This window comes from Hymenobacter setariae (assembly GCF_007713685.1).
Taxonomy (GTDB): domain Bacteria; phylum Bacteroidota; class Bacteroidia; order Cytophagales; family Hymenobacteraceae; genus Hymenobacter; species Hymenobacter setariae.
In genome coordinates, this window is record NZ_VMRJ01000004.1 from 173,014 (window position 1) to 229,724 (window position 56,711).

Annotated in this window: 51 protein-coding genes (2 of these 51 only partly in view); 29 read left to right on the plus strand and 22 right to left on the minus strand. The window is 59.0% G+C overall.

Annotated elements, in window-relative coordinates; translation table 11 throughout:
- The 3 genes from FNT36_RS15605 to dnaG all read right to left on the minus strand — a co-directional run.
- Window positions 1-1,134, minus strand: the 5' portion of a protein-coding gene (locus FNT36_RS15605; protein WP_144849597.1) for a glycosyltransferase family 4 protein. The gene continues 33 nt to the left of window position 1, outside the view; only the first 1,134 of its 1,167 coding nucleotides appear in the window; it begins with the start codon at window positions 1,132-1,134; the stop codon falls past the left edge of the window.
- 103 nt (window positions 1,135-1,237) lie between these two features.
- Window positions 1,238-2,257: a potassium channel family protein gene (locus FNT36_RS15610; RefSeq protein ID WP_144849599.1), complete on the minus strand. Its 1,020-nt coding sequence runs from the start codon at window positions 2,255-2,257 to the stop codon at window positions 1,238-1,240.
- 128 nt (window positions 2,258-2,385) lie between these two features.
- Window positions 2,386-4,461, minus strand: a complete 2,076-nt coding sequence (gene dnaG / locus FNT36_RS15615) for a DNA primase (protein ID WP_144849601.1) — start codon at window positions 4,459-4,461, stop codon at window positions 2,386-2,388.
- A 313-nt stretch (window positions 4,462-4,774) separates the two neighbouring features.
- On the opposite strand from dnaG, the gene FNT36_RS15620 reads away from it, so the two are divergent.
- Window positions 4,775-5,773 carry a hypothetical protein gene (locus FNT36_RS15620; RefSeq protein WP_144849603.1) on the plus strand — a complete coding sequence of 333 codons (999 nt, stop codon included), beginning with the start codon at window positions 4,775-4,777 and terminating at the stop codon, window positions 5,771-5,773.
- Between the two features lie 181 nt (window positions 5,774-5,954).
- Here FNT36_RS15620 and FNT36_RS15625 read toward each other — a convergent pair whose 3' ends face one another.
- On the minus strand, window positions 5,955-6,626 hold the full coding sequence (locus tag FNT36_RS15625; protein ID WP_144849605.1) for a hypothetical protein: 672 nt from the start codon (window positions 6,624-6,626) through the stop codon (window positions 5,955-5,957).
- A 290-nt stretch (window positions 6,627-6,916) separates the two neighbouring features.
- Between FNT36_RS15625 and FNT36_RS15630 the strand changes: the two genes are divergently transcribed.
- Both FNT36_RS15630 and FNT36_RS25935 read left to right on the plus strand, forming a co-directional pair.
- The gene (locus FNT36_RS15630; protein WP_144849607.1) at window positions 6,917-7,168 is read left to right on the plus strand and encodes a hypothetical protein; all 252 of its coding nucleotides are present in this window, start codon (window positions 6,917-6,919) and stop codon (window positions 7,166-7,168) included.
- A gap of 174 nt (window positions 7,169-7,342) precedes the next feature.
- Window positions 7,343-10,327: a leucine--tRNA ligase gene (locus FNT36_RS25935; RefSeq protein WP_144849609.1), complete on the plus strand. Its 2,985-nt coding sequence runs from the start codon at window positions 7,343-7,345 to the stop codon at window positions 10,325-10,327.
- 205 nt (window positions 10,328-10,532) lie between these two features.
- Here FNT36_RS25935 and rlmF read toward each other — a convergent pair whose 3' ends face one another.
- From rlmF to FNT36_RS15655, 5 genes are all read right to left on the minus strand, one after another.
- Window positions 10,533-11,516 (minus strand): 23S rRNA (adenine(1618)-N(6))-methyltransferase RlmF, encoded by a 984-nt coding sequence (gene rlmF / locus FNT36_RS15640; RefSeq protein WP_144849611.1) that lies wholly within the window; start codon window positions 11,514-11,516, stop codon window positions 10,533-10,535.
- 164 nt (window positions 11,517-11,680) lie between these two features.
- Window positions 11,681-13,528 (minus strand): discoidin domain-containing protein, encoded by a 1,848-nt coding sequence (locus FNT36_RS15645; protein ID WP_144849613.1) that lies wholly within the window; start codon window positions 13,526-13,528, stop codon window positions 11,681-11,683.
- Between the two features lie 323 nt (window positions 13,529-13,851).
- Window positions 13,852-14,217: an MmcQ/YjbR family DNA-binding protein gene (locus FNT36_RS15650; RefSeq protein ID WP_144849615.1), complete on the minus strand. Its 366-nt coding sequence runs from the start codon at window positions 14,215-14,217 to the stop codon at window positions 13,852-13,854.
- Between the two features lie 12 nt (window positions 14,218-14,229).
- The gene (locus FNT36_RS25570) at window positions 14,230-14,406 is read right to left on the minus strand and encodes a DUF6728 family protein (protein ID WP_233635962.1); all 177 of its coding nucleotides are present in this window, start codon (window positions 14,404-14,406) and stop codon (window positions 14,230-14,232) included.
- A 101-nt stretch (window positions 14,407-14,507) separates the two neighbouring features.
- Window positions 14,508-15,236, minus strand: coding sequence for a phytanoyl-CoA dioxygenase family protein (locus tag FNT36_RS15655; RefSeq protein ID WP_233635963.1), 729 nt, complete (start codon window positions 15,234-15,236; stop codon window positions 14,508-14,510).
- 80 nt (window positions 15,237-15,316) lie between these two features.
- Here FNT36_RS15655 and FNT36_RS15660 point away from each other — a divergent pair, with 80 nt between their 5' ends.
- Window positions 15,317-15,784, plus strand: a complete 468-nt coding sequence (locus FNT36_RS15660) for a nuclear transport factor 2 family protein (RefSeq protein WP_144849619.1) — start codon at window positions 15,317-15,319, stop codon at window positions 15,782-15,784.
- An 11-nt stretch (window positions 15,785-15,795) separates the two neighbouring features.
- On the opposite strand, the gene FNT36_RS15665 is transcribed toward FNT36_RS15660, so the two are convergent.
- From FNT36_RS15665 to ispG, 3 genes are read right to left on the minus strand one after another with little or no spacing between them, the layout of a single operon-like run.
- Window positions 15,796-16,074: a hypothetical protein gene (locus FNT36_RS15665; protein ID WP_144849621.1), complete on the minus strand. Its 279-nt coding sequence runs from the start codon at window positions 16,072-16,074 to the stop codon at window positions 15,796-15,798.
- Between the two features lie 9 nt (window positions 16,075-16,083).
- Complete coding sequence (locus FNT36_RS15670) at window positions 16,084-16,593, minus strand: hypothetical protein (RefSeq protein WP_144849623.1); 510 nt, start codon at window positions 16,591-16,593, stop codon at window positions 16,084-16,086.
- A 3-nt stretch (window positions 16,594-16,596) separates the two neighbouring features.
- Complete coding sequence (gene ispG / locus FNT36_RS15675; protein ID WP_144849625.1) at window positions 16,597-18,606, minus strand: (E)-4-hydroxy-3-methylbut-2-enyl-diphosphate synthase; 2,010 nt, start codon at window positions 18,604-18,606, stop codon at window positions 16,597-16,599.
- A 126-nt stretch (window positions 18,607-18,732) separates the two neighbouring features.
- Here ispG and FNT36_RS15680 point away from each other — a divergent pair, with 126 nt between their 5' ends.
- A complete protein-coding gene (locus tag FNT36_RS15680) occupies window positions 18,733-19,218 on the plus strand; it encodes a TlpA disulfide reductase family protein (protein WP_144849627.1) in 486 nt (161 codons plus the stop codon).
- 85 nt (window positions 19,219-19,303) lie between these two features.
- On the opposite strand, the gene FNT36_RS15685 is transcribed toward FNT36_RS15680, so the two are convergent.
- The 3 genes from FNT36_RS15685 to FNT36_RS15695 form a co-directional block, all read right to left on the minus strand.
- Entirely contained in the window at window positions 19,304-20,278 is a 975-nt protein-coding gene (locus FNT36_RS15685) for an NAD(P)H-quinone oxidoreductase (RefSeq protein ID WP_144849629.1), read from the minus strand.
- Between the two features lie 82 nt (window positions 20,279-20,360).
- A complete protein-coding gene (locus tag FNT36_RS15690) occupies window positions 20,361-21,257 on the minus strand; it encodes a PAS domain-containing protein (protein WP_144849631.1) in 897 nt (298 codons plus the stop codon).
- 36 nt (window positions 21,258-21,293) lie between these two features.
- Window positions 21,294-21,653, minus strand: coding sequence for a hypothetical protein (locus tag FNT36_RS15695; protein ID WP_144849633.1), 360 nt, complete (start codon window positions 21,651-21,653; stop codon window positions 21,294-21,296).
- A 310-nt stretch (window positions 21,654-21,963) separates the two neighbouring features.
- Here FNT36_RS15695 and FNT36_RS15700 point away from each other — a divergent pair, with 310 nt between their 5' ends.
- Window positions 21,964-22,497 (plus strand): hypothetical protein, encoded by a 534-nt coding sequence (locus FNT36_RS15700; protein WP_144849635.1) that lies wholly within the window; start codon window positions 21,964-21,966, stop codon window positions 22,495-22,497.
- On the opposite strand, the gene FNT36_RS15705 is transcribed toward FNT36_RS15700, so the two are convergent.
- From FNT36_RS15705 to FNT36_RS15715, 3 genes are all read right to left on the minus strand, one after another.
- Window positions 22,494-23,429: a D-2-hydroxyacid dehydrogenase gene (locus FNT36_RS15705; RefSeq protein WP_144849637.1), complete on the minus strand. Its 936-nt coding sequence runs from the start codon at window positions 23,427-23,429 to the stop codon at window positions 22,494-22,496. The two genes, FNT36_RS15700 and FNT36_RS15705, sit on opposite strands and share 4 nt — an antisense overlap.
- Window positions 23,430-23,543: 114 nt before the next feature.
- On the minus strand, window positions 23,544-23,957 hold the full coding sequence (locus tag FNT36_RS15710; RefSeq protein ID WP_144849638.1) for a hypothetical protein: 414 nt from the start codon (window positions 23,955-23,957) through the stop codon (window positions 23,544-23,546).
- A gap of 184 nt (window positions 23,958-24,141) precedes the next feature.
- The gene (locus FNT36_RS15715) at window positions 24,142-24,849 is read right to left on the minus strand and encodes a hypothetical protein (protein ID WP_144849640.1); all 708 of its coding nucleotides are present in this window, start codon (window positions 24,847-24,849) and stop codon (window positions 24,142-24,144) included.
- Between the two features lie 222 nt (window positions 24,850-25,071).
- Between FNT36_RS15715 and FNT36_RS15720 the strand changes: the two genes are divergently transcribed.
- The 3 genes from FNT36_RS15720 to FNT36_RS15730 all read left to right on the plus strand — a co-directional run bounded on the left by FNT36_RS15720 (window position 25,072) and on the right by FNT36_RS15730 (window position 27,223).
- Window positions 25,072-25,491: a 6-pyruvoyl trahydropterin synthase family protein gene (locus FNT36_RS15720; protein WP_144849643.1), complete on the plus strand. Its 420-nt coding sequence runs from the start codon at window positions 25,072-25,074 to the stop codon at window positions 25,489-25,491.
- The gene (folE, locus tag FNT36_RS15725) at window positions 25,472-26,158 is read left to right on the plus strand and encodes a GTP cyclohydrolase I FolE (RefSeq protein ID WP_233635964.1); all 687 of its coding nucleotides are present in this window, start codon (window positions 25,472-25,474) and stop codon (window positions 26,156-26,158) included. Before FNT36_RS15720 ends, folE begins: the two co-directional genes overlap by 20 nt.
- Before the next feature lie 156 nt (window positions 26,159-26,314).
- Window positions 26,315-27,223, plus strand: coding sequence for a TIGR01777 family oxidoreductase (locus tag FNT36_RS15730; RefSeq protein ID WP_144849645.1), 909 nt, complete (start codon window positions 26,315-26,317; stop codon window positions 27,221-27,223).
- A gap of 130 nt (window positions 27,224-27,353) precedes the next feature.
- Here FNT36_RS15730 and FNT36_RS15735 read toward each other — a convergent pair whose 3' ends face one another.
- The gene (locus FNT36_RS15735; protein WP_144849647.1) at window positions 27,354-27,857 is read right to left on the minus strand and encodes a D-glycero-alpha-D-manno-heptose-1,7-bisphosphate 7-phosphatase; all 504 of its coding nucleotides are present in this window, start codon (window positions 27,855-27,857) and stop codon (window positions 27,354-27,356) included.
- Between the two features lie 22 nt (window positions 27,858-27,879).
- Here FNT36_RS15735 and hemG point away from each other — a divergent pair, with 22 nt between their 5' ends.
- The 7 genes from hemG (at window position 27,880) to FNT36_RS15770 (ending at window position 34,816) form a co-directional block, all read left to right on the plus strand.
- Complete coding sequence (gene hemG, locus FNT36_RS15740; protein ID WP_233635965.1) at window positions 27,880-29,220, plus strand: protoporphyrinogen oxidase; 1,341 nt, start codon at window positions 27,880-27,882, stop codon at window positions 29,218-29,220.
- Window positions 29,221-29,400: 180 nt separating this feature from the next.
- Window positions 29,401-30,144 (plus strand): polyprenol monophosphomannose synthase, encoded by a 744-nt coding sequence (locus tag FNT36_RS15745; RefSeq protein WP_144850765.1) that lies wholly within the window; start codon window positions 29,401-29,403, stop codon window positions 30,142-30,144.
- An 80-nt stretch (window positions 30,145-30,224) separates the two neighbouring features.
- Window positions 30,225-31,151, plus strand: a complete 927-nt coding sequence (locus tag FNT36_RS15750) for a TerC family protein (RefSeq protein ID WP_144849651.1) — start codon at window positions 30,225-30,227, stop codon at window positions 31,149-31,151.
- An 80-nt stretch (window positions 31,152-31,231) separates the two neighbouring features.
- The gene (gene egtD / locus FNT36_RS15755) at window positions 31,232-32,185 is read left to right on the plus strand and encodes an L-histidine N(alpha)-methyltransferase (protein ID WP_233635966.1); all 954 of its coding nucleotides are present in this window, start codon (window positions 31,232-31,234) and stop codon (window positions 32,183-32,185) included.
- A 164-nt stretch (window positions 32,186-32,349) separates the two neighbouring features.
- A complete protein-coding gene (locus FNT36_RS15760) occupies window positions 32,350-33,756 on the plus strand; it encodes an MATE family efflux transporter (RefSeq protein WP_144849656.1) in 1,407 nt (468 codons plus the stop codon).
- Between the two features lie 107 nt (window positions 33,757-33,863).
- A complete protein-coding gene (locus FNT36_RS15765; protein WP_144849658.1) occupies window positions 33,864-34,424 on the plus strand; it encodes a DUF922 domain-containing protein in 561 nt (186 codons plus the stop codon).
- A 59-nt stretch (window positions 34,425-34,483) separates the two neighbouring features.
- Window positions 34,484-34,816, plus strand: a complete 333-nt coding sequence (locus FNT36_RS15770; protein WP_144849660.1) for a tRNA-binding protein — start codon at window positions 34,484-34,486, stop codon at window positions 34,814-34,816.
- Window positions 34,817-34,863: 47 nt separating this feature from the next.
- On the opposite strand, the gene FNT36_RS15775 is transcribed toward FNT36_RS15770, so the two are convergent.
- A complete protein-coding gene (locus tag FNT36_RS15775; protein WP_144849662.1) occupies window positions 34,864-35,271 on the minus strand; it encodes a DUF4296 domain-containing protein in 408 nt (135 codons plus the stop codon).
- Between the two features lie 39 nt (window positions 35,272-35,310).
- Here FNT36_RS15775 and FNT36_RS15780 point away from each other — a divergent pair, with 39 nt between their 5' ends.
- The 5 genes from FNT36_RS15780 to FNT36_RS15800 all read left to right on the plus strand — a co-directional run bounded on the left by FNT36_RS15780 (window position 35,311) and on the right by FNT36_RS15800 (window position 42,952).
- A complete protein-coding gene (locus FNT36_RS15780; protein WP_144849664.1) occupies window positions 35,311-36,222 on the plus strand; it encodes a DUF58 domain-containing protein in 912 nt (303 codons plus the stop codon).
- 109 nt (window positions 36,223-36,331) lie between these two features.
- A complete protein-coding gene (locus tag FNT36_RS15785) occupies window positions 36,332-37,198 on the plus strand; it encodes a hypothetical protein (RefSeq protein ID WP_144849666.1) in 867 nt (288 codons plus the stop codon).
- Window positions 37,199-37,265: 67 nt separating this feature from the next.
- Window positions 37,266-37,955, plus strand: a complete 690-nt coding sequence (locus FNT36_RS15790; protein WP_144849668.1) for an SIR2 family NAD-dependent protein deacylase — start codon at window positions 37,266-37,268, stop codon at window positions 37,953-37,955.
- Between the two features lie 55 nt (window positions 37,956-38,010).
- Window positions 38,011-41,745: a hypothetical protein gene (locus tag FNT36_RS15795; RefSeq protein ID WP_144849670.1), complete on the plus strand. Its 3,735-nt coding sequence runs from the start codon at window positions 38,011-38,013 to the stop codon at window positions 41,743-41,745.
- Between the two features lie 229 nt (window positions 41,746-41,974).
- Window positions 41,975-42,952 (plus strand): Ppx/GppA phosphatase family protein, encoded by a 978-nt coding sequence (locus FNT36_RS15800; RefSeq protein WP_144849672.1) that lies wholly within the window; start codon window positions 41,975-41,977, stop codon window positions 42,950-42,952.
- A 71-nt stretch (window positions 42,953-43,023) separates the two neighbouring features.
- Here the strand turns inward: FNT36_RS15800 and ppk1 are convergent, their stop codons facing one another.
- Together ppk1 and ffh are read right to left on the minus strand one after the other, a co-directional pair.
- Complete coding sequence (ppk1, locus tag FNT36_RS15805; RefSeq protein ID WP_233635967.1) at window positions 43,024-45,375, minus strand: polyphosphate kinase 1; 2,352 nt, start codon at window positions 45,373-45,375, stop codon at window positions 43,024-43,026.
- Window positions 45,376-45,663: 288 nt separating this feature from the next.
- A complete protein-coding gene (gene ffh / locus FNT36_RS15810; RefSeq protein ID WP_144849674.1) occupies window positions 45,664-47,034 on the minus strand; it encodes a signal recognition particle protein in 1,371 nt (456 codons plus the stop codon).
- Between the two features lie 159 nt (window positions 47,035-47,193).
- On the opposite strand from ffh, the gene FNT36_RS15815 reads away from it, so the two are divergent.
- From FNT36_RS15815 to FNT36_RS15850, 8 genes are all read left to right on the plus strand, one after another.
- Window positions 47,194-48,516, plus strand: a complete 1,323-nt coding sequence (locus FNT36_RS15815) for a glycosyltransferase family 4 protein (protein ID WP_233635968.1) — start codon at window positions 47,194-47,196, stop codon at window positions 48,514-48,516.
- A gap of 114 nt (window positions 48,517-48,630) precedes the next feature.
- A complete protein-coding gene (pseB, locus tag FNT36_RS15820; protein ID WP_144849677.1) occupies window positions 48,631-49,650 on the plus strand; it encodes a UDP-N-acetylglucosamine 4,6-dehydratase (inverting) in 1,020 nt (339 codons plus the stop codon).
- Window positions 49,651-49,818: 168 nt separating this feature from the next.
- On the plus strand, window positions 49,819-50,757 hold the full coding sequence (gene mdh / locus FNT36_RS15825; RefSeq protein WP_144849679.1) for a malate dehydrogenase: 939 nt from the start codon (window positions 49,819-49,821) through the stop codon (window positions 50,755-50,757).
- 101 nt (window positions 50,758-50,858) lie between these two features.
- Window positions 50,859-51,491, plus strand: a complete 633-nt coding sequence (locus tag FNT36_RS15830) for a macro domain-containing protein (RefSeq protein ID WP_144849681.1) — start codon at window positions 50,859-50,861, stop codon at window positions 51,489-51,491.
- Between the two features lie 51 nt (window positions 51,492-51,542).
- The gene (locus FNT36_RS15835; protein ID WP_144849683.1) at window positions 51,543-52,589 is read left to right on the plus strand and encodes a glycosyltransferase family 9 protein; all 1,047 of its coding nucleotides are present in this window, start codon (window positions 51,543-51,545) and stop codon (window positions 52,587-52,589) included.
- A gap of 74 nt (window positions 52,590-52,663) precedes the next feature.
- Window positions 52,664-55,273: a M1 family aminopeptidase gene (locus FNT36_RS15840; protein ID WP_144849685.1), complete on the plus strand. Its 2,610-nt coding sequence runs from the start codon at window positions 52,664-52,666 to the stop codon at window positions 55,271-55,273.
- A 170-nt stretch (window positions 55,274-55,443) separates the two neighbouring features.
- Window positions 55,444-56,682, plus strand: coding sequence for a M16 family metallopeptidase (locus FNT36_RS15845; protein ID WP_144849687.1), 1,239 nt, complete (start codon window positions 55,444-55,446; stop codon window positions 56,680-56,682).
- A 2-nt stretch (window positions 56,683-56,684) separates the two neighbouring features.
- On the plus strand, window positions 56,685-56,711 hold the start of the coding sequence (locus FNT36_RS15850) for a YDG/SRA domain-containing protein (protein ID WP_144849689.1). The gene runs 435 nt beyond the window's last position; only the first 27 of its 462 coding nucleotides appear in the window; its start codon is at window positions 56,685-56,687; the stop codon falls past the right edge of the window.

Sequence of the window (56,711 nt, forward strand, 5' to 3'; positions counted from 1 at the left end):
CTGCACCGCTTCCCACACTACTGCTGCGCTACGCGCCCACGAATAGCGCGCTACATTGGCCAGCCCTGCGGCTTGCAGGCGGGCACGCAGGGCCGCATCTTGGTGCAGTTGGGTCAGCCCCGCCGCAATGGCTGTCGGCTGGTAGGGGTCGCAGAGCAAGGCCCCGGCCACACCGCCCGCCACCTCGGGCAATGACGATAAATTAGACGTGAGCACCGGGCAGCCGCTGGCCTGTGCCTCGACCACGGGCAAGCCGAAGCCCTCAAAAAAGGGCACGTACACCGTAACCAGGGCGGCGGCGTAAAGGCCAGCCAGGTCGCTCTCGCTCACGCGACCCGTAAAGCGCACGGCTGCCTGCACGGCGGGAGGCAGCGCCTTATACGCCTCAAAAATGGGCCCTGCCTGCCAGGCCTGCCGCCCCACAATGAGAAGCTGCACGGCCGCGGCGGCTTCGCCACCCTCAGCCTTAAACAAGCCGAAGGCTTGGAGCAAATGACTCAGGTTTTTGCGCGGCTGCAGCGCGCCCACAAATAAGAAGTAAGGCTGCCCCTGGCTGAATTGCGCTCGCACGGCCACCTGCGCGGCCGCTGGCTGCGGCTGAAAATGCGCGGCCGGCGCATTGTACGCCACTTTGATGGGCTCGGTGGCCAGGCCAAACTGAGCCCCTATGTCCTGCCGCGTGGCCTCTGACACGGCTACTAGCTGCTCGACAGCGCGGGCAAAACGCGGCGTAAAGTAGCGGTAGTACTGCCTGATAAGGCGATGCATGTCCTGTGGGCGGTGCCGGTACACCAGGTCGTGCACCACCATCACGCGGGGCACAGTGGTGCCGAGCACTGTAAAGCCCTCGGGCGAGAGCAGCGCGGCGGGCTGGTGCTGGCGCAGCCACCACGCCACCGCACCCTCGTACCAGGCCAGCATCAGGAACGGGTGGCGGGCCGGGGGGTACAGCACGTGCGGCACCACGTTGGGCCCGAAGAGATAGCGCGCATCGTAGGCGCGGTCGAAGAGGAAGTGAAAGGTGCAGTCGGGATGCTGCTGCACCAGTTCGCGCAAAATTTCGGCCGTGTAGCGCCCTAGGCCCTCAAGGTGGCCCCCAGGAAGTAGAAAGCGGGTAGTAACGGCTAGGTGCATTGCGTGGCAACGGGTTGTCCTTGCGAGCGCCGCGAAGCAACCGCATCAAGGCGAGTTGCGCTAGGGCGATTGTTTAGCGGCGCTCGCAAGGGCAACCAACGCTTTATTTAAACTGCTGGTGTAGCGCTTGTATCTGCGCTTCGTTGCCGAGCACGAGTAGTACGTCGCCGGCGGCGGTGCGGTAGTCAGCGGCGGGGCTCACTTCGAGGTCGCCGCTTTCGCCCCGGCGCAGGGCAATTATAGTGGCCCCAGTGCGCGAGCGCACATCAAGCTCCCGAATGCTGTGGCCGCGTAGCGTGGGCTTTAGCTCGTTGTAGGGCAGCTCTTCGAGGCGCAGCTTGTTAGGGTCGAGACCCGAAATCATGTCCAGAAACTTGATAACCTCGGGCCGGATAATGAGGTTGGCCATGTGCGAACCGCCGATTTCGTCGGGCATCACTACCGAGTTGGCCCCGGCCGAAATAAGCTTGCTCACGCTGCTGCGGGCACTGGCCCGGGCAATGATGGTGAGATTAGGGTTGAGCTCGCGGGCAGTGAGAGCCACAAACACGTTGTCAGCGTCTTTGGGCAATGCTGTGATGAGGGCCCGCGCCCGCTCAATGCCCGCTTGGCGCAAGGTGGCTTCGGACGTAGCATCGCCGAAAACAGCTGGAATCTGGGTGCGGCTGGCTTCGTTGGCCGCATTTAGCAGGGTTTGGTCTTGCTCGACTACTACGGCGCGGGTGCCACTGTGGCGCAGTTCGTCGTAGGCCTTGTAGCCGTTGCGCCCAAAGCCGCAGACAATGACGTGGTCGTGGAAGCTCCTGATTTCTTGGTCGGCGCGAATCATGCGAAAAAGGTGGCGCAGTTCGCCATCAAAAATGTAAGTGGTGAGCACCGACACGAGGTAGGCCACCACCAAGAGATTGAACAGGATGTAAAACGACGTAAACAGCCGCCCTAGGTCGGAAAGCGGATGCACTTCGCCAAAGCCCACCGTCGAGGCGGTGATGACGGTCATGTAAAAAGCATCGACCAGCGGATAATGCTCGATGCCCATGAAGCCCGCCACGCCCACCGCGAAGCTGAACACCAGCAGCCCTAGGGCCAGGTAGAGGCGGGAAAGGTTAAGTTGTTTGAGCATCTAGGTAGTGTACGCCACTTGTTATGCAGCGCGCAGCGAAGCATCTCGTATACTGACGTTTGCGAACGTTGAAGATTATTGCGTCGCGCGAGATGCCTCGCTGCGCGCTGTATGACAGGCGTTTTCTTTTATGAATTTCTGGCTACCACCGTACCTAGCATCTGTGCCAGCTGGCCGTCGAGCTTAGTTAGCTCATTATAACGCAGCAATACATTTAGCTGTTCGTTGCTGTCGAGCTGGTTGTCTTGGAGCTGGGTTAGGCACTGCTGGCGCTCGCGCTGCACGTGGCACTTATTGAGGCGCAGGATGGCGTTGTCGCAGGCTAGCTGAATGAGGTTCAGCTCGGTGGGCACGTAGATGTCCTTGATGCGCCAGTTGGGGCTGAGGTCGTAGCGCTCGGTAGCAAAGTCGGCCAGCAGGCTTCGGATGGCCGCGTCTTCGTGGTGGGCCAGCAGGCGCAGGTCGGGCAGTTGGCCTTGCAAAAAGGCCTCGCGGCACTCGGCCCAGAGGCGGGCGTAGAGCGGGTTTTGCAGAGGCGTGCCGTCGAGCTGGCTCAGCAGGTAGTGCGCTACCGATACCTCGGGCTGCACCTCGTGCGGGCCGTATAGCACCAATAGGCGCAGCACGGCCTGCTCGCACTGGGTTAGCACGTCGAGCGGGGCGGCCAATTCGGCAAGGCCCGCCGTGGGGCCGGCTAGCTGCGATGCCTCCTCTTCCGAGCCGTGGGTGACCCCGTACATGGCCATCTCAATCTCTTCCTCGGGCGTGAGGGGGCGCGGGTTGGCGGCAGCTAGGGCCGACGGAGAATCGGCTGGGCGCGAGGCGGGCGCAGGTGTTGGGGTAGTCGGCGGCGTGTTACTCCTACCAGCGGCTGGAGTTTTGAGGAGCTTGTTGTATTCGGTGATAATCACCTGCTCATCAAAGCCGAACGTTACTGCCGTCTGTTGCAAAAACACCTGGCGCTTGAGGCCATCGGGCACCTTGGCAATGCTTTGGAGCACCTCCCGTATGGCCTCGGCCTTCTTAATAGGGTCGGCGCTGGCCTCGCGGGCCACCAGCGTGGTTTTGAAAGCAATAAAGTCCTGGCTCTGGTTTTCGACGTAGTCGGCGAAGCGCTGGTCGCCCACCTTGCGGATGTAGCTGTCGGGGTCATCGCCATCGGGGAAGAGCACCACGCGTACGTTCAGGCCACCTTCGAGCAGCAGGTCGATGCCGCGCAAGCTGGCCTTGATGCCGGCCGCGTCGCCATCGTAGAGCACTGTTACGTTGTCAGTGTAGCGCTTGATGAGGCGAATCTGGCCTTCGGTAAGCGAGGTACCTGATGAAGCCACCACGTTTTTGATGCCGCCCTGGTGCAAACTCAGCACATCGAGGTAGCCCTCCACGAGGTAGCACAGCTCTTCGTGCCGAATAGCCTGCCGGGCCTGAAACAGGCCGTAGAGCACATCCGACTTGTGGTAGATGTCCGACTCAGGCGAGTTCAGATACTTCGCCATCTTGTCGTCGCGCTTCAGGGTGCGCGCCCCAAAGCCCACCACACGCCCGCTCACGTTGTGAATCGGGAACATGACGCGGCCCCGGAATCGGTCGTAGCGCCGGCCGGTGTCTTGGCCCTGGTCGTCTTGGCGCTGCACCACCAGGCCGGTTTTTTCGAGGTACTTGAGCTGGTGGCCGGCTTTTTCAGCGGCCTTCAGCAGGTCGTCCCACTGGTCGAGCGAGTAGCCCAGCTCGAAGGTTTGAATGGTCCCTAGGTTCAGGCCGCGCTCCTTAAGGTAGGCGTAACCCACGCCCATGCCTTCGTCGGTGTTTTGGAGCAGGCGGTGGTAATGGTCTTTGGCCCAATTGCTGACGATGTACTGCGAGTCGCGCTCGTTTTGGCGCAGTTGCTCTTCCGGGGTACGCTCCTCTTCTTCGGGAATGGAGATGCCGTACTTTTTGGCCAGGGCACGCAGGGCTTCGGGGTAGCTGCTGCCCTCCACGTCCATCACGAAGTTGACCACGTTGCCCGATTTGCCGCAGCCAAAGCACTTGTAGAAGCCCTTGGCTGGCGCTACCGAAAACGACGGCGATTTTTCGTTGTGAAAGGGGCAGCAGGCCCAGTAATTCTGCCCGTTGCGCTTGAGGGGCACGTAGTCGCCCACCACCTCCAGAATGTCGGCGGTGTGGTATATCTGGTCAATAATGTCTTTCGGAATGCGGGCCACGGCAGGGAATTAAAGCCATCAAATTTACGCCCGCCAGCGCGGCGCGGCCGTAGCGCGGGTTTTTGGGCTGGCGCAGCAGCGGGCAATATTCAGCCGCCTAGGGTAAGCCCAGCCACGCCGGGCGCCCTTTACTCCACCGTATCGGCTCCTAGCTAGTACTCAATCAGCCACCTATGGACAGGATTTTTCTAACTTTTTTTATTAACCTGTTGAGCTTATCGCCGTATTCGGACTACTCCATAAGACTATTTAGTCTTCATTTTTTACAAACGGCGGCCGCTGGCCAGCTGCTCAACTTCATTTTTTAAAGGTTATGACACCGTATTCCGACTCTTTCCCGCCCGCTGCTACGCCTCCAGTAGCCGTGGCCCTCAAGCGCATTTCGTGGGGCGCCATCTTGGCCGGCACTGTGCTGGCCCTGGTTATTCAGCTAGCCCTTAGTCTATTGGGCCTAGGTGTCGGCCTGGGCACCATCGACCCGCTCACCGAGCAAGACCCTATGGCCGGCATTGGCATCGGGGCGGTCGTGTGGTGGGTGGTTAGCATGCTCGTTTCGCTTTACCTAGGGGCCTCGGTAGCTGCTCGCCTAGCAGGTATGCCTCGCCCCACCGATGGCCTGCTGCACGGCCTGCTCACGTGGTCGGTAGTGACGCTGTTCACGTTTTACTTGCTCACAACGGCCGTGGGCCGCATCATTGGCGGCGTGACGGGCGTGGCCGGCCGGGCACTATCGGGCGTAGGCAGTGGCATTGCTGCCGTGGCGCCAAAGGCGGGCGAAGCCCTTAAGGATGAGCTAAAAGAGCGGGGCATTGACCTAGGCGATGTGAAGCGCGAGGCTCGCCTGCTGCTGCGCCAAACTGGCAAAGCCGAGCTCAGCCCCGAAAACCTAGAGCGCCAAGCCAAAACCGCTGGCAGCGAAGCTAAAGACGAAGCTGGCCGCAGTGCCGCCAACCCCCAGGCCGCCGACGACAACTTCGACGAGCTCATCGACCGCCTCGGCGACCAAGCGCGCGGCATCGGCAACGCCGCCGACCGCGACGCAGCTGTGAACGTAGTGATGAAGCGCACCGGCAAGAGCCGCGCCGAGTCGGAGCAGATTGTCGATAACTGGATTGCGACCGCCAAAAAAGCACAAGCCCAACTGGCTGAAGTGAAAGAAAAAGCGGCCGCTACCGCCCGCGAAGCCGCCGACAAAGCCGCCGCCGGCCTCTCCAAAACTGCCCTGCTGATGGCCTTGGGCCTGGGCCTAGGGGCTGCCGCCGCTGCCTTTGGGGGCCGCCGCGCAGCACCGCGCTCGGCAGTTGTTGCCTAAGCATCTTAAAGCCAACACACAAAGAAGCCCAGCCGCGCAATGCGGCTGGGCTTCTTTTTTTGATTAAGCATTAGCTCATTGTGAGTGCTTTGCCCTAACACACACTGGGAGCAGATACCAAAAGAAGGTCTTACGCCGTAGCGCAAGACCTTTTTAATTACTAGCAGGGCTCGGGCGCTACCTAGGGGCGACGCAGCGAATCGGGGCGGGTGGCAGCGTCTAGGGCTTGGTAGGGAGTGAATTCTTTCTCGACCTTAGAGTAGCCCGGCGCCGAGATGCGCTTGCCGCTGCTCGTGATGAAGGTGGGCTTTATCTTGATAGTGAAACGCAGGGGCTCTTTGTCGCGGTCGGTGAGGCCAAGCACGAAGTCGGCTAGGCTTTCGCCCGTTTTTTCGCCTAGGGCCTCGCGCAGGTTGCTTTGCACCATTACGGGGGCTGTGGCTACACCGCCATTGGCAGGCACCTCGATGCGCTGCGTGGTGCGGCCCTTCGCTATTTCTTTACCGTCGATGAGGGCGATATAATCAAACTCGTTGAGCGCGGCCGTTTCGGAGTTGGGGTTGCGGAACTCTAGGTTGGCGCGCATGCGCAGCGGCACATTGCCAGCCGTGAGGGCTGTGAGCAGCAATGCTCGCTCGGCAGTACCTAGGTCGGGGGCCTGGCGCATGTTCAGCACGTTTACACCGGCCACGGTGGCTTGGTCTATGGAGGCCAGGCGCACGTCAACGTTTTTAAACGCCTTGGCTTGCTGCACTTGCTCCTGAATGCCGCACTGGCTGAGGCTAGCCACGGCTACTAGGCCGGCCACGGCCCGCACCGCTGCTTGGCGGGTAGGTAGGAAAGAAGAAAACATGGGAGAGAAAGGAAAAGAAAGGTGGTGAATAGATGGGTTTTACTTGCGATTAATCAAATAGTTGCGCGCAACATTTATTATTTCCTCAATCGCTATCGCCAGCCTGTACACTTCAGCTTAATCAACTGCGCATTAGCAGCTTATTTAGCAGGTATGGAGCCGGCACTACGGCACGAAATGGTACTGCCTTCACTGGCTGCTCGCTCCTATTGCAAAACGCTGATGTACCCTATTGACGAGGTATTCGTAAACGGATGAACTTCATCATTTGCTCATCTATCTCTCCGGCTATGTCCTCTCCTGCTGTTCTCTGCGCGGGCTTGTGCGTACTGCTACTCGCGGCCTGCGGCAAAAAGCCCGACGGCACGCCCTACGGTGTAAATCCAGGCAAGCTTCCCGATGGCCGCCCGCGCACGGCAGCTGACAGCGCGGCCGAAAAGCACCGCTTCCGAGGCAATAAGATTCCGAAGGCGGGCGAGTTCAATGCCATCACCAACGGCGCCCGCTCGGGCCAGCCCATCCTGATGCCGCAGCAACAATGAGGGCGTAGTTGCGGCGTCGCTACAGACCTACTTAGTGTGGCCTGTCTAGCACGCAGCCTGCCTGCGTGCCACGGGTAGCAAGCTCGCTGCGTATGGATTTTTACGGCATTCGCGGACGTTATCAGACCGCGCTACAGGTTTTCTTACCTTTGCGCGATTCAACCCGCCAAGAAAATGCCCGCGTACCGTCCGCAAGAGATAGAAAAGAAGTGGCAAGCCCACTGGCAGCAGCACCACACGTTCCGCGCCGATAATAATTCTGACAAGCCCAAGTACTACGTGCTCGACATGTTCCCGTACCCCTCGGGGGCGGGGCTGCACGTGGGGCACCCCCTAGGGTATATTGCCTCCGACATTGTATCGCGCTACCAGCGCCTGCAAGGCCGCAACGTGCTGCACCCCATGGGCTTCGACTCGTTTGGCCTGCCTGCCGAGCAGTACGCCATCCAGACCGGCCAGCACCCGGCCGTGACGACTGAGAAGAACATTGAGACCTACATCCGGCAGCTGCAGCAGTTGGGCTTTAGCTACGACTGGGAGCGCGAGGTACGCACCTCCGACCCCAGCTACTACAAGTGGACACAGTGGATTTTTCTCAAGCTGTTCAATAGCTGGTATAACCTCGACACCAACCAGGCCGAGCCCATCAGCGCGCTCGTTGCCAAGTTTGCCGAGAGCGGCAGCGCGGGCATCCGCGCCGCTGGCGAGGACGAGGAGCGCCACGACTTCTCGGCCGGCCAGTGGCAGATGATGAGCGAAAAGCAAAAGCTCGCCGCCATCCTCCCCTACCGCCTGGCGTATCAGCAAGATACTTTTGTGAACTGGTGCGCCGCCCTAGGTACCGTGCTCTCCAACGATGAGGTGAAAGATGGCCTTTCGGAGCGCGGCGGCTACCCCGTTGAGCGCCGCCTCATGCCGCAGTGGAACCTGCGCATCACGGCCTATGCCGACCGCCTGCTCAAAGGCCTCGACACCCTCGACTGGCCCGACGCCGTGAAGGAGATGCAGCGCAACTGGATTGGCAAGAGCATCGGGGCCGAGGTCACCTTCCCGGTGCAGGGCCACGACAGCCTAGGGGTCAAAGTGTACACCACCCGCGTCGATACCATCTACGGCGCTACGTTCCTGGTGCTGGCCCCTGAGCACGAGCTGGTTGACACCATCACCACACCCGAGCAGCGCACGGCCGTAGATGAGTACATTGCCGCCACCAAGCGCCGCTCGGAGCGCGACCGCATGGCCGACGTGAAAACCGTGTCGGGCGTATTTACCGGCGCGTACGCTGCCAACCCCGTTGATGGCACGCCCGTGCCCATCTGGCTGGCCGACTACGTGCTGGCCGGCTACGGCACCGGCGCCGTAATGGCCGTGCCCAGCGGCGACCAGCGCGACTACCTCTTCGCCAAACATTTCGACTTGCCCATCCCGGCTATTTCGGACGCCCAGCAGGACCTAGACAAGCAAGCCGACCCTACCAAGGAAGGCCGCTACATCAACTCAGGTATCGTCAACGGCCTGGGCTACAAGGAAGCCACTGCCACGCTCATCACCTTCCTCGAAGAGAAGGGCCTCGGCAAGGGCAAGGTGAATTTCCGCCTGCGCGACGCCATTTTTGGCCGCCAGCGCTACTGGGGCGAGCCCATTCCGATTTACTACAAAGACGGCACCGCCTACGGCGTGGCCGAAGCCGACCTGCCGCTTGTGCTCCCCGAAATCGACGAGTACAAGCCCACTGAAACCGGCGAGCCGCCCCTAGGCCGCGCCAAAGATTGGAAGTACAAGGGCCAGTACGAGTTTGAGCTGAGCACCATGCCCGGCTGGGCCGGCTCTAGCTGGTACTATCTCCGCTACATGGACCCGCACAACGCCGACCGCTTCGTGGGCGAAGACGTGGAGAAATACTGGGGCCAAGTGGACCTCTATATGGGCGGCGCCGAGCACGCCACCGGCCACCTGCTCTACTCGCGCTTCTGGTACTTGTTTTTAAAGGACCTAGGGCTGGTTACGGCCAATGAGCCCTTCCAAAAGCTGATTAACCAGGGGATGATTTTAGGGCGGTCGAATTTTGTGTATCGACTGAATACCACTTGGTCAACTAGTAAGACTGATGGCAGTCCTATTACTTATAGTTCGCCTTCTGGGATAAAACACCCAACTATTTTCGTAACCAAAAGTCTATACGAAGCTCTTTCGGAAGCATTAGATGAAGGTTCTGAAGCTGCTAATTCAAGAGTAGAAAAGGGCATCCGACAGATTGAAGCTGCTTTAGATTCTAAACATCCAGGTTACGAATCCAAGGTTGCATCTTACAGCTTGGGATTAGCTGATAGCTTTACTCCACTGCATGTCGATGTTAGCTACACCGATAATGACGTACTAGACATTGCCGCTTTCAAAAATTGGCGCGAAGAGTATGCTGACGCAGAATTCATTCTCGAAGAGAATGGCTCTTACGTGTGCGGCACGGAAGTAGAGAAAATGTCGAAGTCAAAATACAACGTCGTGAACCCCGACGTGTTGATTGACAAATACGGCGCGGATGCCTTGCGCCTCTACGAAATGTTCCTAGGTCCGCTGGAGCAGTACAAGCCTTGGAATACTAACGGCATCAGCGGTGTAGCGACGTTCCTCAAGAAGTTCTGGCGCCTCTTCCACCCCGAAGATGGCGCGCTGGCCGTGACCGACGAGGCCGCCAGCCCCGCCGAGCTGAAGACGCTACACCGCGTTATTCAGAAGGTGGCGCAGGACATCGAGAAATTTAGCTTCAACACCAGCGTTAGCACTTTCATGATTGCCGTGAACGAGCTGACGGCCTTAGGTACCCACAAGCGCGCTATCCTGGAACCGCTCGTGATTTTGCTTTCGCCCTTTGCCCCGCACTTGGCCGAGGAGCTGTGGCAGGAGCTAGGCCACGAAGACAGCATCAGCTTCGCCGCCTACCCCGAGTTCCGCGAAGAGTACCTGGTGGAAGCCAATGTGACCTACCCCGTAGCCATCAACGGCAAGGTGCGCGAGCAGCGCCAGTTTGCTGCCACCGCTACCGCCGCTGAGATTGAGGCCGCCATTTTGGAATCGGACTTCCTTACCCGCTTCGCCGAAGGCAAAACGCCCAAGAAAGTGGTGGTAGTGCCCGGCCGCATGGTCAACGTAGTGGTGTAAGGTCAGCGGCCTACTCCTGCGTCGCCCTCCTGTGCCTGTCATGCTGACGAAGGAAGCATCTTATCACGCCAGCACTAGCCTCCCAAGCGTGGTAAGATGCTTCCTTCGTCAGCATGACAGACGATTTTTGTAACAAGCAAAAAGAGCCCGCTGCATGTGCAGCGGGCTCTTTTTGCTTGTTACAAAAATCGTTTTCACTCGATGACTACTGCGCCTTCGCCCAGCGCTTTTCGCGCCACGCGGCCTGCTGCTCGGGCGTGAGAAATGTCCAGGCCACGAGCCGGCTTTTCTTTTGGCCCTGGGCCATGTCGATGGTTTTTACCTCTACGGCCTCGGCCCATTGCAGCTCTTTATAGATGCCAGGTAGTGTGTGGCTTTGCGATACGAGCGTGGTAAACCAGAAGCTGGTAGTAGGCTGCGCCTGGCTCTCCTTGACTAGCTGGCGTACAAAGGCCTCCTCGCCGCCGGGGTACCACAGCTCGCTAGCCTGCCCGCCAAAATTGCGGACGGGTGGCGCGGGGCGGCCGGCCTTTCGGCCGCCTAGGTTGGTGGTTTTGCGCTGCGAGCCAGCTGTGGCTTCGGCCAGCGAGGCGTAGAAGGGCGGGTTGCAGATGGTAGCGTCGAAGACCTCACCGCGCTTAGGGATACCCGCGAGCATATGGTTGGCGTCGGGCTGGTTGCGGCAGTCGATGCTGCCCGCCAGCGCATCGTTGGCGCTCACGATATTGCGGGCGGCGCGCAGGGCCACGGGGTCAGTTTCGGAGCCCACAAAGCGCCAGCCATACTCCTGATGGCCTATGATGGGATATATGCAGTTGGCCCCCACGCCTATATCAAGCACCGAAATGCCTTTGCCCCTAGGTAACACGCCGCCGTTGCTATCCGCTAATAGGTCAGCCACATAATGCAGATAATCGGCCCGGCCGGGAATGGGTGGGCACAGGTAGCCAGCCGGAATATCCCAGTGCGCAATGCCGTAAAACTGCTTTAGCAACGCTTGATTAAGCGCTTTCACCGCTTCGGGATTTGCAAAGTCAATGCTGGCATTGCCAAACTGATTGACGTGCACGAAGGCAGCGAGCGGCGGGCTGGTTTTGGTCAGCTGGTCAAAATTGTAGCGCTCGCGGTGGCGGTTGCGGGGGTGCAGCGGGGTTTTGCTGGCGAGCAAGTCTTTGGGCTGGGGTGGCATGAGCAGGGGAAGAAGGAGCTAGTGTAACGCGAGAGCCCGGCCCATGTTTAAAATACAACCTGACCGGTGGCCCGCGCTATGACCAACTCAATTGCACAAAGGTCCCCCACCCCAGTTGCGCTAGCAACAAAAGTAGGGGACCCTAACGATACTGCGCGCTGTGGTTAATTGCTTTTCTGCACGCGAGCACGGCGCAGCACTTTGCCAGCGCTCTCCACTGTCAGCACATAGCTACCTGCCGGATAGGCCTGAAGGTCAAGCGTCAGCGTGGAAGCAGACTCGCCACTCAGCAACTCGGCGTGTACTACCTGGCCGGTGCTATTGGTGAGGTACCAGCGCCCAGCGCTCTCAATAGGAGTTTCCCAGGTTACGGTGGCGCGGTCGGCAGTCGGGTTGGGGTAGATGCTGAGGGCAGCGGTGCTAGCGGCGGCTACCTGCACGGCGACCACGGGGCTGTAGGCAAATGTGCCATCTAGGTCGAGCTGCTTGAGGCGGTAGTAGCTCGTGGTGCGCAGCGGCGCAGCATCGAAGTAGCTATAGGTGTGAGCACTTTGCGTAGTACCCATGCCTGCTACCGTGGCAAGCGTGGTAAAGGATGCGCCATCGGCCGAGCGCTGCACCTCGAAGCCCGCGTTGTGCTGCTCGCTGGCCGTAGCCCAGTTGGCAACCACGCCCGCGCCCTGCACCGCTACACTAAAGCTGGTGAGCGTAACGGGCAGCGGCTGGAGCGTGCCATTTACCTGAAACTCGTAGAGCGAGTAGCCATTGTCCGACACCGTAGTACCGCGCTTGGTACCATTCATCCGTACGTAGCGGCCAGTTACGGGCGTCGTAAAGCTGTATTCGTTGAAGTGAAAAGAGTTGCCAACGGTCGTGGCCACGGTGGTCCAGGTTTGGGCATCTTCCGAAACCTCGATGGTGAAATCTCCCCCGTAGGCCTTTTCCCATACCAAGTATACCCGCGAGATAGTAGCCTCACCGCGCAGGTCGACATAGATGGAAGCATCTTCGCGGCCGGCCGTGCTGGCCCAGCGCGTCAGCCGGTCATTGTCGAAGGCGTAGCCGGCCAACAGCGTGCCTTGGGTGGTCGAGGCCACGGCCGGCTTTGTGTTAGCAATGTTCGTCGCGTTGTTGGAAGCGGCAAATACCTCAAACTCATACAGCGAATAGCCATACACGGTGCCGCGGGCAATACCGTTCATCCGTACATAGCGGCCGCTTTGGCCTAGGTTAGGGTATTCATTAGAGGTCGAGGTGTTGCCGGTGACCGTCACGGCCGTTTGCCAGTTCGTGCCATCGTTCGACACATCCAGCGTAAAATCCTTACCTAGGGCTGCCTCCCACGTTAGGCGAATGCGGTCAATCGTTTGCACCGAGCCTAGGTCTACCATAATGTATTGCGCATCGGTATAGGCGCTTTCCCAGCGGGTTTTGCCATCGGCGTCGAACGCATTGGCCGCCGCCTTCATCGGGTTGGCCGAAGCAGTTGCCAGTTTGCCAAACGCCAGGTTGGGGTTGGGATCATAGGGGTACACTGCAAATTCGAACAGTGAATAGCCGTAGCCAGTGCCGCGGGCAGTGCCCCGCATGCGTACATAGCGGCCGCTTTTACCGAGGTCGGTGTAGTCGTTGGTAGTCGAGGCGTTGCCCGTTACGCTTTTGGCCGTGGCCCAAGTACCGCTTACCACGTTGGTCCAGCTAGCATCGCTCGGCGCGGCCGTAACCGCAGAAATGTCGAGTGTAAAATCTTTACCCAGCGCTGTCTCCCAAGACAGCCGAATACGGTCGATGGACTGCACCGAACCTAGGTCAACTATGATATACTGCGGGTCGCTAGAGCTGCTTTCCCAGCGGGTGCCACTGTTGCCATCAAAGGCATTGCTTGCTGCCTGCACCGCCGACGAAGCAATGGCGGCTTTGCCTAGCGCTAGGTTTTGGGCAAACAGCGGACTGTTAGCAAGTAGTAGGAAAGCTAGCAGCCATGTTATGCGCTGCACTACGTAAGATTTCATAGTAAAAAGGAACACTAGCTGTTGGGCATCTCCCGAAGGATATACAAAACTAGATTTCCTTAATATGTCTAAAATCCGATTACGCCAAGCTCATCCGTTTCCTAGCTAAACGCGTCATTTTGCTTTGTAGCCAATACGAATTTCTATCGCTACCTAAACGCGCCACCCCTAAAAGTACTATTTATTATTCAGGTAATTCTAAGCGCTTAAAACAGCAGTTGGTGAACTACTTTAATCGCCTAGGTAGCCTCAGCACGGTACTAGCAGCCTAGGCGTGGTAAAGCCAAATGGCTATCAGCAGCACCCGGCAAGTCTTACGCTGCTTACAACTCCTCGCTAGCCTCGGCTAGCTCGGCGCGCACGGCCTTGGGTAGCGAGGCCACCACGAGCTGATACGAGTGGGTAATCCACTGGCGCAGTTGGGCCACGGTGGCCCCGGCGCCGATGACCACCGTGTTCCAATGCTTTTTATTCTGGTGAAAACCCGGTAGCACGTAGTCGTAGCGCTCGCGCAACTCTACGGCCAGTTCGGGGTCACACTTTAGGTTAATACTCGCGAACGTCTGCAAGCTGGTGAGGGCAAATATTTTACCACCCACCTTAAATGCGAGCGTGTCGGGGCCAAAAGGAAGTTCCTCAGTGGCACCCGGCAAACTCAAACAGAAATCGCGATACTCTTCAATGTTCATGCGAAGCCGGGCTTAGCGGATAAACCAGCGGTAGAGCAGCACGCCCAGGCCCACCAAGAACATTGCCATGCTCAGCTTATTGATGAAGTGCATGGTGCGCAGGTTGAAGTTGGATTTGCGATTCGGGTCGGCCTTGCGAAAGAAATAACCGAAGGCGGGGCCGAAGTTAAAAAGGTCTTTACCGTTCATATTGATAGAGGCTAGTGCCGCCAAATTAACACCTAGGGCGGCAGAATGATTGCGTAAAAACCTGAATTTTCAGCAGTATCTCGATACTTTAATAGACTGAGCTATATGTCTCGCCGCTCGCGCCAAGCTAACCCAGCGGGCAGCTCGGCAGCCGAAAATTCGAGGTGCACTACCCGACGCGGCCGGTCGCTGGTGCTGCGATTGGAGGCGTGCAGCACCAGCGGTTTCATGAGCATAGCCCCGCCGGCGGGCACGGCACATACAGTGGCTGTGGCGGTGTGGGCTGCAATGGTTTCGGCGGGCACCACGCCGCCTAGGTGCGAGCCAGGCACTACTTTAAGAGCGCCGTTGGTGGCGTCGCAGTCGTCTAGGTGCAGGCGGATGGTAACGGTATTTTCGAGCACTTCTACTGGGGGTTGTACCGCTACCCAGCCGGCTTTGGCAGTCCAGGGGCCAAAGCCAGGCAGGTCGTCAGCGCGGCGGTCTACGTTTACCATTAAGTCCTGGTGCCAGGCCACTAGCCAGTTAGACCCAGCAGGCTTATCAAAATAGATGGCCTTGGTGAGGTGGCAGCCAGCCGGAAAAAGCGTACCTAGGAGACTACGCAGGGCGGGCGTGTCGAGCAGCGGCCACAGCGCGGGCACCTCACCCAGCAAGTTGCGAATAGCAAATACGTCCTGGCTACGCCGAAAATTGGGGCCAGCGGCGGGGGCGGCCTCGAGGCAGGCCAGCAGCGCGGCTACCTCAGCAGTGGTGTAAAGCGTAGGTAGCGTAGCGTGGCCGTCGGCAGCCAGTTGATGGGCCAGGGCAGAGGTGGCAGGTGCGGTCATGGGCAGCAAAGCTACGCCTCTGCTGAATCGGGATTGAGTCGCATCTTGCGGCATCCTAGGCAGCTTTTTGCTTTCAACTTATGCACCCACGCACTACTCTACTGCTGCTAGCGCTGGCTAGCAGCACCAGCCCCGCCCTAGCCCAAAAAGCCGCCTCCGAAACTGAGGCCGTGAAGCAAACTGTCACTATGTTTTTCGACGGTATGCGCCGGGGCGATAGCACACTAGTGCGCCGCGCCCTAGCGCCGGGCGCGGTTTTCCACGGCATTGGCGGCCGGCCCGGCCAGCCCCCTACCCTACAAATTGAAAGCATTACTAGCTTCCTCAAAGCAGTAGGTACGCCCCACCCCGAAGTCTGGGACGAACGCGTGCAGTTCGAGCGTGTACTCATCGACGCCAACCTAGCCAGCGTGTGGGCGCCATATGAGTTCTACCTAGGTAGCAAATTCAGCCACTGCGGCTACGATTCCTTCCAACTGGTGAAGCTGGCCGACGGCTGGAAAATCGCGCACATCATTGATACACGCAGGAAGGAGAAGTGTAAGTAGTAAGTGTTTTATTAATCACCGAAAGCGACAAGGCCACACCCGCCTGCAAATGCCTGCTTTACAATAGATGCTAAGTTGGGGATAGCTGCCTCAAGAACTGGCGTCAACATAGCCCGTTTCTGCTGTATCTGCTGGCTACTCCATCGGAACTTACCGTAGTAGTCGAGATGACTTTCGATAAGATTTACTTCTTGCGCCCGCTCAAATTCTTCGTACTCAATCCCACCAGCATAGCCTAGGCTACGCGTATATATAGGCTTTTCATCAGAGATAAAGCTGAAGTCCAGCATATAAATTTCTTATGTTAGGTCGCTATAGCCAGCAAATTCTGACCCCATATAAGCGGCTGCTTCATAAGCATCTATGGGATAACCTTCTATAAAGGTGGAGTTCCAGTAGAACTGCCCAAGCGAACAATTCATTTTGATTAAATATTTTCGAGGGTCTTCCTCTGGCTTTTCCCAGAAGTAATCGTGGAATAGAATACCTGCCTGGTAATCGAGCAAATCTAACGTTACCATATCGCCGTTGAGACTACTGCCTACAAGGAGCAAATTCGTGTGTAGTGCCCGCTTGAAGTCTTCGTCCCAATCACAGTTTTTCTTCAGGCAATTGGTTTGCATGAACGTGAATTCTCCGGCCTTCATTTTCATATCGAAGGAGAATTGAGCGAAAAACGTTTGCGCCTCTGGGCTTGCGCCAAGGTCTCGCAGTACAGCCGCATTTTCCTCCCGTAAGGGCTCGACGTAACGGTGTGGATTAGCCTCTTTTGCCTGCAAGGCTAGTTGCATTTTTTCGGCGTCTAGCATACGCTACACCCCCATTGGCTCGCCTACTACTTCCTTTTCTATCCATTTACCATCCTCGCGCATGAGTTCGATTAGCTCGTCTACGGCGCGTTCTTCGGGCACGGCTTTCTTGATGACTTCCTGGCCGCGGTAAAGGGCGATTTTGCCTTTACCCACGCCTACGTAGCCGTAATCGGCGTCGGCCATTTCGCCGGGGCCGTTCACGATGCAGCCCATGATGCCGATTTTGATACCCTTGAGGTGGTCGGTGCGCTTGCGAATCATGGCGGTGGTTTCCTGCAAGTCGAAGAGCGTGCGGCCACAGCTAGGGCAGCTGATGTATTCGGTCTTGCTCATGCGGGTACGAGCCGCCTGCAAAATACCGAAGCTCAACTGGTTGAGACTATCAATTGTATCGAGCCACTGCGCCTGGGTGTAGTCGGCGGGCAGGCGGCTGGTGCCGAGCACAATGCCATCGCCGAGGCCGTCGATGAGCAGGCCCCCTAGGTCGGTGGCTGCGTCGAGCTGGGTTTGCTCGGCAGCTTGGGCGGGGTAGTCGTGGTCGAGCAGTACTGGGCAGGTAATGCCGTGGTTGATAAGCTCGAAGAAGGCACGGCGCATCTCGGGCATGGCGTGCGCATTGAGGCTGTGCAGCACCAGCACCACAGTGGGGTCTTGGCGCAGGCGCTCCAGCAGCGGAGCGTCGAGCGCGTCGAGGGTCAGCAGCAGGAAGTTGAGCTGCGGGTGGTTGACGAGCGACGTATTGGGATGCGCATCAGCCATGTAGCGGTCGGCCGTCATGAGCGGGTATTGCTCGGGGCGGCGGCCCCCATCAACCCAGGCCGGATAGTTCACAATTTCGCGCAAGCCGTTAGGCAGCATGAAGGGCACGGGCCGCTCGCCGGTGTAGATGTAGTCAGCCCCTAGGTCCGACATCTGGAATTTATCCAGAAAAGGCGAGTACAGGTGCCCAGCGGCGCGCAGGTCAGCGTATTCGAGCTGCGGCAGGCGCGACAAATCGGCCACCACGCGGGGCACATTGAGACCGCCAAAGTTGGCCACCTCGTGCGTGTGGCGGCGGTAATACTGGAACGGGTTGATGGGCTCCTCCCCTACCAGCGGCTTGATGGGCTGGGCCAGCGCGGCACGGCTGGTGTAGCGGTTGATGAGCATGCGGGCCACCGGGGCCTCGTGCTCAGGCGCTTCGGTGAGGCTCACGCGCACAGTGTCACCTAGGCCGTCTTCGAGCAGCGTGCCGATGCCCACGGCGCTCTTGATGCGGCCATCTTCGGCTTCGCCGGCCTCAGTCACGCCTAGGTGCAACGGGTAGGGCTGTAGACCCTCTTCGTCAAGCTTTTGCACTAGCAGGCGGTAGGCTTGCACCATCACTTGGGTGTTGCTGGCTTTCATACTCAGCACCACATCGTAGTAGTTCTCTTCTTCGCAGAGGCGCAAAAACTCCAGCGCCGACTCTACCATGCCGAGCGGCGTATCGCCGTAGCGGCTCAGAATACGGTCGGACAGCGAGCCGTGGTTGGTACCGATGCGCATGGCGGTGCCATACTGCTTGCAGATTTTCACCAGCGGCCGGAACCGCTCACGGATGCGCTCGACCTCGGCCGCGTAGCTGGCGTCGGTGTAGTTGATTTCCTCAAATTTCTTTTTATCGGCGTAGTTGCCGGGGTTCACGCGCACTTTCTCCACAATGCGGGCGGCTAGCTCGGCGGCGTTGGGCGTGAAGTGGATGTCGGCAATAAGTGGCACGTTGCAGCCACGCGCCCGTAGCTGCTTCTTGATTTCCAGTAAGTTCTGGGCCTCTTTTACGCTGGGTGCGGTAATGCGCACCAGCTCGCAGCCGGCCTCTACCATACGCAAGGTCTGCTCCACCGACCCTAGGGTATCCATGGTATCCACGGTGGTCATGCTCTGCACCCGGATGGGATAGTCGCCGCCAAGGGGCACGCCCCCAATATTAACTACCCGCGCCACACGGCGTTTATACTCGGTAAGGCTGGGGCAATACTGCTTATTCATAACCTAAAAACTGCGTCCGAAAGGCGAAAGTTGCGACTTGCCGCAAAGGTACGGCTGGGCTCGTGGGCGCAACTTCCAGGCCAGCCTGCTTGTCTGTCTGGCAAGATTATTATTTCGTTGGTTTTTATGCCTAGGTCTTCTTTCTTGCTTCTCAGTGCCGGGCTGCTACTGGCCGTGCCCAGCTTCGCCCAACGCGTAGCCGTGCTCAAGTTTCCGGCTTTGCAGCAGCGCCTCGCCCGCCCCAGCGACACAACTTACGTCGTCAATTTCTGGGCTACCTGGTGCGGTCCCTGCGTGCAAGAGATGGCCGGCCTTGAGAAAGTGCGCGCCGCGCAAGCGGGTAAAAAAGTGAAATTCATCCTCGTGAGCCTTGACTATGTCGCGCAGCTCGAAAAAAAGGTGAAGCCCTTCGTGCAGAAGCACGGCCTTAAATCGGAGGTGTTGCTGCTCGATGAAACCGACCCCAATACCTGGCTGCACAAGGTAGACCGGCAGTGGTCAGGCTCTATCCCGTTCACCTTGATTTTTAATAACAAAACTCAAAAACGGGCCACGTTTGAGCACGCGGTCACAGCCCTCGAGCTTACGGCAGAGCTACGTAAGTTTCTATAGCCGCAACGTTGCCCTCCTGAGCTTCCTGAAGCATACTCATAAAACAGCGCCCTAGGTGATGTGATAGCGAGACTTTTATAGCTTACTACTCCGCTATCTGCAGCACGATTTTGCCGATGTGGGCGCTGCTTTCCATGCGTTGGTGCGCGGCGGCCGCTTCGGCCAGCGAGAAGGTGCGGTCAATGATAGGGCGAAATTTCCCGGCGGCGATAAGCGGCCACACGTGTTGCTCGATGGCAGTGGCCAGCGCGGCTTTGAAGTCGGCCGACCTAGGGCGCAGAGTGCTACCCGTGATGGTGAGGCGGCGGCTCATTACCTGCAGGGCGTTGAACTCAGCTTGCGCACCCTGCATGGCGTTGATGAATACCAGGCGGCCGTCGTCGTGCAATAGGCGCAGGTTTTTGGGCGTGTAGTCGCCCCCTATCATATCCAAAATTACATCGACGCCAACCTCTTTGAGCACCTGCTCAAAGTCATCGGTTTTGTAGTTGATGGCCCATTCGGCGCCTAGGTCGCGGCAGGCCTGGCACTTGGCCTCGTCACCAGCCGTGATGGCCACGCGGCTACCTAGAGCCCGCGCTAGCTGGATGGCTGTGGTGCCGATGCCACTGCTGCCGCCGTGCACCAGCAGCGTTTCGCCGGGCTGTAGCTGGCCACGCTGAAAGACGTTGTGCCACACTGTAAACACGGTTTCGGGCAGCGCGGCGGCTTCTACCATACCTAGGCCAGCGGGCACGGGCAGGCAGTGGCGGGCGTCTACTACCGCGTAGTCGGCGTAGCCGCCTGCTGCCAACAGGGCACACACAGCGTCGCCGGGCTGCCAGCGGGGCGTATTGGGGCCGCACGCTTCGACGATGCCGGCTATTTCGAGGCCGGGCACCATGCCCGTTACGTCGCCGCTACCGGCGTATTTACCTTGGCGCATCAGCACATCGGGGCGGTTGACACCAGCGGCGTGCACGCGCACCAGCACCTGGCCGGCGGCGGGTGTAGGGCGAGAAGTTTCTTGTAGGCGCAGCACCTCGGGGCCTCCGGGCGCTTGGATAGTAATAGCGTTCATGTGGGCTTAAACGCTAAAAAACGGTGGCTGGCTGCTTACGCAGTCAACCACCGCTCACTTAGTTACTTACCTAAATTCAAACTTAAGCCGTGCGTGTCTCCAGCTGCTTGCGTAGGTTTTGCACTTCGTGCTCCAGCTCCAGGTTGCGGAAGGTGACTTTGGCTTCTAGGTCGGCGTAGGAGTTTTGTAGCTGCTCTTGCAACTGGCGCATTTCCGTCACATCGGTGTTGGTACCCAGCCAGCGCACAGTATGGCCTTGTTCGTCGCGGATGGGCACGGCGCGGGTCAAAAACCAACGGTATTCGCCATCTTGCCCACGCAGCGGAAACGTTAGTTCCCACGGCTCGCCTTTAGCCCAAGCTTGGCTTACAAACTCTACCACGGATTTAGCAAAGCTGGGGTGATGTACCTTTTCCCAGCCCCAGCCTTCCATTGCGGCTAGGTCGGTACCCGTGTAGTCGTACCAGCGCTTGTTGTACCAATAGATGTGGCCATCGGGCCGGGCCATCCACGATAGCTGCGCCACATTGTCGGCTAGGGTTGTAAACTCCGACTCACGCTCGATTAGCGCCTCAGCAGCCAGCTTCTGGTCGTGAATATCGGTGCAGGTACCAAACCACGTTACGATGGTCCCCGCTTCGTTGCGCCGCGGCAGAGCCTGGCCCAGAAACCAGCGGTAGTCGCCTTCTCTTGACTTAAAGCGGTACTCAATCTCATAGTTGTCGCCGGTGGCCAGCGAGTGCCCCCACACCTGGCGAGCACGGGCGCGGTCGTCAGGGTGCAGCAGGTTGTTCCACATATCGGGGCCCACACTGTCGGCCAGCGTATAGCCGGTGTAGTCAATCCAGCGCTGGTTGAAGTAAATGTGGTTGCCCGTAGGGTCAGTTATCCACACCAACTGCGGAATAAAATCGGCCAAAAAATGGAATTCGCTTTCTATCGAAGTCGGCAGGGTAGGCACAGGAAGGGGGGTAGCCACGGCAAAAACAATAACGTTTTATTTCTTGACAATGGATTACGGACGGTCGAGCTGCATTTCCAGGCCCGAGCTAAAGTATAGATTTAGCTGGGCGCGGGCACCGTCGGTGGTGCGGCGCAGGCGCGTAACCAAGGCGCGCATTTCCTCGGTAGGTAGGTTCATGCGCAAGTAAGGGCGATTGAGCAGCTCGTCGCGCTGCACCGCCCAGCTACCGGTTTCGTTTTGGTCAGGTGCCTGCAACTCAAGCAGCTGGCCACCTAGCACTAGGTTAGTAGCCTGAGCCAGCGCACTGGCTGGGTCGGCCCGGTTGAGCACCCGGTGGGCCACCCGCCACGCTCCAGAGAGGTAGTCATCGGGCACCTGCTGTAGATTGACATCGAGTAGCAAATCAGACATAAGCGTAAGACCGGTAGACACCACCGGGAGCATAAAGCGCGTAACGAAAATAAACTGAACAGGTTGGCCCGGGGCCTCCTGGCAGTGCCTTTCTTAACCCAAGGCGAGGTGGTATAGTTCGGCTTTAACAGCGGGCCTTGCAATCTCAACAGACAATCTGCGCCTGGTGAAGGTTTTGCAAATGGCTGGCCCCTCGCTTGGGCTTGAATAGTAGTGCATCTTGCGCGTCGAACCGCTCCTACCCGCCGTATACGCAGCTACCCGTGTCCGTAGCGGCGCACCTAGGCACTGGGCTCGTTTATTTTTCAGCATGAAACGCTTTTCTTTTCCGGTTGGGCTACCTAGCCAAGTAGCCGGTGCCGCCCGCCAGGCGGGTCGCCATGCCAGCCAAACCGGCCGGCTATTTCGCCAGCTCGTGCAGCGCGCCCTCGATGCCGTGCAGGAGGTGCTACACACCGAGGTGCAAAACGGCCACGCCCGGCTGGTTATCGACTTCTTGGCCGACAAGGCACTGCCCGCCGCCCGGGCGTTACTGCTCGAGCGTATGACGGCCCGGCTATTACTGCGCCTAGGTCTGCGCGGCGCCTTCCTCACCAATGTGGCGGGGTGGGTGCTGCCCTTCGTGCTCGAAAAAATGTTTCACGTAGCGCGCACCAGCGGCCTGCTCGCTAAGCTTGAAGCCAACCCCACCGTAGCCGATACCCTAGCCCGCGTAGATGAACTGCGCCACGCCGCGGCCCGTCTCATCTTCCCCGATGGCGATACGGGCGCCGTGGTGCTTACCGACGAGGAGGCCCAAGAACTGCTTGCCAAGCCCACCGCCCCTGAGCAAACCCAAGCCTAATAGCCCGCGCTTAGGTCCACCACGTTTTCTAGCGGCTGGCCGGCGCGCAAGTGCGCTAGGTTGCGAATGAGCTGGTCGATTTTGCCTTTGGCCTCGCGCGGCTGGCCGCCGCCCGTGTGCTGGGTTAGCAGCACATGAGGCAAAGTCCAGAGCGGGTGGCCGGGCGGGATGGGCTCGGTGGCCGTCACGTCGAGCACTGCCCCACCTAGGCGGCCAGCCTGCAACGCTTCGATGAGCGCTGGCTCGTCAGTAGTGTTGCCGCGGCCTACGCTGGCATAAATGCTGTCGGGGCGCATGGCTGCCACCAGCTCGGCCGAGAAAAACTTATCGGCGCTGCCAGGCAGGCAGTTTATTACTACATCGGTTTCGGGCAGAGCAGCGGCCAGCTCCTCTTTTGAGTGCAGTTGCGCCTGCGGGTCGGTGCGAGCCAGCAGCTGCACCGCGCAGCCAAAACCACTAAGCTGCTCGCGCACAGCTTGCCCAATAGTGCCCGCACCCAGTATCACTACACGCTTACCGCGCAGCAAGCCTTGGCGGCCACGCACCTCAGCACCTACCCACTGTTGCTTTTCTTGCAATAGCACTAGCTCGGGCAAGCGGCGATAAAGCGCCAGCAAGCCGGCTACCATGGTTTCAGCACAGGCCCAGGCAAAGAAATCGCCCATATTCGCCACTGGCACGGCCAGATGCACGCCTTTGTAGCGGTCAAAGCCCGCCGAATCTATTTGCCAGAAGCGTAGCTTGGGAAGGGGGCCGGCCGTGAGCCACGCGGGTGGCGGGTTACCTAGGAGCACCTCGGCCTCTTGGAAGGCAGCTGGTGGCTGTCCGGCACCGGTCTCTTCTTTGAAAGACACTTTGGCCTCAGCCGGCAGCTGCTGCCGCAAGTAGGTACGGGCCGCTTCATCGAGGGCCGTAAAAACAAAAATCTTCATAGCTAGGTCTTACGAGCAGAGTCGTTGCACTCCCTCAAAAACGTGTTTAAAATGAAAGCAGGCACCCATGAATCTCTCACAGATGCCTGCTTTATAGCATTTCAACCCAGACTACTACGCTTGGCGGTCGATGCCGCGGCTGTCGTTTTTGAGGTCTTCTTCGGGCGTAGTGTCGTTGCCTTGCAGCTGGCCGGCTGCGGCCACTAGAGCAGCGCTCAGTTTCTCTACGTGCGGGCGGGTGTTGCCTTCGGCGAACGACGCTACGCGGGCAGTTTCGGTACCTAGGTGGTGTAGTAGGTGTCCTACTTGGCCACCGTTATAGGTGCCACCGTGCAGCAGGGCTTTCAGCGCTTGCAGGTCGGTTACTAGGCTATGAAACTCTGGGTTGTGGGCAGCTTTGAGGTCTTCAATCCAGCGCTGTAGCTGGTTGTCGATGCCTGCTTTGCCGGCTTCGTCTTGCAGGTCGCCGGTTAGTATTTTAATGGCGCCTTCCAGGTGTACCTGGTGCTGCACTGCGGTCTTTTCCATGGGGTCAGGGGAATGGGGAGGGAGGTTACTGCCTTGCCCAAACGGAAAGCAACGCTCTGAGGTTGGCCGCTGCGGGCCCCACAAATGAAAACTGCCGCCCTGGTGTAAGGCGGCAGCTTCTTGATAATCAACCTTAAAATAGAATTAGCTATCGGTAGTAGAGCGAAAGGTAAAAATTACTAGGCTATTCAATCTTCGTCATGCGCTCTTTCACGGCCTCTAGGGCCACGCGCATGTTCACAATGTCGGCGCGGGCGGCTTCCTGCTCCTTCAAGTTGGTGTCAATCATGTTGTTGAACTGCTGCAACTCAGCGGCGTTGGCGGCCAGCATTTGCTGAATCTCGATTTTGCGCGCTTTGTTTTTCTCGATGTCCTTCTTGATGGTGTTGGACTTCTCGATAACAGACATGTTGTTGTTCTGAGAGTTTACAAGTGCTTTTTCAGCATCTGCAATCTGGGCCATCAAGTCTTCGCGGTACATCGAGCGAGCAAAGTCTTTGAGGTATTTCTCAGCGGCTTTCCACTGGCTGGGGGTCGATTCGCGCCCTAGGTAGGCATTGCCGAGGTCGATGCTCCACCACACACCGGTGCCGGTGGGCAACGCATCGACGCGGCTGATTACGCGTACTGGTGTAGCCGAAATCTCGGGGATAACTACACCATCCATCGTCACTACCCCTTTGTTATTCTTTACCTTCCCCGGAAACTGCTCGGTGAGTTGCTTTACCCATGACGTCTCCACGCGCTTGTTGTCGAGCTGTAGGCTCACGCGCTGACCTTTGCGTGGGATATTGTTTATCGACATGTCGGCTTCATCGACTGGCGAACGCTGGGCCGATACGCGCAGGCCGGCCAGTACCAGCAAGAGCACCAACAGTATTTTTCGGTTCATAACGATTTAAAAAATTAAAGTAGAAAATTAGATAATACTAAGTCACATTACCCGCTAATGCTTTCGAGTGGTCAAATTTAAGTGCTTTATTCTGTGCAAAACCAAGAATTCTATAATTTTTTTTCTTAGTCCGATTTTTTATTATTTAAATACAATCAAGAGCGTAGCACAACGCCGCTTGGTTTGCCGAACAAAAGTCTCCTACCCTAGTTTAAGCCTCCTATGCCTGAGCTCACCATCTGCCGTACCGAGCATTTTAATGCGGCCCACCGCCTGCACAACCCGGCCTGGGACGAGGCCCGCAACCAGCAGGTATTTGGCAAGTGCAACAATCCTAACTACCACGGCCACAACTACGACCTAGTGGTGCGCCTCACTGGGCCTACCGACCCCGACACGGGCTACGTCTTCGACTTGAAGGCACTGAGCACCGTCGTGAAGCGGGAGGTGCTCGACCGCTTCGACCACCGCAACCTGAACCTAGACGTTGCGGATTTTAAAGATTTGAACCCAACGGCCGAAAACATCGCGCTCGTTATTTGGCGGCGGCTGCGTCCTGTGCTGCCCGCCACTCTAAAGCTCGCGGTCACGCTCTACGAGACAGACCGTAATTTTGTAGAATATGATGGAGAAGGAGCCTAACTCGCCGGCCCACACCGACCACCTTACCGGGCTTGGCCCCGATGACCACTTGCCGCCCGGCTTGCGCACGCCCCTGCGCGCCGATGCTTTTGCAAAGCCCGATGAGGAGAAGATAGAAGCCATAACCGGCCACTTTCGGGCTATTATGGACGAGCTAGGGCTTGACCTCACCGACGATAGCCTAGCAGGCACCCCACGCCGGGTAGCCAAAATGTTTGTGCAAGAGTGGTTTAAGGGTCTCAACCCGGAGCACCGGCCCGAGGTGCGCCTGTTTGAGAACCGCTACGAGTACCAGCAGTTGCTGGTAGAGCGCGACATCACGGTGTTTTCGTGCTGCGAGCACCACTTTGTGCCCATCATCGGCAAGGCGCACGTGGCCTACCTGCCGGGCAAGCATGTGGTGGGACTCAGCAAGCTCAACCGCGTGGTGCAGTATTATGCCCGCCGCCCGCAAGTGCAGGAGCGCCTCACGCGCCAAGTGGCCGAGCACCTGCGCCACAGCCTAGGTACCCCCGACGTGGCCGTGCTCATCGAAGCCGACCACCTGTGCGTGATGAGCCGCGGCGTGAATGACACCAGCAGCTCAACGCTCACCAGCGAGTATGGCGGCCGCTTTCAGGAAGATGCCCAATTGCGCGCTGAGTTCCTGCGCCAGATTGGCAAGTAAGTAGCCGGACCTAACTCGCTTTAACCTAGGCTTATTCTTGCGAAGAAAAACGACAAAGCAACCTTTCTTTTACGTTCAGGTTAACACACCCACGTGAAAGAAGGGTTGCTTCGTCGTTCCTTCTCTTATTACTAACTGCTTGAGCTCACTCCTATTATGAAAATCCTCATCACTGGCGGCACAGGCATGATAGGCCAGCGCTTGGCCGAGCTGCTGCTCGACCACGGCCACGACGTGGCACTCCTGACGCGCGAGCCCAGCAAAAGCAGCCACTACCGCCTTTTCGGCTGGGACCCCGCGGCCGGCACCATCGATCCAGCCGCCTTACCCTACGCCGACTGTGTAGTGAACCTAGCCGGCAGCAACGTAGCCGAAGGCAAATGGACGGCCAGCCGCAAGCACGAGATATTGCGCAGCCGCCTCGATGGCCTAGAGCTGCTGCACCGCGAACTGGCCAAGCCCGGCCACCACGTGCGCACGCTGCTATCGGCCTCGGCCATCGGCATCTACGGCGACCGCGGCGATGAGCTGCTCCACGAAAACTCGCCTACCGCCGCTCCAGCCGACGACTTTCTGGCCGATGTGGTGTTGCAGTGGGAAGCCGCCGCGCGCGGTATTGGGGCCCTAGGGCTTCGGGTAGTGCTGCCGCGCATTGGCATCGTGCTCAGCCCAGAGGGCGGCGCGCTAGTGCCCATCGCTAAAACGGTGCGCTACGGAGCTGGCGCCCCGCTGGGCTCGGGCCGACAATACATGAGCTGGATTCACCTTGACGATATGTGCCGCCTACTAGCCCAGATGGTGCACGACGAGCTGTGGCAAGGCGAATACAACGCCGTGGCGCCCAACCCCGTCACGAACCAAGAATTTACCGAAACGCTCGCCCAGGTGATGCACCGCCCACTGGTGCTGCCCAAGGTGCCTGCCTTCGGCCTCAAGCTGGCGATGGGCGAAATGAGTGAGATAGTACTGGGCTCGCAGCGCGTGAGCGCCGACAAGGTGCTGAGCCAAGGCTTTCAGTTTGAATATCCGCTGCTGAAGGCAGCACTAGAGTCATTCTACGAGTAATACTGCCAGGGGCGCATTAACAACGCGCCTATTCTGGTGAGCAAAGCGAAGCCATCGCACCTAGGAGGTCCCTGCATGGGTTGTCCTGCTGCGATGACTTCGCTTTGCTCGCCAGGGTAGGCTTCATGCATTAACTCAAAATCAGCTCGGTAGCAGCCGCTAAATCGGCTACGCGGGGCGAGTAGGCCAGCACCTCGCTATGGCCTACCAAGATGCCGCGCACCCCTAGCCTAGCGCCAGCCTCGAGGTCGCGAGCGCGGTCGCCCACTATCCAGCTGGCGGCGGGGTCAATGGCGAAGCGGGCGATAGCCTTTTCGAGCATTCCCGAATCGGGCTTGCGCAAGATAGATTCGCTCACCGATGGGTGATTCTCAGCGAAGTACAGTGCGTCGATGATATGCCCGCAAGACTGTTGCAAAATGCTGTGGCACTCTTGCACATCGGCGCGGGTGTAGAGGCCTTTGGCAATGCCGGCCTGGTTGGTGACGACGATGAGGTGGTAGCCCGCGGCCTTGAGCCGACGCAGGCTCTGGGGCACGCCGGGCACGATGCGGAAGCGTTCGGGCGTCCAGACGTAATCGCCTAGTTCTTCATTGAGTACGCCGTCGCGGTCCAGAAATATGGCTCGGTTCATGGGGCGAAGGTACCTTTGCGGCATGCGCATTGCCATTATCGGCGGCGGGCTCACGGGGCTCACGCTGGCTTATTACCTGCAGCAAGCGGGCGTGGCCTACGACCTGTTTGAAGCCAGCGAGCGGCCTGGTGGCAACCTGCACTCGCCGCAGGACCTAGCCGGCTACCAGCTCGAAGCCGGCCCCAATTCCCTGCTACTCAGCCCCGAGCTAGAAGAACTACTGACTGAGCTAGGCTTACAGGATGCCATTCAGGAAGCCGCGCCCGTGAGCCAGCACCGCTACGTGCTACGGCACGGCGCCTACCAAGCGCTGCCGGCCTCGCCACCCAAGCTACTTACCAGTTCTTTTTTCAGTCTCAAAACCAAGCTGCGCCTCCTAGGTGAGCTGTTGCGACGCCCCGCGCCGCCTGTGCCCGGCGAAACCATTGCCTCATTTTTCGAGCGTCACTTTGGGCCCGAGGTGGTCGATTATGCCGTCAATCCCTTTGTGGCGGGCATCTATGCCGGCGACCCTAAGGAGCTGCTGCTCTCGCTTACATTTCCGCAGCTGGCGGCTCTAGAGCAGCAGTACGGCTCGGTGCTGCGCGGCTTTGCGGCTTCGCAAAAAGGAAAGGGCGGCGCCCGCCGCCGCACCATCACGCTGCGCGGCGGCGTGCAAACACTTACCGACGCCCTGGCCGCCCGCCTTACCAACTACCACCTAGGGCATGCCATCACCGGCATTAGCCAGCCTGCTCCTAACCAGTACACGGTGGCAGCCACCGGCCAAAGTGACCTAGGCGCCACTTACTCGCACCTGGCGCTGGCTGTGCCTACCTATGCCGCCGCCGAGCTGCTGCGCCCACTGCACCCGGCAGCAGCCACGGCGTTGGCCACCGTGCGCTACCCGCCCATGACGCTGGTGTACTCAGCCTACGACCGGGCCGCCGTGACGCACCCGCTAGTGGGCTTCGGGGCGCTCAACCCGCGAGTAGAGGGCACCTATTCAGCTGGCTCTATCTGGACCAGCTCGCTCTTTCCCGACCGTGTGCCGGCGGGGCAGGTGCTGTTTACCAGCTTTGTGGGTGGGGCGCAGTTTGCCCGGCAGGCACAGGAGCCCGAGGCCACGCAGCTGGCCGCGGTGCACCAAGAGCTGAGCCAGCTCTACGGCATCGAGGGCGCGCCGCGCTGGCAGGGGCGCTACTACTGGCCGCGCAGCATTCCGCAGTTCGACCAGCACCTGGCCGCAGCGCGGGCGGCTTTTGCACCACTCGCAGCAACGGGCATCGTGGCTGTGGCCAACTGGCAAGCCGGCGTGAGCGTGCCCGATTGCGTGAAGCATGCCCGCAACGTGAGCCGCGAGCTAGCTGGCAGCAAGGCTTAACGCAGCTTTTTTGCCTCTCCTAGGCACAGGCATGCAATTTTCCATGTTGTTTTAGCATCCTTTTGCCATGCGAAGGAAGCTTAACTAGCTAGTACTTGCTCGCGCGAGTATACTTGCCTACTGCTCGTGGCTTCACCTACCACCTACCCACCCGCCTTATCTTTGCCCGCAATGAGTACAATGGCCGCCGGACTGGTCCTGATTCCGACGTACAACGAGCGGGAAAATGTTGAGCTGATTATTCGGGCGGTGCTAAGCCTGCCCAAGGATTTTCACATTCTAATTATCGACGACGGCTCGCCCGACGGCACCGGCAACATCGTGCGCGGGCTCCTAGGTGAGTTCGCGGGCCGCTTATTTCTGGAAGAGCGTGCCGGCAAGCAGGGCCTGGGCACGGCCTATATCTTCGGCTTCCGCTGGGCGCTGGCGCGGGGTTATGCCTATGTGTTTGAGATGGATGCTGACTTCTCGCACAACCCGCAAGACCTCTTGCGCCTGCACGAGGCCTGCGCCGTGCAGGGCTACGACCTAGCCATCGGCTCGCGCTACAGCGATGGCGTGAACGTGGTAAACTGGCCTATGAGCCGGGTGCTCATGTCGTACTTCGCTTCCAAGTACGTGCGCGCCATCACGGGCATGCCCATCCACGATGCTACGGCGGGCTTTAAGTGCTACGCGGCCCCTGTGCTGCGCGCTATCGACTTGAGCAAGATTCACTTCGTGGGCTACGCCTTCCAGATAGAGATGAAGTGGCTGGCTTACTGCCTGAAGTTCCGGGTCAAGGAAGTACCGATTATCTTCACCGACCGTACGCGGGGGCAGTCTAAAATGTCGTCGGGCATTTTCAAAGAGGCCCTATTTGGCGTCATTCAAATGAAGCTCAGCAGCTGGGTGCATCCGCCGCGCCGGCTCCCAACTAGTTAGACCTAGGGCGGCGAAAATGACAAAATTCCTACCTTGTCATTCTTAAGCCATACTTTTCCGTAGAGGTTACTTATTGCCGTATGGAAAATACCCCGCTGTTCTGGATTCTTTTTAATCTGTTCGTAATCGGGCTCTTGCTGCTCGATTTGTTGGTGTTCAACCGCCGGGCCCACGCCATCCAGCTCAAGGAGGCACTGGGCTGGAGCGCCTTTTGGGTTGCGTTATCGCTGTGCTTCAATTACTTCGTGTACCATACTATGGGGCACGAGGCGGGTGTGCAGTGGCTTACGGGCTACCTCGTCGAGAAGGCCCTGAGCGTGGATAACCTGTTTGTCTTCCTCCTCATTTTCACCTACTTCAAAGTGCCCGCTGAGTATCAGCACCGCATCTTGTTTTGGGGCGTGCTGGGGGCGCTGGTGTTGCGAGGCATCTTTATTTTGGCGGGGGCGGCTTTGTTGGCCAAGTTCCACTTTTTGCTCTACGTCCTAGGTGCCTTTCTGGTGTACACGGGCGTGCGGATGGGGCTGAGCAGCAACAGTGAACCCGAAATCGACCCCGAAAACAACCCCATTGTGCGCTTCTTGGGGCGGCATCTTCCTATCAGCCGGCAGCTCGATGGCGGCAAGTTTTTCACGCGGCGCGAGGGCGTGCGCTTTGCTACGCCACTGCTGGTAGTGTTAGTATTAATAGAAACTACCGACGTGGTTTTTGCCGCCGATTCTATCCCGGCCATTCTGGCCATCTCGCGCGATACGTTTGTAGTCTATACTTCCAATGTGTTTGCCCTGCTGGGACTGCGGGCCTTGTATTTCGCCCTGGCCAGCCTCATGCAATTGTTTCACTACCTGCACTATGGCCTGGCGCTCATTCTGATTTTTATTGGCGCTAAGCTGCTGCTCGAGGATATCTACCCCTTTCCGATGCCCGTGGCGCTCGGCGCGGTGGGCGTGCTGTTGCTAGGCTCCATCGCGGCCTCGCTGCTGTGGCCGAAGAAGCAGGCTGAGTAGCACCTAGGGCGACGCGGCCCAACATATTCTGCCCTTTGCAGCTTTCCCATTCCGACGTTTCACTTCCTCTTTCTGCTCCCTTGTCTTCTCTGGCCGACCACGTAGCCCACGGCTTCGCCCAAACACCTAAGTCTTTATCTTCTAAATACTTTTACGATGCGGCGGGCAGCCGGCTGTTTCAGCAGATAATGGCCCTGCCCGAATATTACCCCACCCGCACTGAGCTTAGCATCTTTCAGGCGCAGGGCGCGGCCATCGTGCAGGCGCTGCAAGCGGGCACTAGCGCTGGCCAGCCCTTGGCTGTAGTAGAGCTAGGCGCCGGCGACGGCTTGAAAACCAAAATCCTGCTGCGCGAATTGCTCGCGCAATCAGCCGCTTTCACCTACGTGCCGGTCGATATTTCACCCTCGGCGCTAGAGGAATTAGTGGCCTCGCTGCGTGAGGAGTTACCTGCCCTACCCACCGAGCCGCTGGCGGCCGAGTACACGGCCGCCCTCACCACCCTAGCCCAGCGGCCGGGCGCCAAGGCGGTGCTGTTCCTAGGGTCTAACATCGGCAATTTTGAACCCGATGAGCAGCGTAATTTTCTGCAAGCGCTAGCGGCCCCGCTCACTGCCGCCGACCGCCTGCTGGTGGGCTTCGACCTACGCAAAGACCCGCGCCGCATTCGGGCGGCGTATGACGATGCGCAGGGCGTTACGGCCGAGTTCAACCTGAACCTGCTGCGCCGCTTCAACACCGAGCTAGGTGCTGATTTTCAGCTCGAAGCCTGGCAACACTATCCCGACTACGACCCCAGCACCGGCGCCATGCGCTCGTGGCTGGTGAGCCGCCGCGCCCAAACCGTGCGCGTGGCCGCCCTAGGTGGGCAAGCCTTCGACTTTGCGGCTTGGGAGGCCATTCATACCGAAAATTCCTTCAAGTTTACCCTCTCCCAGATTGCGGAGCTAGCCAAGGCAGCAGGTATGCGTGTGGTCGAGGTTTTCCAGGACGAAGCCGGCGACTTTGCCGACGTGGTGCTGGCGCGAGCGTAAATTTGCGCTATAGCTTCAGAAATAATACAAACGTGTCATGCTGACGAAGGCAGCATCTCGCGTGGCGCAGTAATTTCTATACCTAGAGGTTAGTTGGCCACGCGAGGTGCTCCCTTCGTCAGCATGACACGTTTAGTTATAATACCTTATAAAATCGATTCGTTTTGAAAAAGCACATTCGTCCTACCCTACTGCTTGCCTATCCCGTCGTTCTCAGCCAGCTCGGCCACGTGCTGGTGGGCGTGTGCGACTCGGTGATGGTGGGCCAGTTGGGCAAGCTGCCGCTCGACGCCGTGGGCATGGGCGTGAGCACCACTACCATGCTGCTGGTACTGGGCCTGGGCATCAGCATGGGGTCGGTGCCGCGGGTGGCAGCGGCCAATGGGCGCGGCGACGAAGAGTTCTTGGGCCGCTTGCTGGTGGGCACCGTGTGGCTGAACACCCTAGTGGGCGTGGCCCTGCTGGGCCTGAGCCAGCTGCTGCCGTTGCTGCTACCGCACCTAGGGCAGGCGCCCGAAGTGGTGGCGCTGGCCACGCCCTGGGTGCGTGTGGTGGGCTTGTCGCTGCTGCCGATGATGGTGTTTCAGGGCTTTCGTGAGTGGGCCGAGGGCCTAGGGCTCACCAAGCAGGCCATGCAACTATCTATTGCGGGCAATGTGGTGAATGCGTTGCTGTGCTACGCGCTCATTTTCGGGCACTTCGGCGCCCCAGCTATGGGGCTGATGGGTGCGGCCTGGGCCACGCTGCTCTCGCGCATTGGCATGGCGGTGCTCATGGCACAGTTTGTACTGCGTAGCGAGCAGCTACGCAGCCGGCGTCCCGCCGACGCCACCCAGTGGCTGCGGCCGGGCCTGGACGAGCTGCGCGGGCAACTGGCCCTCGGGCTGCCCATTGGCATGCAAATGATGCTCGAAGTAGGCGCTTTCAGCGTGTCGTATCTGATGATAGGTTGGATTGGGGTGACGCCCCAAGCGGCCCACCAGATTGCTATCAACGTGGCCTCGGTGACGTACATGGCGGCAACGGGCATTGCGGCGGCGGCCACCATCCGGGTGGGCAACCTGCGCGGCAGCGGCGACCTGCCCGAAGCGCGCCAAGCGGGCTTTGCGGCCTACTGGCTGGCTTTTGGCTTTATGGTGGCCATGGGGCTGCTACTACTGGCCATGCGGCACGTCATTCCACCGCTCTACAACCACGACCCCCTGGTGTTGGCACAAGCGGCCACACTGCTGACTATCGCGGCCGCTTTCCAGGTGTCGGATGGCTTGCAGGTGGTGGGCTTAGGTGCGTTGCGCGGGCTCGAAGATGTGAAAGTGCCCTCGGTGGTAGCGCTGTTGGCTTACTGGGCCATTGCGCTGCCGCTGGGCTACTACTTAGGCTTCGGGCTGCACCTAGGGGCCGTGGGCGTGTGGCTGGGTTTGCTCACTGGTCTTTCGGTGGTGGCTGTGGTGCTGCTGCTACGCTTCCGGCGCGAGAGCCAGCCCGGCGCGCTGCCCCCAACTGGCCCCACTGATGCTGGCCTGCTGATGGACGCCGAAGCTACCCTCGTGCTAGGCCAGCCAGCCGGCTAGGGCCACAAGCGGCTTGGGCTGGCAGCCATATTACGCTTCACCTAGCCGACACTTTTTAGAGCGCGCCAGCGTTGGCAGCAAGACGGTTTTTGCCATTTCTTCTGCTCATGCTCTATCAGGTTTTTGCCGGCGCGCTTTTGCTGCTGGCTGGTTTTTCAACGGTTGCTTCGGCCCAAACTATTCCGGGTGGCAGCTTGCATTGGTCGGCCAGCCGGCCGCTGGTGCTAGCCGATTTTAAAGGCCGCCCCAAGCCAGCCGAGCCCCATGCGGCCCTTACCTCGGCTACCATAGTGGCGCAGGTAGCATGCCGCAGCAATCAGTTTAGCGGCCACGTGCAGGCGGCCTTCGACCCCACCCTGTCGTGGGTGCGCGACCCGGCCACCATCACGCCTAAGCTGCTGCGCCACGAGCAGTTGCACTTCGACATCACGGAGGTGTATGCCCGCCGCCTGCGCCAGAAGCTGGCCGGCGTTAGCATTCCCTGCGCCGACCTAGGGCCCACGTTTCAGCGCCTCAGCAAAGACGTCTATGCCGACTGGGCCAAGGCCGAGGACCAGTACGACCGCGACACCAACCACGGCCTCAAGCCCGAGCAGCAGGCCCTGTGGGAAGCTCAGGTGCAGAAGCAGCTGCTAGAGTTGGCCGCCTTCGCCGACAAAGACGCGTAAGTGCTCTAGGCTATTTTTGCTAGGTTCACCTACCTAGGGCCGCAGTGCCCTGCCCACTCATGCTTACTTGGGAAGAATTTGAAAAAGTAGATTTGCGCGCCGGTACCATTCTGGAAGCGCGCGAGTTTCCGCAAGCGCGGCGGCCAGCCTACCAGCTGGTGCTAGATTTTGGCCCCGAAATCGGCATTAAAAAATCGAGCGCGCAACTTACGCACCACTACACGCCGGCCACGCTGGTGGGCCGGCAGGTGCTGGCCGTAGTCAATTTCCCGCCCAAGCAGATTGGTCCGTTTCGCTCCGAAGTGCTAGTAGTAGGTGCCCCCGATGCCGAGGGCCACACCGTGCTGGCCGCATTGGCAGCGACCGTGCCCAATGGTAGCCGCTTGCATTAATGAACAATTAACAGCCTGCAAACAAGGCTGAAGTTGTTCATTGCCTCCTAGGGGTGCTGGGGCGAAGGCGTGGTGCTACCATTGAGCTTATTGGCGCGGTGCTCCAAGGAGTCAATGACGATTTTATAAATTTCGTCCATGTCCTTGTTGTTTATGGCATAGAACCGGTAGCTGCGCGGCAGTACCGAGTCTTTCTCCGAAATATTGTTTTTGCGCAAAATCTCGCGCTTTTGCTGCTGAAACAATGCCCGCGCTGAGTCAGGCGTCAGGCGGCTCGACTCGACCCGAGCTTCGAGTAAATGCAGCTGCACCAGCAGGCTAGCCATTTCCTGTTTCGAAAGCAGCTGCGGCGGTGGCTTCACTTCTTCCGGCCTATCGCAGCCAGTAAGCAGGGCCAGCAGCAGGCCAAGGAAAACTTGCCCAGTTCGGGCCGCGAGGAAACGAGCGTATTTCACTCCCAAAAATAACGACGCATCCGTAGCTTCGCCAGTATCATGCCCACCCCCGACGCCTCTTCCACCTCTTTTCCGGCCAGCCTTGCGGGGCTGGTGCGCCGCCTGCGCCACCTCGAAATCAGGATGCGTCACGCTGTGGAAAGCCAGCTGCAAGGCAATTTCAGGTCGGTATTTCGGGGCACGGGACTCGAATTTGACGACGTGCGCCTCTACCAATACGGCGATGAGGTGCGGGCCATCGACTGGGCCGTGAGCAGCAAAGGCCACGGCACGTTTGTAAAAACCTATAAGGAAGAGCGCGAGCAGCAGGTACTAGTGGCCCTCGACGTGAGCGCCTCGCAGCGCGTGGGCCACGCCGCCAGCGGCCAGCGTAAGCTCGACGTGGGCCGCGACCTAGCCGGGCTGCTGGCCCTCTCGGCTGCCCGCCAAGACTCGGCCCTGGGTATGCTCGCTTTCTCCGACCAAAAAGAGCTGTACCTGCCGCCCGCCAAGGGCTTGCGCGCGGCCTACGTGCTCATTCAACGGCTTTTTGCACTGACACCGGCATCACAGCACACAGGACTGAGCGCGGGCATTAAGTTGGCCCTGAGCTTACTGCGCCGGCGCAGCCTAGTGGTTTTGATATCTGACTTCATAGATGAGCACTACGAGCGCGAGCTCACCATGCTGGCCCGCCAGCACGACCTGCTAGTGGTGCAGCTACAGGCCCCGCAGGAAACTGAGTTTCCGGCCCTAGGTATCGTGCCGCTGCGCGATGCCGAAACCGGTACGTTGCGCTGGGTCGATACGTCGGCGCCGAGCTTCCGGGCCAGCTATGCCACCCAGACGGCAGCCCGCCAGCAGGCCTTGCAGACGCTGTGCCGCCGCCAAAAAGTAGGCTTTCTGGCTTTGCGCACCGACCAAGATTTTGTGCCGCAGCTGGTGGGACTGTTTCAGCGGCGGGGGCACTAGATGAGTTATGCGCTTTTTAGGTATGAAGGATGAGTTGGCGAACAGCTTTGCGGGATTAATCGGGGTGAGAAACGCTGCCAAACGCTGTGCTGCATGGCTACTGGCTGGTATGCTACTGAGCAGTGCAGCCTATGCGCAAGGACCTAAGGCAAGCTTTTCGCGTGCAGAAGTAGCCGTAGGCCAGCCGCTCGACTATGAACTGCGCTACGAGCACGCGGCTAGTGAAGAAGTAATATTTCCCGATTCACTGGCCCGCTTTGCGCCATTTGAGTACGTGGGGCGCACCTGGCTGCCCACCCGCACACGCAACGGCCGCAGCCTTGACCGCACTGTGTACCACCTGCGCACGTTTTCGCTGGCGCCAGTGCAAGCGCTGCAGCTACCGGTGCTAGTGCTGCGCGGTGCCACCGATACCCTGCGCCTGCTGCCGCCCACCGCCCAGGTACAGCTGCGGCGCACAGCGCCAGCCCTAAGTAGCACAGCAGGCGGTCCACCGCCGCTACGCCAAGACCTAGGGCAACTGCCGCTGGAGCCAGCCTTTAACTATCCTTTTTGGGTGGCGGGGCTGGCGGGGCTGCTGCTGCTGGCAGCTGGCGTGGCCGCCCTTTTTGGCCGACGTTGGCGGCGGCGCTACCAGCTCTATAAGCGCCGCAAAAACCACGTGTATTTCCTGGCGCAGTTTGCGCGCCATGCCGAGCGCTTCACGCTCTCGCGCTCGGCACCGGTGGCCGAGCGGGTAGTGGTGCTCTGGAAAAACTACCTATCCAGCCTGGAAGACACTAACCTTAGCTCGCTCACGACCAAGGAGCTAGTCGAGCATTTCGATAACAATGACGACGTGCGCCGCGCCCTGCGCGCCACCGACCGCGTAGTATACGGCAACCTCCTGAGCGAAGACGCGCAAGAAATAGACGCCGCCTTTCAGCGCCTGCGCAACTTTGCCGAGCAGCAATACGAACTAGTGTCGGCAGGCTAGCCGCTAGATTTATCGGCCAGCAGCATGCACTCTGCGCCTTATTATTTGCTAATTACTCAATAGTTATATGCCTCATTTAGTAGTACTCACCGGGGCTGGCGTATCGGCCGAAAGTGGTATTCGTACCTTCCGCGACACCAATGGGCTCTGGGAAGAGCACCGCATCGAGGACGTGGCCACACCCGAAGCCTTTGCCCGCAATCCGGCGCTGGTGCTCGATTTCTACAACAAGCGCCGGGCACAGGCCCGCGAGGTAGAGCCCAACGCTGCCCATCTGGCCCTGGCCGGCTTCGAGGAAGTGCCGGGCTGGACGGTCAGCATCATCACTCAAAACGTGGACGACCTGCATGAGCGCGCTGGCTCGACCCAGGTGCTGCACCTACACGGCATGCTAAACGAGATGCGCTCGGTGGCCGATGAGGCCACCGTGTATTACTGCGACGGTGATATCAACGTCGGCGACCTCGCCCCAGACGGCAGCCAGCTGCGCCCGCATATCGTGTGGTTTGGCGAGATGGTGCCGGCCATTGAGGAAGCCGCCGAAATAGCCAGCACGGCCGACGCACTGCTAGTGGTGGGCACTTCGCTACAAGTATATCCAGCCGCTGGGCTGCTGCACTATGCCCCCGCCGGCTGCCCGGTGTACGTCATCGACCCGCACCAGCCTGAGGTGACGGGCCGTGGCGTGCGTTACGTGGTGGAGACCGCCAGTGTAGGCGTGCCGCAAGTATTGCGCGAACTAGCGGCCGAGCAGTAGCGCGATAACCTTAGCGAAACCTTTTTGCGTAAGTACTGCCCTATTCCGGTAGCTTATGCTCAAATCTTTCCTCGCCTCACTAGCCGCCCTAGGGCTGGCAACTACCTCTCTTTCTGCCCAGACTTCCCCGCCAGCCCACACCGTATTTCTGCTCGGCAATACCGCTCAGGGCGAGCTGCCCACTGCTCGGCTGCAAGCGCTGCATCAAACGCTAGCCCGCCAAACCACGCCCTTTACGGTAGTGCACCTAGGCGATATTGTGGCCAATGAAGGGCTGGCGGCCAAGAAAGACACCGCTCTTTCGCAGGCCGAGCGCAGCCGAGCCGATGCCCTCATTGCGCTGGTAAAAGACTTACCGCTGGGCAAAATCTACTTCCTGCCCGGCGATAAAGACTGGGCCAACTCGGGCCGCGATGGCCTGAAGGCGGTGCGCCGCTTAGAGAAATACATCGAAAAGCAGCTGCCGGGCCAAAACGCCTTTTTGCCCACCAATGGCTGCCCCGGCCCCGAAGTAGTTGACGTGGCCCCACTGGTGCGGCTGGTGGCCTTGAATACGCCCTGGTTTACGCATCCCTACGACCGCCCGGAGGCACCTGACACCGACTGCAAAACGCTGACTCAGGAGGAGTTTCGGGAGCAGCTGCAAGACCTCATTGACGATACCAAGGGCAAAAACCTGCTGTTAGTGGGCCACCACCCCGTGGTGACCAACGGCGTGTACGGCGGCCACGAGCCGCTGAGCCGCCACCTCAGCCCGCCGGTCTTAGGTACCATTTATGCCGCCTACCGCCAAAACGTGGGCACGCCCCGCGACCTCGCTAGCCCCGGCTACCAAGCTCTGCGCAAAGAGCTGCTAAACACGCTACAAAGCAACCCCGGCGTGGTGTACGCCGCCTCGCACGACTTCTCATTGCAGCTCACGCCCTTGCAGGGTAATTACCACCTAGTGGCCGGCAGCTTTGCCAGCAGCCAGCACGTGGGAGTCAGCAATACAGCGCTTTATAACAAGAAAGAAGAGGGCTACGCCACGCTAGAATACTTTGCCGATGGCACGGTAAAAAACCACTTCTACGCCTTCGAGGGCGAGAGCCAGCCGGCTACGGAAGCTTACGTGGGCACGCTGTTTCGCTCGCCCTGCGCCACCGACACGGCTTCGGGCATCCCGACCAATTCTTTTATCGTGGACTGCCCCGGCGTGGCTCAAACGCCCGCCGAGCGCCGGCCCAACGTGCCTATGCCGGCCGCGACGGTGGTAGCGCCCGGGCCCGAGTATAAGGCTGGTGGTAGCAAGCGCTTCTTCATCGGGCCGCTCTACCGCACCTCGTGGCTTCAGCCTGTGAAGGTCAAAACGTTAGACCTAGGTACCGAAAAAGGCGGCTTACGGCCCTTTGGCCGGGGCGGTGGGCGCCAAACTACTTCGCTCAAGCTCATCGCGGCCGACAGCTCGGAGTATGTGTTTCGGTCGGTAGATAAGGACGTGACGAACATCTTGCCGCCCGAGCTGCGCAATTCGTTTGTAGCGCCTATTCTGAAGGATATTACGGCCACGGCCAATCCCTATTCGGCGCTGCCCATCAGCGCTATGCTCGACCACACGGACATTTTGCACGCCCGACCGCGCCTGTTTCGGCTGCCCGACAACGACCAGCTGGGCCCCTACCGCCAGGACTACGCTGGCCTGCTCGGCACGCTCGAAGACCGACCTAAGGACCCCAAGCCCAACCTGCCGGGCTTCGGCAATGCTGATGAAGTGACGCGCTCGTACAGCTTCTTTCGCAAGCTCTACAAAAACCACGACAACCGGGTAGATGCGCCCAACCTGGCCCGCGCCCGCGTTTTTGACATGCTGGTGGCCGACTTTGGCAAGCACGAAGACAACTGGAAGTGGGCCGGCTACGACCAAGGCAAGGGCAAAGGCACTATCTATAAGCCCATTCCGCGCGACCGCGACCAGTCGTTTACACTCTGGAACGGGCTACTAACATACATTGCCAACCGCGAGTGGGCCGTGCCGAGCATCGAAGACTTTCAGGCTGAGTTTCATGACATGAAAAGCCTGAACTGGCCGGCCCGCCACCTCGACCGGTTTTTGCTGCAAAGCCTAACCCGCCAAGATTGGCAGCAGGCCGCCACGTACTTGCAGCAGCAACTCACGCCCGCCGTTATCGACGAAGCCACCGCCACGCTACCCACCGAGATTCAGGGCCTGTCGGGCCAGGACATCAACCGCAAACTCAAGGCCCGTATTCAGGCCTTGCCGCGCGCCGTGGACCGCTACTACCGACTGCTGGCCCGGCGCGTAGATGTAGTAGGCTCTAACGAGGATGAAATTTTCAAAGTAGAGCGCTTGGCCGGTGGTCGGGTGCGTGTGCAAGAGTTTGGGCGCCGGGGCGACACCCAGGAGCCTAGCGGCCCAGCCCTATTCGACCGCACGTTTGAGCCCCAGGAAACCAAGGAAATCTGCCTTTATGGCCTCGATGGGCAGGATATCTTTCAAGTAACGGGGCAGGGCGGGCGGCGCAGCATTATGGTGCGCGTGATTGGGGGCGCGGGCAAGGACCACATCGCCGACGACAGCCGCGCCAGTGGCCTGCGCCGCCTCACCAAAGTATACGACACGCCCGGCACCGACCTGAGCCGCGGCCCCGAGACTGACGACCACCGCAGCACCAGCCGCACCGTCAACCTCTACGACCGAGAGGCTTTCGAATTTAATAGTTACGCCCCGCGCCTAGGTCTGTTTTACAACCGCAACGACGGCGTAGGCTTGTCATTGGGCTTAGGCTTTGTGCGGCAAGGCTTCCGCAAGCCTGACTATAGCCACCGCTACGATTTTGCGCTGCAAACCTCCACAGGCGGCCAGTTTCAGCTGTCGGCCAGCACGAGCCACCGCCACGCCATTGGCAAGGTTGATATTGGCGGGGCCGTAAACTACGGCAGCTATTTCCCTTTCTACAATTTCTTTGGCATTGGCAATAACACCGTCCTGAACCAGGATTTATACGACGCCAAGTTTTACCGCGCCCGCTACAAAGGCATCACGGTGAATGCGTTTGCTGAGCGCACGTTTTGGCAACGTAGCCTTTTCCGCGTTGGGCCAGCGTATGAGTACTACACGTCAAGCTACGACGACAACAGCCAGCTCGGCCAAGACCTGCGCCAGCAGCTGCCCAGCCAGGACAATACCCGCCCCAACGCCGACTTTCAGCGCTTAGTCGGTTTGAACGCGCTACTCGACATTGACTTGCGCAACCGCCGGGTATTTGCCCAACGAGGCGTGCGCTTGGTAGTGCGCCACGACTCGTACCGCCAGCTGACGGGCTACCAGGAGTTTTATGGCCTCACCCAGGGGTCTGCGGAGTACCTAGGTACCGCCCGGCTGGGCATTCCGATTACGCTGGCGCTACGCGGGGGCGGCGCCAAAAACTACGGTAACTCCGACCACATTCCTTTCTACAAGCTCACCAGTCTGGGCCTGGCCGAAAACCTACGCGGCTACTACCGCAACCGCTTCAGCGGCGACGCCAGCCTTTACTACAACACCGAGCTGCGCTTTGCCCTAGGCCAAAGCAAAAACCACTTCCTGCCCTTCTACTACGGTCTGTTTGGCTTCTACGACCAGGGCCGCGTGTACTACCAGGGCGCCTCGCCGGGTGGCTGGCACCGTGGCTATGGTGGCGGCTTTTACCTAGCGCCAGTGGTCGAGACGCTGGCCTTCTCCGTGTCGTACCAGCTATCAGAAGAAAATAGCCTGATTCAGTTCGGCCTAGGCTTCCGCATTGACAAATAGAGGCTCAGATTCAAACGGATTTTTAGGATTCCGCACTCAGCCTATCGGCCGCAGGCTGAGTGCTTACGAAGCCAACTTTTAGGAGGGCGCGCTGTACTATAGGCAACATAAGCAGCACAAATGGCCTGCGCGCCCCAACTTTGCAGCTTAATCGTCATTCCTTCGCATAGCCCGCTTGCGCAGCAAGTCTATCTGCGAAATCCTAAAAATCCGTTTGAATCTGCGGTCTATGGAGTATCAGCTTACCAAATTAGCCGCCATCGATATCGGCTCCAACGCCGTGCGCTGCCAGATTTCGGCGGTGCTTTTTTTTAATGGCCGCTACCGGCTCAAGCGCGTCGAGTATGTGCGCTACCCTCTGCGCCTCGGCGAAGACGTGTTTGCTACCGGCGCTATTCCGGCGCGCAAGGCCGACAAATTTGTCAAGTTTCTGCACTCGCTCAAGCTCTTGATGGAGGTGCACGAGGTGTCGCACCATCTCATTTGTGCTACCTCTGCCATGCGCACTGCCGCTAATGGGGCCGAAGTAGCCGAGCGCGTACGCCAGGAGCTAGGCCTTGATATCCGGGTCATCGACGGCCAAGCCGAGGCCGAATACATCAACCGCGTAATCGAACACCTGCTCGAAGACAACCGCCACTACCTGCACATCGACGTGGGCGGCGGCAGCACCGAGTTCAACATCTACCACGACCGCCGCAAGGTGGCCGCGCAGTCGTTCGAAATTGGCTCCATCCGCCGCATGCAGCAGGAGGAAAGCGGCCGCACCGTGGAGCAAATGAACGGCCTCTGGCAGCGTATGGAAGCCTGGGTGCGCGAAAACGCCCGGCGCTACCACGTCACGCGGGCCATTGGAACAGGCGGCAACATCAACAAGATTTACAGCATGTCGCCGGCCGCGCCCAACAAGCCCGTGACCAAGCGCAGCGTGCAAGCCATTCTGGAGCGCCTAGGTAAGCTGACCATGAACGAGCGCGTGAACGTGGCCATGCTCAACCCTGACCGCGCCGACGTAATAGTGCCCGCCGGCCACATCTACCTTTCAGCTATGGACTGGGCCGGCGTCAGCAGCATGATAGTACCCGACATTGGCCTGAAGGATGGAATGCTGCAAGCTCTATTCGAGCAGTACTTCGACGAAATCAGTCCCACCGTGCACCCTAGCATTCTGCCGGTACCCGATGTGGAAAACGGTCCCCTCGTATAAGTTCTAGGTACTAAAAAAGGGCGCTGACTTAGGTAAGTCAGCGCCCTTTTTTAGTACCTAGGTAGCGGTTGCTAGGCTGTTTCGTCTACTACCGTCGCGGCGATGTCGTCTTCGTTTTCGACCTCGGTTTCTAGTAGCGCGTCGCCTTGGCCAAAGGTGTCGGCACCGTCTTCAACCAAGGCAGGGGCTACGGCCGCGGCAGCTTCGGCACTAGCGGTAGCAGCGGCCAGGCGCTGGCGGCGGGCAGCTTGCTCGTGCAACAGGGCCAGCAGGCCATCGGGCGTAGCTTGGGCCAGGCGCTCCTCGTCGGGGCGGCGGTAAAAATCGCGGTGGATATTCACGGCAGCCTCGCCAGCAGCGGGCTGCTGGCGCACGTAGGCCCCGTCTTCGCGCATGAGGTAACTATTCTGGTTATCCAGCAGGTTGAGCTGCAGAATGGCAATGGCCTCGCGCCGCAGCTGCGGGTTGGCAATCAGGAACAGCGCCTCAATGCGCCGGTCGAACGAGCGCACCATGGCATCGGCCGAGCCAGCGTACAGGCGCGCCTCGCCATTATGGTGGAAGTAAAACAAACGGGCGTGCTCTAGGTACTCGCCCACGATGCTGCGCACCTCGATGTTTTCGCTCAGCCCCAGCCGGCCTGGCCGCAAGCAGCAGATGCCCCGCACGATAAAGCGAATGGGCACGCCCGCCTTGCTGGCTTTGTAAAACTCGTCAATCAGCTCGCGGTCTTCCAGCGAGTTCATCTTCATTACAATGCCGCTGGGCAAGCCTTTTTTGGCATTCTTGGCCTCCTCCCGTATCAGGTGAATGAGCTGCTGGCGCATATCCTTGGGCGCCGTAATGAGATACTCGTAGTCGTCGGGCTGCGAGTGGCCCGTGATTACATTGAAGAACTCCGACACGTCGTGGCCATACGTGTCGTTGGTCGTCAGCATGCTGAGGTCGGTGTAGAGGCGCGAGGTTTGCTCGTTGTAGTTGCCCGAGCCGATGTGCACGTAGCGCGTCACCTTCTCCCCTTCTTTACGGATAATCATCAGCATCTTGGTGTGGGTCTTATACTTACCCACACCGTATATAACGAAGCAACCAGCTTTCTCTAGCCGCGCACCTTCCCGAATGTTGCGCTCCTCATCGAAGCGCGCCTTCACCTCAAACAGCACCGACACGTGCTTACCGTTCTCCGCGGCTTTGAGTAGCGCAGCCGTCACACGCGAGTCCTCGGCCAAGCGGTAGATGGTCTGCTTGATACCTAGGACCTGCGGGTCTTCGGCAGCGCGCTCTAACAGCCGCACCACCGGCTCGATGCTGTTGTAGGGATGGTGCAGCAGCACGTCGTGGTGCTTGAGGTACTCAAACATGTTGTCCTCCGCACCATCGGGCAGGCTTAGCGGCGCTACTGGCGAAGGCAGCTTAGCGCCTTTGCCCCGGAAGGACGGGTAACGCAGAATCTGATTAAGACCTTTTAAGTCGAGCAGGCCCGGAATCACGAAGATGTTGCCGTTGTCAATATTCCAGCGCTCGCGCAGGATATTCATCAGGTACGACGAGGCGTCAGGCTCCACTTCCACGCGCACCACGCGGCCACGCTTACGGGTTTTGAGACCTAGCTGAATCTCCTTGATGAAGTCGGTATCAATGTCTTCCGATTCTTCTAAGGTAAAGTCACCATTACGCGTAATGCGCAGCAAGTCAGCCGATACTATTTCGACGTTGCGGAATAGCTTAGGTAGATTCACCCGCACGATTTCCTCAATCGGCACGAATACCGCCCGGTCCTTGCGGGTGATTTCGAAGAAGCGCGTCAGGTTTTGCGGAATCTGCACGAAGGTGAGGCGCTCTTGGCCCTTCTCCACGTCGGGCATCGAGGCGGGGGCCATGCTGCCTACTTCGGCCGTGCTAAGGCCCCGGGTCACTACCCCGAAGGTCAGCACCTGGTTCATGATGAGCGGGAAGCCGTGGTAAGAGTCGTATACCATCGGCGTGAGCAGCGGAAACACGGTGTTTTTGAAGTAGCCTTCCACCTTTTTCAGCTCCACTTCGGTCAACTCTTCCATCTTGCGGATGCTGAAGCCTTGCTTCTCAAACTGCGGCTTCAGCTCGTTCAAGTACGTCAGCGACTGGTCGTTGACGAAACGGTGCGCAAAGTCGAGCAGCTTGCGCCGAAACGGCAGTTCGCGCAGCCCCGAATAGTCGACGCGCTCCTTACCATAGTCGAGGTAGTTATAAAGCGAGCCCACCCGAATCATGAAAAACTCGTCTAGGTTCGAGCTGGTGATGCTCATGAACCGCAGCTTGTCAAACAGCGAGCGGCCCGGGTCCTTGGCCTGGTCGAGCACCCGGTAATTAAAGCGCAGCCAGCTGAGGTCGCGGCTGATATACTTGCTTTTGCGGATAAGGTCGGCAGACTTGAATAGCTTCATCGCAGATTTTAACGGATTGGACGGATTTGGCTTGCGCCCTCCTTCGGTTCACAGATACGCCCGCCTACGGCGGGCTGACTGGGGGCAGATAGACAAAATAACGACCTAGGGCGTGTCGGTAGCCTGCGGATAGAAAAAGAATAATACGCAGCAGCTTAAAACAACGCGCTTTTCTGTTACCCATATACGCTAACTAGCACGCTAAGAATACAAGAACCCCGACCTTATTGAAGGCCGGGGTTCTGTTGCATCTTCTGCCTTTTGCGTGGCTAGGTCTTGGGCGACCTACTAGCGGCGGCCCATGCCGGGCATCCCGCCGCCTTTCATACCGCCCATCATCTTGGCCATTTGGGCCATGCCGCCTTTGGTTTGGCTCATTTTGTTCATGGTGCGCATCATCTTGCGCATGTCCTCAAACTGCTTCATCAGCGCGTTTACCTGCTGAATATCAGTACCTGAACCGGCCGCGAGACGGCGGCGGCGCGAACCGTTGATGAGGTCGGGCTGGGCCCGCTCCTGCTTGGTCATGCTCTTAATGATAGACTCTACAGGCTTGAAGGCGTCATCGTCGATTTCCACGTCCTTCATCATCTTCGAGGCGCCCGGAATCATGCCGACTAGGTCCTTCAGGTTACCCATCTTCTTGATTTGCTCCAGCTGACCTAGGAAGTCGTTGAAGTCAAACTGGTTTTTGCGAATCTTGGCGTTAATGCGCTTGGCTTCGTCTTCGTCGAACTGCTGCTGCGCGCGCTCTACCAGCGAGATTACGTCGCCCATGCCCAAGATGCGCTGGGCCATACGGTCGGGGTAGAAGAGGTCGAGCGCCTCCATTTTCTCGCCCGTCGAGATGAACTTGATGGGCTTCTCCACCACCGCCCGAATCGAGAGGGCCGCCCCACCGCGGCTGTCGCCGTCGAGTTTGGTGAGCACCACGCCATCGAAGTTGAGGCGGTCGTTGAAGGTTTTGGCAGTGTTCACGGCGTCCTGGCCGGTCATCGAGTCCACCACAAACAGCGTTTCGCTGGGGTTGATGGCCTTCTTAACGGCTTCGATTTCGCGCATCATCTGCTCATCCACGGCTAGGCGGCCGGCGGTGTCGATGATGACCACCTTTTTGTTATTCTGCTTGGCGTAGGCGATGGCCTTCTGCGAAATCTCAACCGGGTTCTTGTTTTCCGGCTCCGAGTACACTTCCACCCCAATTTGCTCACCTAGGACCTTCAGCTGGTCGATAGCGGCCGGGCGGTACACGTCGCAGGCCACCAGCAACACGTTGCGGTTCTGCTTTTTGATAAAGCTGGCGAGCTTGCCGGCGAAGGTGGTTTTACCTGAGCCTTGCAGGCCAGACAGCAGCACCACGGCTGGGTCGCCCTTGATGGTAATATCCTTTTTCTCGCCACCCATGAGCTGGGTTAGCTCATCGTACACGATTTTAACCATGAGCTGGCCCGGCGACACCGTCGTGAGCACGTCGCGGCCCATGGCCTCTTCTTTTATCTTGTCGGTTACTTCCTTAGCAACCTTGTAGTTAACGTCAGCATCGACTAGCGCCCGCCGTATTTCCTTGATGGTGGCGGCGACGTTGATTTCCGAGATGGAGCCTTGCCCTTTGAGGGTCTTAATGGCCTTGTCGAGCTTGGAGGAGAGATTATCAAACATAGTAGTGCAGCTAAAGGCGAATTTTCTGGCTTACCCGAATAGTTCGCAAGGTCTGGTAAGGGTGTAAACACCAAACGACCTATTTGAATTTCAAAGGTACAACTCGCGCGGCTGTGGCCTAGGCGTAGTTTTGCCGCCTGAATTTACTGAGGAGTTCCCATGTCTGCCCCACCCCTACGCCTGCTCGTGCTCACTTATTACTGGCCGCCCTCGGGCGGGGCCGGCGTGCAACGCTGCCTGAAGTGGGTGAAATACCTGCCCGAGCTAGGCGTAGAGCCCACGGTAATCACCGTAGACCCCGACCAAGCTAGCTACCCCGTGCGCGACGAAAGCCTGCTGCACGAGGTGCCGCCGAGCGTGCGCGTCATTCGTACGCCCACCCTAGAGCCCTTTGAGTCGTACCAAAAGCTGACTGGCCGCGCCGTGCCGCACGGCGGCTTCGCCAACGAAGGCAAGCCCAGCTTCACACAACAGGCCATGCGCTTCGTGCGGGGTAACTTCTTCCTGCCTGACCCGCGCCGGGGTTGGAACCGGTACGCACTAGCGGCCGTGGACAAGCTGCTAGCCGCGGGCGAGAAGTTTGACGCCGTGCTCACGTCGTCGCCGCCCCACTCCACCCAACTTATTGGCTTAGAGATTCAAAAGAAGTACGGCCTGCGCTGGCTCGCCGACCTACGCGACCCCTGGACCGACATCTACTATACCAAGGACTTGCACCGCACGCCGCCCGCCACGTGGCTTGATGCGCGCTACGAGCGCCAGGTGCTCACCCGCGCCGATGCCGTGCTGGTGACTAGCCCCGAAACCGAGCGCCTGTTTCGCCGCAAATTGCCCGACCTAGGGAAAGGCAAAATCGTAGTGCTGCCCAATGGCTACGACGAGCCTGATTTTCAGCAGCCTTCAGCACCGCCCACTGACTGCTTGCGCATCACGCACACGGGCACCATTTCGGCGCGCTACCGGATTGATAATTTGCTCAAGGCCATTGCCGAGTGCCAGCAGCGCTACCCACAGGTACCGTGGCGACTGCGCTTCGTGGGGCAGGTCGATGCCGGCGTGCGCGAGCAGGTAGCCGCGGCCGGCCTAGGTGAGGCGACGGAGTTTCTGCCCTTTGTACCGCACCAGCAATCGGTGGCTTATCTCATGACCAGCAGCGTGCTGCTCATGGCCATCCCCGACGTGGCCCTGAACCGAGGTATTCTGCCAGGCAAGGTTTTTGAATATCTAGCCGCTTGCAAGCCCGTGCTATGCGTAGGCCCCGCCGGCTCCGACGCCGACAATGTGCTGCGTGAAGCGGGTGCCGGCCAGGCTCTTCCCTACGACGACTATAACCTGATGCTGAGCACCCTAGGCGACCTCGCCCAGCAATGGCAGCAAAGCCACGACCTCGACTTACGCACAACCAAGCCCACGCGCTACTCACGCCGCGGCCAGGCGGCGCAGTTAGCGGAATTGGTGCGGGCGCATACGGCAGCCTCTTAGGGCCCGTGCTTGCACCTGCTCGGTTACCTGAGCCGTTGGCCACTGCTGACTAGTGCCAGTCGCGAGTGAGCCTCGCACCCTACGTATTTTTGTGGTTTCCTATTAGATTTTTCAATGGCCCTCGACCTCAACGGCAAGTCGCTGCTCATCACGGGCGGCACCGGCTCCTTCGGCAAGCAGTTTGTTCGCACTGTTTTCAAGCAATATCCGCAGGTGCGGCGGGTTATCGTGTTCTCGCGCGATGAGCTGAAACAGTATGAGATGAGCCAGGAGTTTCCGCACAGCAAGTACCCGGCCATCCGCTTCTTCATCGGCGATGTACGCGATGCCCAGCGCCTGCAACGCGCTTGTGAGGGTGTCGACATCATTGTACACGCCGCAGCCCTCAAGCAAGTGCCCGCTGCCGAGTACAACCCGATGGAGTGCATCAAAACCAATATTTTCGGTGCCGAAAATGTGATTAATGCCGCCTTAGACTGCGGCGTGAAAGACGTAGTGGCCCTGAGCACCGACAAAGCTGCTGCGCCCATCAACCTCTACGGCGCTACCAAGCTGTGTTCAGACAAGCTTTTTGTAGCGGCTAATAACATGAAGGGCTCGCGCGACCTACGTCTTTCGGTAGTGCGCTACGGCAACGTAATTGGCTCGCGGGGCTCAGTAGTACCGTTCTTCTTGCAGCAGCGCAACACGGGCGTGCTCCCTATCACGCATCCCGACATGACGCGCTTCAACATCTCTCTTGAAGAAGGCGTGGACCTCGTACTATATGCGCTAGAGCATGCCTGGGGAGGCGAGATTTTCGTGCCCAAAATTCCCTCTTACAAAATTACGGAAGTGGCCCGCGCCATCGGCCCCGACTGCGAGCAGAAGATTGTGGGCATCCGCCCCGGCGAGAAGCTACACGAAGAGATGATAACCCAGACCGACGCGCTGAGCACCGTGGAGCTACCGCGTTACTACGTCATTTTGCCCGCCACGCCGCCGTGGGATGTCGAGAAGTTTATCTCGCACTTCGACGGCAAGCGCGTGCCGGAGAACTTCCACTACGATTCGGCCAACAATGAGGAGTGGCTGTCGGCTGAACAGATTCGAGAGGAAATAAAGCTGCACGTTGATGCCGCTTTTGAAGCGTAAGCAATTGTAGTACAAGCCGGAGCTAGTACGGGCGTGGGGAAAGCCTTCCTGCCTCTGTGCTGGCTCCGGCTTGTACTAGCCTAGCGATAGCCAGCGGTTGGGTTTTAGGTGTACTTTTACCGCGTCGGCCGGGGCCGATGTTGTATTTCCCACCCTCACCGTTTTCCCATGAAAGTTACCGTAGTTGGGGCTGGCAATGTGGGCGCTACTTGCGCCGATGTGCTTGCTACCCGTGAAATTGCCAACGAAGTAGTGCTGGTAGATATCAAGGAAGGCATTGCCGAAGGCAAAGCCCTAGATATCTGGCAGAAAGCTCCCATCATCGGCTACGACTCGCGCACCGTGGGCGTAACGAACGACTACAGCCGCACGGCTGGCTCGGAAGTAGTAGTGATTACCTCGGGCCTACCCCGCAAGCCCGGCATGAGCCGCGACGACCTTATCGCGACCAATGCTGGCATCGTGAAATCGGTAACCGAGCAAGTGGTAGCCCACTCGCCCAACGCCATCATCATCGTGGTGAGCAATCCGCTCGACGTGATGACCTACCAGGCGCACCTCACCGCCAAGCTGCCCCGCGAAAAGGTGTTCGGCATGGCCGGCATCCTGGATACGGCTCGCTACCGCGCTTTCCTAGCCGAAGCTCTGAACGTGAGCCCCAAAGATATTCAGGCAGTACTCATGGGTGGCCACGGTGATACCATGGTGCCCCTCCCCCGCTACACCACTGTAGGCGGCATCCCCGTCACCGAACTCATTGGCAAAGCGGAGCTAGACGCCATCGTGCAGCGCACCGCCGTAGGTGGTGGCGAGTTGGTGAAGCTCATGGGCACTTCGGCTTGGTATGCGCCTGGCGCGGCTGCCGCCCAAATGGTGGAGGCCATCGTGCGTGACCAGCGCCGCGTGTTCCCGGTGTGCCTGGAGCTACAAGGCGAGTACGGCATCAACGGCGTATACCTAGGTGCCCCAGTTATCCTGGGCAAAAACGGCGTAGAGCGCGTGATTGAGCTACAGCTCAACGACGAGGAAAAAGCGCTGCTCGAAACCTCGCGCGGCCATGTGAAAGAAGTAATGGATGCGCTGGACAAGATGGGCCAGCAAGCCTAGGTGTCTAGCTTGAAGTAGTTTTTGAGCCGCTCCACTGTTAGTGGAGCGGCTTTTTATTTGAGATAACTAACAGCTAGTACCTTGCATGCTCAATTTATTGCATGCACGTAATCCTTGTTGACACCAACCAAGAAGTAACAGACGCTTGGTCAACCGTATTTGCCGACGTGGCGCAGGTTACCGTTCGCCACGGTTCCATTTTTGACCTCCCGGCCGACGCCTTGGTCAGCCCAGCCAACAGCTTTGGCTACATGAATGGTGGCCTCGACTTCGCTATTTCTAAGCACCTAGGGTGGCATTTAGAAAAGGACTTACAGCGCCTCATTCGCGAGAAGCATTACGGAGAATTGCTAGTCGGCCAAGCTGAAATTCTGCCCACAGGCGGCACTCTCTTCCCGTACCTAATTGCCGCGCCCACTATGCGCACGCCTATGACCATTACGCGTGGGCCGAATGTGTATCAGGCTATGAAAGCTATTTTGATATTACTGCGCCACGGCAAATTAGCTACTGGTGAAGTGGTTAGCAAGCGAGTAAAGAGCATCGCCATCCCGGGCCTAGGCACGGGCATTGGGCAAGTCCGGCCGCTAGTGTGCGCCCGCCAAATGCGGTTGGCCTGGGAAGACGTGATGCACGAGCAATATGCCACCGAAAAAGGATGGGAACAGATGTGCGCGAACTATGCCTACTTCTACACCCACAACCAGTCAGACATTAAGTACAACATTCCGTAGCCTAGGCCGCTCTTCGGTTTCTAGCGCCAAGGCTACCTTTGAAGCCTGCCCATGCCTGCTTCTACTCCCGCCACCCTTCTCATTCAAACGGCCTTTATTGGCGACGTTATCCTGGCCACGGCGTTGGTCGAGCACTTGCATCGCACGGCTCCGGATACCCCGATTGACGTGCTGGTACGGCGGGGCAATGAAGGACTACTAGCCGGCTACCCGCACGTGCGGCAGGTATTGGTGTGGGACAAAAAGCACCAGAAATACCCAAACCTGCTGCGGTTGCTCCAGCAGATTCGCCGCGCTCGGTATGCGCGCGTGGTCACGATGCAGCGCTTCGCCAGCACGGGATTTCTCACGGCGTTTTCGGGTGCGCCCGAGCGCGTGGGGTTTGCCGAGAATCCGTTCAGCCGCCTTTTCACGCGGGGCGTGCCGCACGTCATTGGCGACGGCACACACGAGGTGCAGCGCAACCTAGGGCTGCTGACGGATGCCTCGCCGAGCGCTACCACCCCTAAACTAAGGCCAGCGCTCTACCCCACGCCGGCCGACGAAGCTGCCGCCGCTCCCTATGCGGCTGTGGGTGACTACCTATGCTTGGCGCCTACGTCGGTGTGGTTTACCAAGCAGTACCCGCAGGAGAAATGGCTAGAATTGCTGGCAGCCCTACCGGCTCATTTGCCGGTGTACCTACTTGGCGGGCCGCCCGATGTGGCCGCCTGCGAGCAGTTGGCCCAGGCAGCTGAGCGTCCGGGTTTGGTTAACCTAGCGGGAAAGTTGTCGCTACTGGCATCGGCGGCTCTGATGCGCGGCGCGGTGCTCAACTACGTCAACGACTCAGCGCCCATGCACCTAGGCTCGGCGGTCGACGCACCAGTGTGCGCCATTTTTTGCTCTACGGTGCCCGCTTTTGGGTTTGGGCCGCTTAGCTCGTTTGCACGCGTGGTCGAGCACCTAGGGCCGCTGGCCTGCCGGCCGTGCGGGCTGCACGGGCACGCCCGCTGCCCCCTAGGGCACTTCCGTTGCGCTCGCGAAATTGAAACCGAGCAGTTGCTGCTTGTGCTGGCCGAGGCGCGCGAGTGGCGCCAGCGGCAGCTGGCCGGATAGACTTGGCCCTAGGTAGTTTGATTAGGCCGGGCTGCGGCGGCCGGTTACTTTTGGCAGTTACCTTGCCTTTGCTGATGACTTTTCGCTTTCGTACTGCGGGCCCAGCGAGCGGCTTGCTGCTGGTTTTGTTAGCTGCCTGCCAACGCCCCCTCGTGCCCACGACTACCGTTCCTACTCTACCTGTCGAGACGGGCGTTTCGCAGACGCTGGCCGAAGCCCGTAAGCAGCTGCTAAGCCAGGTGGCCTATACCCTCAACCTGAATATCCCGCTTCAAAAGGCGGCTCCTATCACGGGCTCAGAAGTAGTAGCTTTCCACCTTGAAGACAATCGCCAGCCGCTTCAACTCGATTTCAAGGCCCCGGCCGACCACCTGCACAGCGTGACAGTGAATGGCCGCCAGGTGCCCATCGACTACCGCAACGAGCACCTAGTACTTCCGGCCCAGGCGCTAGTGGTAGGGCGCAATGAGGTAAAAATCGAGTTTATAGCCGGTGACCAGTCGCTCAACCGCAGCGACGATTACCTCTACACACTGCTCGTGCCCGACCGCGCCCGCACAGTATTCCCAGTTTTCGACCAGCCCAATCTGAAGGCGACCCTTACCCTGTCGCTTCAGGTACCCCGCCAGTGGCAAGCCGTGGCTAATGGGTTGCTGGCTGACTCTTCTGCCGCCACGCTCGACGGGCGCGTGCCAGGGTTTAAAGTGTATCGCTTCGCGCCCTCCGATTCTATCAGCACCTACTTGTTCTCGTTTGCGGCGGGTAAGTTCACGCCCGTGCGCCACGAGGTGGGCGGACGGCCCATGCATTTTCTGCATCGCGAAACGGATTCGACCAAAATCCGGCTCAGTATGCCGGCTATTTTCCGGCTGCACGGCGAGGCGCTCAGCTTTTTAGAGAAGTATACGGGCATTCCCTACCCTTTCCAAAAGTTTGATTTCACGGCCATCCCCGACTTTCAGTACGGCGGCATGGAGCACGTTGGGAATATTGACTATAAGGCGTCTAGCTTATTTCTGGATGAGGGAGCCACCAAAGACCAACTACTGGGACGCCAGAACCTCATTGGCCACGAAACGGCCCACATGTGGTTTGGCGACCTCGTGACCATGCAGTGGTTCAACGACGTGTGGATGAAGGAGGTATTTGCCAACTTCATGGCCGACAAGATGAACCCAGAAGCGGCCGCCGGCCCGGCACAGCTGCTCAAGTTCGTGACCGACCACTACCCCGCCGCCTACGCCGTGGACCGCACCGCCGGGGCCAATCCCATCCGGCAGCCGCTGGCCAATTTGCAGGATGCGGGCTCGCTCTACGGCAACATCATCTACCACAAGGCGCCCATCATGATGCGCCAGCTAGAGCGCCTAATGGGCGAAAAGCCCTTCCAGGCTGGCGTGCAAGAGTACCTGAAAAGGTACGCCTACGGCAATGCGACCTGGCCCGACCTCATCACCATCCTGGACGCCCACACACCCGCCGACCTACAAGCCTGGAACCAGGTGTGGGTGAATCAGCCCGGCCGGCCACTGTTCGACTACCAACCGCAACCAGCTACCGGCCAGCCCACACAACTCATTATTAACCAGCGCGCCGAAGATGGCTCCAACCGGGTGTGGCCTCAACAGTTTGAGGTGACGCTTATGTACCCTAGCGGTCCCGTGGAGCTGACGGTGAATATGGACCAGCGCCAAGTAAGCGTACCGCTTCCCGCCCAAAGCGCGGCGCCGAAGTACGTTTTATTCAACCCCAAGGGTCTAGGCTACGGTGTGTTTCCGGTAGCGCCGCAGGTAGTCGATAATTTAGCCACGCTGGCCGACCCAGTAGCCCGCGCCAGCACGTACATCACTCTTTATGAGAATATGTTGAGCGGTCGAGGTCTGGCGCCGCGCCCGCTGCTCGACCGTTACCTAGGCCAGCTTGCACACGAAACGAACGACCTTAACATCAAGCTACTTACCGGCCAACTGAGCGATATTTTCTGGAAGTTTCTACCGCCGGCCGAGCGCACTGCCCTGGCGCCTGCACTAGAAAAAGCGCTTTGGCAAGCCATGCTTAGCCAAAAGCTACCAGGCGAGCAGAAACTATATTTTAAAGCTTATCAAAGCATCGCGCTAACCCCGGCGACCCAAGCGCGCCTCTATCAAATCTGGCAATCGCAAAAGGCACCCGCGCAAGTAAAATTGACTGAGGACGACTATACCAACTTGGCCCTAGCGCTTGCCGTGCGCGACTACGCCACCCCGCAACCTATTCTGCCCCAGCAATTAGCGCGCATCAAAAACGTAGACCGTCGCCAGCGGCTAGAGTTTATGATGCCTGCGCTCTCTCCCGAGGTGGCCGTGCGCGACCAGTTTTTTGCCTCGCTCAAGGACGATAAAAACCGCGAAAAAGAAGCTTGGGTAACGGCGGCCCTAGGGTACTTGCACCACCCGCTGCGCCAAGCCACATCGGAGAAATACCTGCCCGCCAGCCTCGACCTGCTGGCCGAAATTCAAGCTACGGGCGACATCTTTTTCCCGGCTGCGTGGCTACAAAGCACCTTAGGTAGCTACCGCTCGGCCACAGCAGCGAGCACAGTAGACTTTTTCCTAAAGACCCACCCGGCTACCAGCTACAACCCGCAGCTACGCCTGAAGCTGCTGCAAGCGGCCGACGACTTATTCAGGGCGCAAAAGCTGTAGCGCCACACTCCTGTCCTGCTGACGCAGGAAGCATCTTATTCGGCTAGAATCGGATGTCAGGAGATGCTTCCTGCGTCAGCAGGACGGGCGAGGAAGGTACTTCTTATAAATACTCCTAGAGTCCGCGCTACAGCACCGAACTTTGCTGCTTTATTTTGCTTATAGCATTAATGTTAGACTACGAAATTTACGAATACCCCAACGGCATTCGGCTGCTGCACAAACAGGTAGTGCACACCAAAATCGCGCATTGCGGCTTTTTGCTTGATATTGGCTCGCGCGATGAGAAAGACCACCAGCAGGGCCTGGCGCACTTCTGGGAGCACATGGCTTTCAAGGGCACGCATAAACGCAAGTCGTTTCATATCCTCAACCGCCTCGAAACGGTGGGCGGCGAGCTGAATGCCTATACCACCAAAGAGAAAATCTGCTTCTACGCTACGCTGCTAAGCACGCACTTCGAGCGGGCGTTTGAGCTGCTCACCGACCTCACGTTCAATTCTACCTTCCCCGGCCGCGAGGTGGAGAAAGAGCGCGGCGTGATTTTGGAAGAAATGAGCATGTACCAGGACGCCCCGGAAGATGCCATTATCGACGACTTCGATACCGTGGTATTTGGGCGGCATCCGCTGGGCGTCAATATCCTAGGTACCCGCGAGAGCGTGAGTAGCTTCCAGAGCGAGGACTTTCACGCATTTTACAACGAGAACGTGCGCACCGACCGGCTGATTTTCAGCTCGGTGAGCAATCTTCCGTTCAAAGAAGTAAAGCGCCTGGCCGATAAGCTGCTGGCTCCGCTGCCAGCCCGCCTAGGTGAGCGCCCGCGCCTTCCCTTCGGCAACTACGAGCGCCAGAGCAAGGTTGAGTCGCGGCCCATTACACAAGCGCATTGCTTGCTGGGTGGCCCGGCCTACCCGCTCACCGACCGGCGGCGGATTCCATTTTTCATGCTCAACAACATCCTAGGTGGGCCAGGCATGAACTCGCGCCTCAACCTGGCAGTGCGCGAAAAATACGGCCTCGTGTACACCATCGACAGCAGCTACTCGGCCTACACCGACACGGGGCTGTTTGGCGTTTATTTCGGCACCGAGGGCAAGCAGCTCAACCGCACGCTGGGCCTAGTGCAGAAGGAACTGAAGCTACTGCGCGAGAAAGAACTAACCACCAGCCAGCTGCACGTGGCCAAAAACCAGCTCATGGGCCAACTCGCCATGAGTGAGGAAAGCAATTCGGGCCTGATGCAGCTGCTTGGCAAAAGCACCCTCGACCTAGGCCGCGTGGAGCCGCTGAGCGAAATTTTCGGCCGCATTGAAAAAATAACGGCTGCTGAGTTGCGCGAGTTGGCTAACGAAGTGCTAGCTGAATCTAATTTGAGCCTGCTGCAATACGTGCCAGAAGGGAAGTAGCAATGGCAGGGGCTCCAGTGTTTGGTCAT

What these genes read in the sequence shown, in the direction of transcription:
- FNT36_RS15735 (WP_144849647.1), bottom strand. Translation starts at nt 27,857, where the DNA reads ATGAACCGAGCCATATTTCTGGACCGCGACGGCGTACTCAATGAAGAA.
- FNT36_RS15845 (WP_144849687.1), top strand. Translation starts at nt 55,444, where the DNA reads ATGTTAGACTACGAAATTTACGAATACCCCAACGGCATTCGGCTGCTG.
- FNT36_RS15625 (WP_144849605.1), bottom strand. Translation starts at nt 6,626, where the DNA reads ATGTTTTCTTCTTTCCTACCTACCCGCCAAGCAGCGGTGCGGGCCGTG.
- FNT36_RS15720 (WP_144849643.1), top strand. Translation starts at nt 25,072, where the DNA reads ATGCCTGAGCTCACCATCTGCCGTACCGAGCATTTTAATGCGGCCCAC.
- folE (WP_233635964.1), top strand. Translation starts at nt 25,472, where the DNA reads ATGATGGAGAAGGAGCCTAACTCGCCGGCCCACACCGACCACCTTACC.
- FNT36_RS15780 (WP_144849664.1), top strand. Translation starts at nt 35,311, where the DNA reads ATGCCCACCCCCGACGCCTCTTCCACCTCTTTTCCGGCCAGCCTTGCG.
- ispG (WP_144849625.1), bottom strand. Translation starts at nt 18,606, where the DNA reads ATGAATAAGCAGTATTGCCCCAGCCTTACCGAGTATAAACGCCGTGTG.
- rlmF (WP_144849611.1), bottom strand. Translation starts at nt 11,516, where the DNA reads ATGCCACCCCAGCCCAAAGACTTGCTCGCCAGCAAAACCCCGCTGCAC.
- FNT36_RS15730 (WP_144849645.1), top strand. Translation starts at nt 26,315, where the DNA reads ATGAAAATCCTCATCACTGGCGGCACAGGCATGATAGGCCAGCGCTTG.
- FNT36_RS15645 (WP_144849613.1), bottom strand. Translation starts at nt 13,528, where the DNA reads ATGAAATCTTACGTAGTGCAGCGCATAACATGGCTGCTAGCTTTCCTA.
- FNT36_RS15765 (WP_144849658.1), top strand. Translation starts at nt 33,864, where the DNA reads ATGCTCTATCAGGTTTTTGCCGGCGCGCTTTTGCTGCTGGCTGGTTTT.
- FNT36_RS15710 (WP_144849638.1), bottom strand. Translation starts at nt 23,957, where the DNA reads ATGGAAAAGACCGCAGTGCAGCACCAGGTACACCTGGAAGGCGCCATT.
- FNT36_RS15750 (WP_144849651.1), top strand. Translation starts at nt 30,225, where the DNA reads ATGGAAAATACCCCGCTGTTCTGGATTCTTTTTAATCTGTTCGTAATC.
- ffh (WP_144849674.1), bottom strand. Translation starts at nt 47,034, where the DNA reads ATGTTTGATAATCTCTCCTCCAAGCTCGACAAGGCCATTAAGACCCTC.
- FNT36_RS15630 (WP_144849607.1), top strand. Translation starts at nt 6,917, where the DNA reads ATGTCCTCTCCTGCTGTTCTCTGCGCGGGCTTGTGCGTACTGCTACTC.
- FNT36_RS15785 (WP_144849666.1), top strand. Translation starts at nt 36,332, where the DNA reads ATGCTACTGAGCAGTGCAGCCTATGCGCAAGGACCTAAGGCAAGCTTT.
- FNT36_RS15685 (WP_144849629.1), bottom strand. Translation starts at nt 20,278, where the DNA reads ATGAACGCTATTACTATCCAAGCGCCCGGAGGCCCCGAGGTGCTGCGC.
- FNT36_RS15795 (WP_144849670.1), top strand. Translation starts at nt 38,011, where the DNA reads ATGCTCAAATCTTTCCTCGCCTCACTAGCCGCCCTAGGGCTGGCAACT.
- FNT36_RS15830 (WP_144849681.1), top strand. Translation starts at nt 50,859, where the DNA reads ATGCACGTAATCCTTGTTGACACCAACCAAGAAGTAACAGACGCTTGG.
- FNT36_RS15655 (WP_233635963.1), bottom strand. Translation starts at nt 15,236, where the DNA reads ATGACCGCACCTGCCACCTCTGCCCTGGCCCATCAACTGGCTGCCGAC.
- FNT36_RS15770 (WP_144849660.1), top strand. Translation starts at nt 34,484, where the DNA reads ATGCTTACTTGGGAAGAATTTGAAAAAGTAGATTTGCGCGCCGGTACC.
- FNT36_RS15840 (WP_144849685.1), top strand. Translation starts at nt 52,664, where the DNA reads ATGACTTTTCGCTTTCGTACTGCGGGCCCAGCGAGCGGCTTGCTGCTG.
- FNT36_RS15650 (WP_144849615.1), bottom strand. Translation starts at nt 14,217, where the DNA reads ATGAACATTGAAGAGTATCGCGATTTCTGTTTGAGTTTGCCGGGTGCC.
- FNT36_RS15835 (WP_144849683.1), top strand. Translation starts at nt 51,543, where the DNA reads ATGCCTGCTTCTACTCCCGCCACCCTTCTCATTCAAACGGCCTTTATT.
- FNT36_RS15610 (WP_144849599.1), bottom strand. Translation starts at nt 2,257, where the DNA reads ATGCTCAAACAACTTAACCTTTCCCGCCTCTACCTGGCCCTAGGGCTG.
- mdh (WP_144849679.1), top strand. Translation starts at nt 49,819, where the DNA reads ATGAAAGTTACCGTAGTTGGGGCTGGCAATGTGGGCGCTACTTGCGCC.
- FNT36_RS15700 (WP_144849635.1), top strand. Translation starts at nt 21,964, where the DNA reads ATGAAACGCTTTTCTTTTCCGGTTGGGCTACCTAGCCAAGTAGCCGGT.
- FNT36_RS15790 (WP_144849668.1), top strand. Translation starts at nt 37,266, where the DNA reads ATGCCTCATTTAGTAGTACTCACCGGGGCTGGCGTATCGGCCGAAAGT.
- pseB (WP_144849677.1), top strand. Translation starts at nt 48,631, where the DNA reads ATGGCCCTCGACCTCAACGGCAAGTCGCTGCTCATCACGGGCGGCACC.
- FNT36_RS25935 (WP_144849609.1), top strand. Translation starts at nt 7,343, where the DNA reads ATGCCCGCGTACCGTCCGCAAGAGATAGAAAAGAAGTGGCAAGCCCAC.
- FNT36_RS15715 (WP_144849640.1), bottom strand. Translation starts at nt 24,849, where the DNA reads ATGAACCGAAAAATACTGTTGGTGCTCTTGCTGGTACTGGCCGGCCTG.
- FNT36_RS15800 (WP_144849672.1), top strand. Translation starts at nt 41,975, where the DNA reads ATGGAGTATCAGCTTACCAAATTAGCCGCCATCGATATCGGCTCCAAC.
- FNT36_RS25570 (WP_233635962.1), bottom strand. Translation starts at nt 14,406, where the DNA reads ATGAACGGTAAAGACCTTTTTAACTTCGGCCCCGCCTTCGGTTATTTC.
- FNT36_RS15670 (WP_144849623.1), bottom strand. Translation starts at nt 16,593, where the DNA reads ATGCTAGACGCCGAAAAAATGCAACTAGCCTTGCAGGCAAAAGAGGCT.
- ppk1 (WP_233635967.1), bottom strand. Translation starts at nt 45,375, where the DNA reads ATGAAGCTATTCAAGTCTGCCGACCTTATCCGCAAAAGCAAGTATATC.
- FNT36_RS15745 (WP_144850765.1), top strand. Translation starts at nt 29,401, where the DNA reads ATGGCCGCCGGACTGGTCCTGATTCCGACGTACAACGAGCGGGAAAAT.
- FNT36_RS15680 (WP_144849627.1), top strand. Translation starts at nt 18,733, where the DNA reads ATGCCTAGGTCTTCTTTCTTGCTTCTCAGTGCCGGGCTGCTACTGGCC.
- FNT36_RS15705 (WP_144849637.1), bottom strand. Translation starts at nt 23,429, where the DNA reads ATGAAGATTTTTGTTTTTACGGCCCTCGATGAAGCGGCCCGTACCTAC.
- FNT36_RS15815 (WP_233635968.1), top strand. Translation starts at nt 47,194, where the DNA reads ATGTCTGCCCCACCCCTACGCCTGCTCGTGCTCACTTATTACTGGCCG.
- FNT36_RS15665 (WP_144849621.1), bottom strand. Translation starts at nt 16,074, where the DNA reads ATGCTGGACTTCAGCTTTATCTCTGATGAAAAGCCTATATATACGCGT.
- FNT36_RS15620 (WP_144849603.1), top strand. Translation starts at nt 4,775, where the DNA reads ATGACACCGTATTCCGACTCTTTCCCGCCCGCTGCTACGCCTCCAGTA.
- FNT36_RS15695 (WP_144849633.1), bottom strand. Translation starts at nt 21,653, where the DNA reads ATGTCTGATTTGCTACTCGATGTCAATCTACAGCAGGTGCCCGATGAC.
- FNT36_RS15660 (WP_144849619.1), top strand. Translation starts at nt 15,317, where the DNA reads ATGCACCCACGCACTACTCTACTGCTGCTAGCGCTGGCTAGCAGCACC.
- hemG (WP_233635965.1), top strand. Translation starts at nt 27,880, where the DNA reads ATGCGCATTGCCATTATCGGCGGCGGGCTCACGGGGCTCACGCTGGCT.